This is a genomic window from Ramlibacter sp. WS9 (assembly GCF_003797765.1).
Classification (GTDB): Bacteria; Pseudomonadota; Gammaproteobacteria; order Burkholderiales; family Burkholderiaceae_C; genus Ramlibacter.
Genome location: NZ_RKMB01000020.1, coordinates 1 through 57,004, shown reverse-complemented (window position 1 = coordinate 57,004; position 57,004 = coordinate 1). Strand labels below are relative to the sequence as shown.

Sequence of the window (57,004 nt, the reverse complement as noted above, 5' to 3'; positions counted from 1 at the left end):
CTCGGCCAGTGGCTTGAGCCAGGTACCGCGAGTGCCCATGCATTGCTGCGCCCGGGCCTGCAGCGCCTGCGCCGACTGACCGCCCGGCTGGTCGGCGTCCGCCATCAAGGCGTGCGCCAAGCCGGTGGCGATCCAGTGGCGGTAGCTGTGTGTCATCGATAGGGGCCCCAAGCACTCCAACCAGCGGGTCAGGCGTGATGACTCCTGCGTTTTCGCGCAGTGCGCATCACGCGCCGTAATGCCAACTTCAAGAGATGCCGTGGGGATGCCCCACGGCCCGAAGGTCTTTCACCCTCGATGATGCTTGAAGCGCCGGGGCCGGCTGGATTATGCGTTCACCGCCGGCCGAGGGGCCGCAGGGGCAGGTTTGCGTAGCGGCAGGAGGTGTCATGAGGGTATGGCGGCAAGCAGTTGGTCCAGCTTGCGGGCGCGCGATTCGCACACAGTCGCGACGCCCAGCTTACCCGCCCTTGCAATCGCACCCGCGGGGGGATTGGTTCGGCAAAAGGGCAAGCGGGCAGTGCAGCCAGGGCTGCACTGCCCGCTTGCCGTGGGTCACAGCAGGAAGTCGTTGCCGGTGAGGGCGATGGTGCCCGTCAGCATCAACTCCAGCTCGGCAACGTGGTCGCCGTTGACGTCGCCGCGCACCCAGGTGTTGCCGCCTTCGTAGCTCACCACCAGCTCGCCCGGGGTCGTGCCAGTGCTGTGGCCGAGGAGGCCGCGGAAGAAGAAGGCCTGGTCGCCGGCGACGTTGATTTTGGCATCGATGGACCTCAGGTCGATTTTGTCGCCCGACTGGAAGTCGGTGATGGTGTCAATGCCGGTGGTGCCGTCGGTCTGGCGGTACGAATCGAGCACAGTGTTGAAGACGAAGTTGTCGTTGCCTGCGCCACCCGTCATGTTGTCCCAACCCTTCCCGCCGACCAGCCAGTCGACACCCGCGCCGCCGAGCAGCCAGTCATTGCCGTCGCCACCCTCCAGATGGTCCATGCCTTCTTCGCCTTGCAGTTCGTCATTGCCGGCGCCGCCGTACAGCAGGTCACTGCCGGTGCCAGCGAAAAGGAAGTCTTGACCGGACCCGCCAAACAGCTGGTCATTGCCACCGTGGCCCCGCAGCAAGTCATTGCCGATGCCGCCGTCGATCACGTCATTGCCTTCACCGACGCCGCCGTCCAGCACGTCGTCGCCCGCATATCCGCGGATCTCGTCGTTCGAATTGGCGCCGCCGGTGACGACGTTGTTCAGCTCGTTGCCCCACAGGTGGGTGTTCAGGGCGGTGCCGGTAAACTTCAGTTCGTCGACACCGCTTGCGAGGAAGGTGCTGGCGGTCGCGCTTTGAACGGTGTCCCACCCTTGGCCCGCCGACTCCCAGGCAGCCCAGCCTGCGAACTGCGCCTTGTCGGTCCCAGCGTATCCCCGATCGCTGAAGATGAACAGATCGTTGCCGGCACCGCCCTCCATCTTTTGGACCCTGTCACCCTGGATCTCGATCAGTTTGTCGTTCCCGTTCCCGCCGCTCATCACGTCTTGCTCGTTGGCGTATCCGGGTGCGGCGGCGACGCCGGCGTTTTGGGCCAGGCGCGACATCAACTGGTCGTTGCCGTTGCCACCCTCGAGTACATCGCCTTCATTGGTGCCGGTGATCAGGTTGTCCATGCCATTGCCCACGATCCGCGCGGTCTGGTGGGGGGTGGTCCAAAGATGGGCCTCATCGTGGCGATTGACTCTCAGGTTCTCCACGTTCTCCGGCATCTTGTAGCTCCACATTTCGTTGAAGAACGACGAGTCGAGCGTGATGTTGTCGATACCTTGATCGCCATACTCGATCACCTGGGGCACGACGTCATCCACCACGGTCGAAGAGGAGACTCGGGTGATGTAGTAGCTGTCGTTGCCGGTGCCGCCGTACATGCTGGTGGCTCCCAGCCAGGCGCCAGAACCTCCGGTGCTCAGGTTGTCGTTGCCGGCGCCGCCCAGCAGCACGTTATTTCCACCGCCGGCGTGCAGGGTGTCGTCGCCCTCGCCGCCTTCGAGCCGGTCGTCGCCATAGCCGCCCTCCAGGTCGTCGTTGCCGGCGCCGCCGATCAGCTTGTCGTGGCCGTCGTTTCCTTCCAGGTGGTCGTTGCCGGCGTCGCCATACACGTAGTCGTCGCCATCGCCGCCCACCGCGTGGTCGTCACCGTCACCGCTATAGAGACCGTCGTTGCCTTCCTTGCCGAACAGGCTGTCGTTGCCGCCGTCGCCGTACAGGAAGTCGTCGCCCAAGTCGCCGTAGATCTGGTCGCTGCCTTCCTGGCCGTACAGAAAGTCCTGGGCGTCGCCGCCCCGGATCAGGTCGTTGCCAGCGCCGCCGTAGATCCAGTCGCGGCTGCCCAGGCCATACAACGAGTCGGCGCCACCCATGCCGTTGATAACGTCGCTGGAGCTGGTGCCGTTGATGGTGTTGTTGAAGTCGTTGCCGGTGTACTTGGCCATGTTGGTTTCTCCTTGACCCGCCGGTGCATCAAGACAACCTTGTGCTGTGTCCGCTGGGGATGGATGAATCATCTGGGGCTCGTGTTTCAACCCCGCTTCGCGCCGGGTTTCATTGGTTCTGCATGAGGCTCGAAGCTCCGCGCCATAGTTCACGGTCGCTGGGCCGGGCTGAAACAATCGAAACGAAGCTGGCTGGCGGCCGGGCATTTTGAAGCGCCGTTGAAACACGCGCTTCCCACACTGAAGGCATCGCAGCCCCTCACTGCCTTGTGCCGGAGACACAACCATGCAAGAAGAACCGATCGCAAGCGTCGACATGCCGTCGGCTACCATCGCCCCATCGCACTCTCGCCCTGAATTGAGCATGAGCACCTTGCCCGCGGCCCCGACGACCGACGCCCCCAGCCTGCTGGTGGTGGACGACGAACCCGAACTCCGCGGCCTGCTGGCCGAGTACTTCACCCGGCACGGCTTTTCAGTGCGGACGGCTGACCATGCGGCCCATGCCCGGGAGCTGCTGGCCCAGACGCGTCCGCAACTGGCCCTGCTGGACGTGAACATGCCCGGCGAAAATGGACTGGCCCTTGCACGATGGCTGCGCGAAGCCCATCCCGAGGTGGCCATCGTGATGCTGACCACGGCCGGCGAAGCCATCGACCGCATCGTGGGCCTGGAGATGGGCGCCGACGATTACCTCCCCAAGCCTTTCGAACTGCGTGAACTGCTGGCCCGCGTGCGCGCGGTGCTGCGGCGCAGCCAGGCGGCGCCCGCCGTGCCGGCTGCCTTCCCCGTGAATGCCACGGCCACCCCGACGGCCGCGCAGCCAGCCGCGGACGCCAGGCGCGAGGTTCGCTTCGGCGACCGCCTGCTCGACGTGGACCAGCGCAAGCTCTACGCCCCTGACGGCAGCGAGATCGAGATCACGGCCGCCGAATTCGACCTGCTGGCACTGTTCGCCCGCCACCCCAACCGGCCGTTGAACCGCAACCAGATCATGGAACAGGCCCACAACCGCGGCTGGGACGTGTTCGACCGCAGCATCGACCTGCGCATGATGCGCCTGCGCCGCAAGATCGAAAGCAACCCCGACAAGCCCGAAGTGCTGAAGACGGTGCGCAACGTCGGCTACGTCTTCGTGCCTCGGGCCTGAGCTTGGGCAAGCTGCCGATGGTCGAAGCGAGCAACGACATGCAGACGTCGGCGCAGGAGCTGCTGCGGCGAGGGCGCCGCTGGCTTCGGTTGACTTTCTTGCCGTTACTTTGCCTGGTGCTGCTGCTGGCCGCCTGGCAGGCCTGGGCGCAGTGGCGGCAGGTGCCGGCAGCGCCACGCGGCGAACTGCTACTGGCCCTGGTGCCCCAGGTGCTGCCGTTCGGGCTGATTGCGCTCGGCTTGCTGGCCGTGTGGACCTTGACCCGGACGGCCTGGGTGCAGCTGGTGATGAGCACCTTCGCACAATTGCGCATCAGCGCGCAGCGGGAACAGCGTGCCGAGGCGCTGAAGTCGGCCATCGTCGACCACGCCCAGGCCGCCTTGATGGTGGCCGACGAAAACGGCAGAGTTGTGGAGTTCAACCCTGCCGCAGAAGCCTTGACCGGCTATTCGCGAGAGCATGCCCTGGGCAAGACCATGGTCGAACTGTTGATCCCTGAACGCTTCCAGGAACGTTTTGCCTGGGGCTTGCGGCAGATGGGCGACGGCGACCGCGCCGGCCTGATGGGCCGCAGGCTGCCGCGGGCGGTGCGGCGCGCCGACGGGAGCGAACTGCCGGTCGAGGTGGTGATGTGGATGACCCGCGTGGATGGCACGGTGTTTTTCACCGCGTCCGTCGCGGATCTCACCGATGTCCGCGCCGCTGCCGAAATCATCGAACGCCAGCGCGACGCCCTGCGCCAGAGCGAAAAGCTCACCGCCATGGGCAGCCTGCTGGCCGGTGTGGCGCACGAGCTGAACAACCCGCTTGCCATCGTGATGGGCCGCGCCAGCCTGCTGGAAGAAAAGACCGAAGGCACGCCGCTGCAGGCCGACGCCACGCGCATCCGTGACGCGGCCGAGCGCTGCGGCCGCATCGTGCGAACGTTCCTGAACATGGCGCGCAGCCGGCCGGCACAGCGCGGCAGCGTGCAGCTGAACGATCTGGTGCGCGCAGCCGCGGACATGCTGGGCTACACCCTGCGCAGCCACGCCATCGATCTGGAACTGCGGCTTGACGAGACCCTGCCTGAGGTCAATGCCGACGGCGATCAAATCGGCCAGGTGGTGCTGAATCTGCTTGTCAACGCCCAACAGGCGCTGGCGGCACATGCCGGCTTGCGGCGCATCACCATCACCAGTGGCCAGGCGCCGGGTGGTGTGTGGCTGAAGTTGACTGACAGCGGCCCCGGCGTGCCCGAGGCTGTGCGCGACAAGATCTTCGATCCCTTCTTTACGACCAAGGGGGACGGGATGGGCACCGGGCTGGGGCTGTCGGTGTCGCGCGGCATCGTGCGCGATCACGGTGGCGAACTGGCCTTGGTTGGCGCGGGGCAGTCCGGCGCCGGAGCCAGCTTCAAGCTGAGTCTGCCGCTGCAAGTGCCCGCAGCGCCGGATGTGACCCTGCAGGCCGACCCGGGCCCAGCCTCGTCGCAGGCCGTCGGCCGCGTGCTGGTGGTCGACGACGAGCCCGAGATAGCCGATCTGATTCGCAACATGCTCGAGGGCGCGGGCTACGAGGTAGCCAGTGCCGACAGCGGTGCAGTGGCGCTGGAGATGCTGGCGACCGCCAGTTTCCAGGCCATCGTCAGCGACTTGCGCATGCCCGACATGGACGGCGCAGCGCTGCAGCGCGCCGTGCGCGAGCAGCACCCGGCCCTGGCCACGCGCATGCTGTTCGTCACCGGCGACACCTTGAGCCCCGGCGCGCGCCAGTTCCTGGACGAAACCGGCTGCCCGCGCCTGGACAAACCCTTCTCACGCACCGACCTGCTGTCCAGGCTGGCGCAATTGCTGCAAGTCAACCAGGTGCCGCCAGCCCATGCATGAACCCAACTTCCTGTCCGACGCGCTTGCCGCCGACCTGCCCCTGCTCACACGCGTGCTCGACGGCGTTCCCGTCCGCGTGGGCGTCCTGGATCGGCCGGGCCGCTACCACTACGCCAATGCCGCCGCACTGGAATTTCTGGGCCTGAAGGCCGAAGAGCTGGTGGGCCGCACTTTGTTGGACGTCCGCGGCCCGGAGATCCAGGCCAGCTGGGCCCCCGTCGCCGAGCGCGTGTTTGCCGGCGAGACCGTCACCTGGGAAGGCTGGAGCGACTACGTGACGCGCGGCCGTTGCTTCACCGAAGAGACGCTGCGCCCCTACCGTGGCAGCGGTGGCGAGGTTGAACTCGTCATCGCCTACGCTCGCGACCTCACCGACCTGAAGCAGCAAGAACAAATGCTGCTCGACCAAGTACAGGCGCTGCAGCGCGCCGAACAACTCAAGGCCGCCATTGTCGACAACGCGCTGGCCGCCATCGTCACGACCGACGCTGCGGGGCTGGTGGTGGAGTTCAACCCCGCAGCCGAGGCCATGTTCGGCCTCAGCCGGGCACAGGCGCTGGGCCGGCCCGTGTCCGAGGTGATCATCCCGCCCCGCCACCGCCAAGGCCATCAGGCTGGCTTGGACCGCATGGCACGCGGCGAGGAACCGCGCCTGATGGGCCAGCGCCTGCAACTGCACGCGCTGCGCGCCGACGGCACCGAGTTTCCCATCGAGATGGTGCTGTGGCAGACGCAGACGGGCGGCCAGCCTTACTACACGGCGTCCATCAACGACATGTCGGAGAAGGTGCTTGCCGCCGAGGTCATCGAACGCCAGCGCGACGCCCTGCGCCAGAGCGAGAAGCTCAGCGCCATGGGCAGCCTGCTGGCCGGTGTGGCGCACGAGCTGAACAACCCGCTGGCGATCGTGATGGGCCGAGCCAGCCTGTTGGAAGAGCGCACCGAAGGCACGCCGTTGCATGCCGAGGTGCGCCGCATCCACGACGCAGCCGAGCGCTGCGGCCGCATCGTGCGCACCTTCCTGAACATGGCGCGGCAGCGCCCATCGGAACGCGCACCCGTGCTGCTGAACGACCTGGTGCGCGGCGCTGCGGACTTGCTGCAGTACAGCCTGCGCAGCAGCGGCGTGCAACTGAGCCTGGCTCTGGCCCCGGAACTGCCTGAAGTCAGCGCCGACGCTGACCGCCTGGGCCAGGTCGTGCTGAACCTGATCGTCAACGCCCAGCAGGCGCTGCAAGGCGTGCCCGCGCCGCGCGAACTCCACATCGAAACGGGCGTGGACAAGGCCACATCGCTGCTGTGGCTGCGCGTGTCCGACAACGGCCCCGGCGTACCCGACGACATGCGCGAGCGAATCTTCGACCCCTACTTCACCACCAAGGGTGAGGGCGCCGGCACCGGCCTGGGCTTGCCCGTGTCGCGCAGCGTGGCGCGTGACCACGACGGTGAGTTGCTGCTGGAAGACCGCCGCGCTGCGACCGATGGCCGCATCGGCGCCAGCTTTTGCCTGCGCCTGCCACTGCAGCCGGCGCCGCCATCGGTGCCGCGCGCGGCACCGCGCGTTGAAGCCCCGGCGCCGGCCGCGCAGCGCCTGCTGGTGGTTGACGACGAGCCCGAAATCGCCGACCTGATGCGCGCCATGCTGGAAGGCGCGGGCTACGACGTCATCACTGCGGAGAGCGGCGCTGTGGCTTTGAAGATGCTGGACGAAGGGCGCTTCGACGCCGTCATCAGCGACCTGCGCATGCCAGACGTGGACGGCGCCGCGCTGTGGCGCGAGGTGTCGGAACGCCAGCCCGCACTGGCCCAGCGCATGCTGTTTGTCACGGGCGACACGCTGAGCGCTGGCGCGCAGCGCTTCCTGGCCGACGCCGGCTGCGGCAGCCTCGACAAACCCTTCGCCAAGTCCGACCTGCTGGCCCGGGTGGCGGCGTTGCTGAAGCCGAAGTAACGACGACGCTGCAACAAACGAAACAAGACCTCGGCTCGCAGTCAATCCGATTGAAACCTGGGCAGGGCATCCTCCATCGATCCCCCAACAGGAGCACATCGATGTACACCTATTCCGCTGCCTTCGTCCTTCTTGTGATCGGTACCGCGGTTCATGCCGCCGAACCGCAAGACACCTTGTCTCGCCTGGCCTCGTGCCAGGAGTCGTGGCTGGACATGAAGAGCGACCCGGCGCGCGCGGAGAAATTCGCCGAGGTCATCAAGGCCAACTTCGTGCAGGACGACCGCTCCCCCAGCTGGAAGCCGCGCCAGCCCATGACCTGGCTGGGCAAGCCCGTGATCGAGATCACGCCGCAAAGCGTCGGCATGGGCCTGGGCTTCGCAGTGACGGTCAAGGCTCTGTCGGACGACGTGAAGCCGGCCTATGAAAAGCTCGTCGGCCATCCATTGGGCAAGTGCGAAAAGGGCGACGGAATGCTGGCGTGCGAACACCCGATTGCCAAACAACGCACCGCCATGCTGATGGCGCCGCTGAAGAAGCCCGAACTCGGCACCATGCTGGGTTGCTACTACTTCTACCAACAGTGACACCAACACCCCAGGCCGCCTCAGCCTGAGTCACAGGGACTGGAGTGTGCGTCGAAACCGGTTCCTGCTAGACTTTGTGCGATGAAAGCGACTCTTCAGCCTGTTGAGCATCTCGGCAAGTTCGAGCGACTTCTGTTGGTGGAAGACCTTTGGGACGAGTTCGCGTCGGAAGTGGACGCTGAACCCAAGGTGGAAGTCCTCGATGAGCTGGAGCGGCGCGCTGCGTGGCGAGATGAACACCCTGGCCAAGGCAAGAGCCTGGCGCAAATCGCGCGGTCGCTCGGCGTCCGACTGTGAGTTGGGAAGTTTCGTTTGAAGCCCCGGCCCAGGCCGAAATCGCCGAAGCTTTCGATTGGTATGAACAACGGTCTTATGGTCTGGGCGGCGATTTCCTGCGAGTCATAGCTGCCGCCGCTGAGCATTTGGAACGCAATCCCGAGGCTTTCCCCGCCGCGCGAGGTCGGTTTCGCCGAATCTTGCTGCGACGCTTTCCCTACGCGCTGCATTTCGAATTGCTGAACGGACAGCGCGTTTCCGTGTTGGCCTGCCTGCACCATCGGCGAGACCCGGCACGCTGGCCGGGCAACTGACGGAGCCAGCATGCTCAGAGCGCCCGCTGGATGATGATCTTCTGCACGTCCGAAGTGCCCTCGTAGATCTGGCAGACACGCACGTCGCGCCAGATGCGCTCGACCGGGAAATCGCTGACATAGCCGTAGCCGCCCAGGGTCTGGATCGCGGCACTGCAGACCTGCTCGGCCATCTCGCTGGCGAACAGCTTGGCCATCGCGGCTTCCTTCAGGCACGGCCTCCCGGCATCGCGCAGGCTCGCGGCATGCCAGATCAACTGGCGCGCGGCTTCGATCTGCGTCGCGCAGTCGGCCAGACGAAAGCCCACCGCCTGGTGGTTGATGATTGCCGTGCCGAAGCTTTGGCGCTCCTTCGCATACGCCACCGCCACTTCGAAAGCGCTGCGCGCCATGCCCACGCTCTGCGCGGCAATGCCGATGCGCCCGCCTTCCAGCGCCGACAGCGCGATCCTGTAGCCCTCGCCCTCTGCCCCGATCAGGTTCTCGGCCGGAATGCGGCAGTTGTCGAAGTTGATCTGCGCGGTGTCGCTGGAATGCTGGCCGATCTTGTCTTCCAGCCGCGCGACCACGTAGCCAGGCGTATCGGTCGGCACCAGGAAGGCGCTCATGCCCTTCTTGCCCGCGCCCTTGTCGGTGACCGCGATGACCACTGCGAGGTGTCCGTTCTTGCCGCTGGTGATGAACTGCTTGACGCCGTTGATCACGTAGCCGTCGCCGTCTTTCACCGCGGTGGTCTTCAAGGCCGAGGCATCGCTGCCCACGTGCGGCTCCGTCAGGCAGAACACGCCGAGCAGTTCGCCCTGTGCCAGCCGCGTCAGCCATTTCTTCTTCTGTGCCGCATTGCCGTAGCGCATCATGATGGCGTTGACCGGGCAGTTGGTGACGCTGATGGCGGTGCTGGTGCCGCCGTCGCCCGCCGCGATCTCTTCCAGCACCAGGGCGAGCGTCACGTAGTCGAGGTTGGCGCCCCCGAACTCCTCGGGCACGCAGATCCCGTACGCGCCCAGCGCTGCCAGGCCCGCATGCGCTTCGCGCGGGAACTGATGTTCCTTGTCCCAGCGCGGGGCGTTGGGCCAGAGCTCTTCCTGGGCGAAGGCGCGCACTGCGTCGCGCACCATTTCCTGGTCTTGGGTCAAAAGCATGTCGTGCCTGTCATGCCGGACTCGATCCGGCATCCATGGAGGCGTGCAAGCAAGCGCTGCATGGATTGCGGGTCAAGCCCGCAATGACAGTTCCTTTCTTTAGATCAGCTCGATCGCGACGGCGGTGCCCTCACCGCCGCCGATGCACAGCGTGGCGATGCCGCGCTTCTTGCCGCGGGCCTTCAAGGCGTGAATCAGCGTCACCATGATTCGGGCGCCCGAAGCGCCGATCGGGTGGCCCAGCGCGCAGGCGCCGCCGTTGACGTTGACGATGTCGTGCGCGACCTTCAGTTCTTCCATCAGCGCCATCGGCACCACGGCGAAGGCCTCGTTCACTTCCCACAGATCCACGTCGCTCACTTTCCAGCCCGTCTTGGCGAGCAGCTTGTTGACGGCGCCAACTGGGGCGGTGGTGAACCAGTTCGGCTCTTGCGCGTGCATGGTGTGGGCGACGATGCGGGCGATGGGTTTCGCGCCGTACTTCGTCGCGGTGGATTCCTTCATCATCACCAGCGCGGCGGCGCCGTCGTTGATGCTGGAGCTGGAAGCGGCGGTGATGGTGCCGTCCTTCTTGAACGCGGGCTTGAGCGTGGCAATCTTGTCCAGCTTGACCTTGCCCGGGCCTTCGTCGATGGAAATGACGACCTCGCCGGCGCGGCCCTTCACCGTGACCGGGGTGATCTCGGTGGCGAACGCACCGCTCTCCGTCGCGGCCTTGGCGCGCTGCACGCTGGCCACGGCGAATGCGTCCTGCGCCTCGCGCGTGAAGTTGTACTTGGCGGCGCACTCTTCGCCGAAGGTGCCCATGGCGCGGCCCGGCTCGTAAGCGTCTTCCAGGCCGTCCAGCATCATGTGGTCATAGATGCGGTCGTGGCCGATGCGGATGCCGCTGCGGCCCTTGAGCAGCAGGTGCGGCGCGTTGGTCATGCTTTCCATGCCGCCCGCGATCATCACGTCGTGCGTGCCGGCCAGCAGCATGTCGTGCGCGAACATCGCGGCCTTCATGCCCGAGCCGCACATCTTCGACAGCGTCACGGCGCCCGCGCTCGTGGGCAGGCCGCCCTTGAATGCCGCCTGGCGTGCCGGGGCCTGGCCCTGGCCTGCCATCAGGCAGTTGCCGAACAGGACCTCGCCCACGGCGTCGCCGGGGATGCCGGCGCGCTCGACAGCGGCCTTGATGGCGGCGCCGCCGAGGTCGTGAGCGGAAAGGGACGAAAAATCGCCCTGAAAGCCGCCCATGGGGGTGCGGGCGGCGCCGACGATGACGATGGAATCAGACATGGTTTGCCTCCCGACGAGCCGCCTCTAGGGAGGCAACGGCCCCCTCGGGGGGCAGCGAACGAATGTGAGCGTGGGGGTACATATTTACTCCTTCATGAAAGTTGGATCAATGTGCCGCGCTCTTCCTTGGCGATGCGGCGCAGGTAACTCTGGAACTCGGGGTCCTCGCCGCGCAGCAGCAGCGGCAGGGCGCTGTAGAAATCCTCGCGGTGGCACCATTCGCGCATGTAGTCGTCCCAGCTGTTCCAGCGCCGGGCCTCGGTCTCGGTCATCTTGGGTTTGAAGGCCACAAGATACGCGCGTTCGAATAACGACATCAGCATGTCGAAAATGACCAGCATGCGCTCGGTCTGCTCGATGGTCGGGTTCGCGAGCGGCTCGTTGGTGCGCAGGTGCAGGTCGGGGTTGGCCAGCACGACCTTGAGGAAGTCGTTGTAGGCGTTCGACAGCAGCTGGTAGCCCTCTTCGTCCTCGTTGTCGCGCTCCTTGCGCTGCTCCCAGGCGAAGAAGATGATGGCGAACGGCAGCGCCACGACGGTGACGATGAAGCTGGCGAGTTCCCAGGCATCGCGTGCGTTCATGTGCTGGCGGAAGTGTGGCGCTTCGCAAAGCGCTTCTCGCGCTCGTACGGAAAGACGTCGTGCACATGGCCGGCCTGGATGCGCTCCTTGTGCGCCCGCCAGAACTCCGCCTGCAGCAGATCGGCATGGTGCTTCATGAACACACCACGCACCGCGTCATTGCCCAAGAGGAAAGGGCCGAACGTTTCCGGAAACACATCGTGCGGGCCGACGTTGTACCAGACCTCGCCCGACATCTCCTCTTCCTCGTTGCGCGCGGCGGGCACGGTGCGAAAGTTGCAATCGGTGATGTATTCGATCTCGTCGTAGTCGTAGAACACGACCTTGCCGTTGCGGGTGACGCCGAAGTTCTTCCACAGCATGTCGCCGGGGAAGATGTTGGCGGCCACCAGGTCCTTGATGGCGTTGCCGTATTCGACGACGGCGCGCTCGATCTGGTCCTGCGCATGCTCGGTGGCAACGTTGTCGGCCCCAGCTGCCTTGCCCGCGTCGAACGCCTCCTGCAGATAGATGTTGAGCGGGATCATGCGGCGCTCGATGTACAGGTGCTTGATGACCACTTCCTCGTGGCCGTCGCCGTCGCGGTCGCCGATCTCGAGCTGGCTGGGCGCGAACTTGCGGATCTCCTCGATCAGCTCGTCCTCGAACCGGTCGCGCGCGAAAGCCACCTCGCTGTATTCCAGCGAGTCGGCCATGCGGCCGACGCGGTCGTGCTGCTTGACCAGCAGGTACTTGCCCTTGATCTTCTCGCGCGTCGTGTCCTTCTGCGGCGGGTAGTAGTCCTTGATCAGCTTGAACACGTAGGGGAACGACGGCAGGTCGAACACCAGCATCACCATGCCCTTGATGCCGGGCGCGATGCGGAACTTGTCGCTGGAATGCTTCAGGTGATAAAGGAAGTCGCGGTAGAACAGCGTCTTGCCCTGCTTGGCCAGGCCCAGCGCGTTGTAGATCTCGTTGCGCGGCTTGCGCGGCATCAGCGAACGCAGGAACTGCACATAGGCCGACGGCACTTCCATGTCGACCATGAAGTAGGCGCGCGCGAAAGAGAACAGCGCCTGCAGGTCGTCCTCGCCGAACAGGCACGCGTCGATCACCAGTTTGCCGTGCTTGCTATGGAGAACGGGCAGCGCGAACGGCACTTCGTTGAACCCGTTGATGATCTTGCCCACGACGTAGGCACCCTTGTTGCGGAAGAACAGCGACGACAGCACCTGGATCTGGAAGTTGGCGCGCAGCTTCACCTGCGCCAGCCGCGCGGCCATCGCCTGCACCACATAGCCGGCGTCGCGCTGCAGGTCCTCGAAGGGCCGCTGCAGCTGGAAGTTGTCGATGATGCGCACCACCGTGTCGCCCAGGCTTTCGCGCGTGGGGTAATAGGCGCGGTAGGTCGGCGTCGCGGCAGGCTCGTCGTTCTCGATGTATTCGGTGGACACCGCCGGCCGCACGAAGATGAAGTCGTTGTGGAAGTACGTGCGGTGCAGGATTTTGGTGGTGACCGAGTTGAAGAAGGTTTCGGCCAGTTCGGGCTGGTGGTGGTCGATCAACAGGCCGATGTAGTGCAGCTTGACCTGTTGCCAGACTTCCATCGGCTGCTCGCCGGCCTTGAATTCCTTTTCCAGCCGCAGCGAGGCTTCTTTCACGCGCAGATCGTAGAACTCGATGCGCTCGCGCTGGGCCCGCTGCTGGCCGTGCCAGTCGGCCGTCTCGAAGCGGTGCTTGGCCCTGGCCGATTCGGTGCGGAACAGCCGGTAGTGGCGGTTGAAGCCGTCCATCATCGCCTTGGCGATGTCGTAAGCAAGCGGGGAGTCGAGGCGTTGCGGGAACATCGAGGGCCTACTTGCGCGAGGAGGTGACACCTTCGACGGCCGCGCGGTACAGGGGCTCGATCGAATCCGTGCTGTCCACCGTCATGTGCAGGTCCTGCAGCAGGCCGTCGTGCACGCCGTAAGACCATCCGTGCACGCTGATCTTCTGGCCCTTGGCCCACGCATCGACCATCACCGTGCTCACGCAGACATTGACCACCTGTTCGATGACGTTCAGTTCCACCAGCGCATCGGCGCGGTTGTCGGCCGGCAGACTTTCGAGCAGGCCCCGATGTCGGTCGCGCACATCCTGGATGTGGCGGATCCAGTTGTCGGCCAGGCCGATACGGGCGCCGTCCAGCGCCGCCTGCACGCCGCCGCAGCCGTAGTGGCCGACCACCATGACGTGCTCGACCTTCAGCATCTCCACCGCAAACTGGATCGCCGACAGCGCGTTCAGATCCGAGTGGACGACGATGTTCGCCACGTTGCGGTGTACGAATACTTCACCGGGCTCCAGCCCCGTGATCTGGTTCGCCGGCACCCGGCTGTCGGAGCAGCCGATCCACATGTACTTGGGCTTTTGCTGCTGGGTGAGCCCGCTGAAAAAACCGGGGCGGGTGCGCTCCATCTCCGCGGCCCAGGCGCGGTTGTGGGTGAAGAGGTCTTGGAGTGAGGACATATTGCGTATTTTGGCTCTTCCGCCGCGCTGCGCACTACGCAGGATTACCGACCGAGCGGTCGGGTGGGCCAGCTCACATCGTTTCCGCGAACAACTCCCTGCCAATCAGCATGCGGCGAATCTCGCTCGTGCCCGCCCCGATCTCATACAGCTTGGCGTCGCGCCACAAGCGCCCCAGCGGGTATTCGTTGATGTAGCCGTTGCCGCCGAACAGCTGGATGCCCTCGCCGGCCATCCAGGTCGCCTTCTCGGCGCACCACAGGATGACCGAGGCGCAGTCCTTGCGCACCTGTCGCACGTGCTCAGTGCCCAGCATGTCGAGGTTCTTGCCCACGGTGTAGCAAAAGGCACGACCCGCCTGCAGCACCGTGTACATGTCGGCCACCTTGCCCTGCACCAGCTGGAACTCGCCGATGCTCTGGCCAAACTGCTTGCGGTCGTGAATGTAGGGAACCACGTTGTCCATCACCGCCTGCATGATGCCGATCGGGCCGGCGGCCAGCACGGCGCGCTCGTAGTCCAGGCCCGACATCAGCACCTTGGCGCCGCCGTTCAGCGTGCCCAGCACGTTGGCGGCCGGCACTTCGACGTTGTTGAACACCATCTCACCGGTGTGGCTGCCGCGCATGCCCAGCTTGTCGAGCTTTTGCGCCGTGGAAAAGCCCTTCATGCCCTTTTCGACGATGAAGGCGGTGACGCCGCGCGCGCCCAGTTGCGGCTCGGTCTTGGCGTAGACCACCATGGTGTCGGCGTCCGGGCCGTTGGTGATCCACATCTTGGTGCCGTTCAGGACGTAGTAGCCGCCCTTCTCCTCGGCCTTGAGCTTCATGCTGATCACGTCGCTGCCGGCGCCCGGCTCGCTCATCGCCAGCGCGCCGACGTGTTCGCCGGAGATCAGCTTGGGAAGGTACTTCCTGCGCTGCTCGTCGCTGCCGTTGCGCTTGATCTGGTTGACGCACAGGTTGCTGTGCGCGCCGTACGACAGCCCCACCGAGGCGGAGGCGCGGGAAATTTCTTCCATCGCGATCATGTGCGCGAGGTAGCCCATGTTGGCGCCGCCGTACTCTTCCGCCACGGTGATGCCCAGCACGCCCAGCTCGCCCATCTTGCGCCACAGGTCCATCGGGAACTGATCGCTGCGGTCGATCTCGGCGGCGCGAGGCGCGATCTCGGCTTCGGCAAACGAGCGAACGGCGTCGCGCAGCGCATCGATGTCTTCACCCAGCTGGAAGTTCAGGCCTGGAAGGTCGGTCATGGGAGTCTCCTTGGGGTCGTGTTCAGTGCTGGATACCGTCGCGGCCGTACACCGCCATCAGCGTGCAGGCCATGGTGGCGATGAGTTTCTCGCGCCCGCCGTCGATCGCATAGGCCTTGCCTTCGACGACAGTGACGGTGCGGCCGGGCTTGATGACCAGGCCTTCCATACGGAAGCGCTCGCCCTTGGCGGGCGCGAGCAAGTTGATCTTGTATTCGATGGTCAGCACGGCGGCATCGGCAGGCATCAGGCTGAAGCCCGCATAGCCGCAAGCCGAATCCATCGCGGTGGCCACCATGCCGGCGTGCAGGAAGCCGTGTTGCTGGGTCAAGGCTTGGGCCCACGGCAGCTCGATCACCACCCTGCCCGCTTCCACCGACGCCAGCGTGGCGCCAATGGTCCGCATCGCGTCCTGGCGGTCAAAGCTGGCGCGCACGCGGTCGGCGTAGGCGGGATCTTTCGGGTCGAAGCCGGTGAGACTCGAGGGCATCGCGGCGCTCCAGGCGAGTTGACGTTTACGTAAACGTCAATTATGCCCAGTTTTTGGTTTTGGGGGAATGCGCATCCCCTATGATGGGCCCGCCTCCGCCATTCATCCACGGACCCACCGCAAATGCACGCCGCCGCCTGGCCGCCCTCGACGAAGCGCTGAACGCGCACGCAGGAACGAACTCGCCTGAGAGGTGAGTTCGTATTCCGTCGCGCGACCCGAGTTGCTCGGGCCGCGCAATTCCCAGCATCCTGATCCGACACCGCCGGTGCGCCGCATCCGGCGTTGCGCTGGCTTGGGCTGCGCCATTTCGTCATGGACACAAGAATGCAATTGCTCAACACACTCATCGCTCGCGCGGTTCCCTTCATTCCCCGCTCGATCGTTCAGAGACTCTCACGGCGTTACATCGCGGGCGCCACGATCGAGGAAACGGCCCGGCGAACCCGCCAATTGAACGCGCAGGGGTTCTGCGTCACGCTCGACGTGCTCGGCGAGGGAATCTCGACCATGCGCGAAGCACAGGCTACCGCCGAGGAGTACATGCACCTCCTCGAAACCATCCGGACGCAAGGATTGCGTGCCGACATCTCGGTCAAACCCTCTGCGCTGGGACTGCTGCTTGACGTGGCGGAATGCGAAGGCCTGCTCGACCAGCTCCTGGCGTCCGCGAAGGCGGGCGGCAGCAGCGTCTGTATCGACATGGAAGACGCGAGCTGCACGCAGCTGGAGATCGATTTGTTCACCCGCTTGCGGTCTCGCCACGACAACGTCAGCATCGCATTGCAGGCCTACCTCCAGCGCAGCTATCGAGACATCGAGCCTCTCGTGGGCCTGGGCTTTCCGCTTCGCATCTGCAAAGGCATCTACCTCGAAGACCGGCAGCATCTGGTTGCCGACGCCTGGAATCGCCGCGCCGCGATCAACCCGCACTTCCTGAAGCACGTCGCACGCTGCTTTGAAACGGACACCTTCGTCGCGATCGCCACACACGACGAATCGCTCATCGATCAAATCATCGAGCTGATCCGGCGAAACGGCATCGACACGGCGCGCTTCGAGCTCCAGATGCTGCTGGGCGTCTGCGAGCCGCTGCGCGACAGGCTGTTGCGCATGGGCTTCACCGTGCGCGTCTACGTGCCGTATGGTGCGGACTGGTACGCGTACAGCGTCCGTCGATTGAAGGAGAACCCGCGCATCGCCGGTCACGTGGCGCGGGCGCTCCTCGGTTTCTGATGGCGCGCTTTAGGCGGCCTGCCTGGGCTTTTCGCTGCGGCTGAGGAGTGCGCGGGCCTCTTTCTCGTGCACGCGCACCTCCTCCAGGTTGGCCTGCAGGTCCGCCATCTGTTCTTCCAGCTGCTTCCTGTGCTGGGCCAGCACGGCCAGGAATTTCTTCAGCTGCGGCCCGGTGTCGCGCGGGCTGTCGTACATGTCGATGATGTCCTTGGCCTCGGTCAGCGACAGCCCCAGCCGCTTGGCGCGCAGCGTGAGTTTGAGCCGGGTGCGGTCTCGGGCGCTGTAGACGCGATTGCGCCCGCCGGGGCCGGAGCGCTCCGGCTGCAGCAGGCCCATGTCCTCGTAAAAGCGCATGGCGCGCGTGGTCAGGTCGAACTCTTTCGCCAGGTCGCTGATGGTGTAGGTCGTGGTGGCCAAGGAGAGCGCTTCCTAAAGTTTGCATGTACGGCAGGGGACAGTGGGGCCATCGCCCCGTCCCTACAATGCGGATTACATATGACGTTAACGTAAACGTCAATGATCCTCTACCGCAAGGCGCACCGATGAACGCTCAGGAACAGCTGCTGGACTACCCGTTCGGCGACGTCATGCCCGGCCAGGGCGAGACCATGGTGGTGGCGCCGGGAGAGGGCAGCGGCCTCGTGCCGGCCGTGAAGTGGATCCGCATGGCTCTGCCCTTCCAGCTGAACCACATCAACCTCTGGCTGCTGCGCGACGAGATCGACGGCCGCCCTGGTTGGACAGTGGTGGACTGCTGCATCAGCCGCGACGAGTCCAAGGCACAGTGGGAAAGCATCTTCGAGACCCAGCTGGAGGGCCTGCCGATCCTGCGCGTGATCGTGACGCACATGCACCCGGACCACATCGGCCTGGCGCACTGGCTGTGCGCGCGCTGGAAGGCGCCGCTGTGGATCAGCGCGACCGATTTCAACGCGGCGCGCATGGCATCGCAAAGCACCACCGGCTTCGGCGGCGAAAGCGCGGCCAGCTTCTTCGCCTCGCACGGCCTCACCGACACGGACTCGCTGGAAAAGATCCGCGGCCGCTCCAACTACTACCCGGGCATGGTGCCGGACGTGCCGCGCGCCTTTCGCCGCATGCAGGACGGTGACCTCATCGCGATCGGCGGCCGTGACTGGCGGTGCATCAGCGGCTTCGGGCACGCGCCCGAGCACATCGCGCTGTATTGCGATTCGCTGAAGGTGCTGATCAGCGGCGACATGATGCTGCCGCGCATTTCCACCAACGTGAGCGTGTACGACGTCGAGCCCGAGTCCGATCCACTGCGGCAGTTCCTGGAATCCATCGACAAGTTCAAGCACCTGCCTGAAGACACGCTGACCTTGCCCTCGCACGGCAAGCCCTTCCGCGGTTTGCACGAACGCATCCAGCAGCTGCACGATCATCACCGCGACCGGCTGGCCGAGGTGATCGAGGCGTGCCAACAGGCACCCCAGTCCGCGGCCGACGTGCTGCCGGTGTTGTTCAAGCGCGAGCTCGACTTGCACCAGACGACTTTCGCGATGGGGGAATCGGTGGCGCACCTGCACGCGCTGTGGTTCGCGGGCAAGCTGCGGCGCGAACTGGGCAGCGACGGCATCTACCGCTTCGCTATGGCCTGACGTCGTCCCCGGTGAGCCAGGCGGGCGGCGCACTGTCGGACAGCGCGAAGAAGAAGGTCGTGCCCTCGCCCCGCCGAGACTCGGCCCAGACCCGCCCCTGGTGCCGGGCCACGATGCGCCGCACGGTGGCCAAGCCAATGCCGGTACCGGGAAACTCGGTGTCCGCGTGCAGCCGCTGGAATGCGGTGAACAGCTTTCCGGCATAGGCCATGTCGAAGCCGACGCCGTTGTCGCGCACGAAGAACACGCCGCCGCCCTGGCTGCCAACCTCGATCCGGGTTTGCTCGCGCTGCGCAGTGAACTTCCAGGCGTTTCCCAGCAGGTTCTCGATCACGAGGCGCAGCAAGCGCACATCGCCTTGCACCACCAGCCCCTCCTCGACGTAGACCGCGGCCTGCCGCTGCGGATGCTGCATCTGCAGGCCCTCGAACGTCTCGCGCGCCAGGGCGCTCAGGTCCACCCGCCCGTAGCTCACGGGGGCGCGCACGACCTTGGCCAATGACAAAAGCGCCTCGATCAGCTGCTCCATCTTTCCTACGCCGGCCTGGATGCGATCGAGGTAATGGTGCGCGCGCTCGTCGGGGTGGTTCTCCAGCTTGAGTTCCAGCGCGCGCGCGAAGCCGCCCACGGCGCCGAGCGGTGCGCGCAGGTCATGCGATACCGAATAGGAAAACGCTTCGAGTTCCTGGTTCGAGGCGCGCAGCGCGCCCTCGATCGCCTTGAATTCGGTGATGTCGGCGTCAATGCCCACCCAGAACACGACCTGGCCCTCTTCGTCCTGCACCGGCGCGGCCTTGTACGACATCGTGTGGTAGCTGCCGTCGCGCGCCTTGACGCGGCGCACGCCGCTGTAGGTGGTGAGTGCCGCGCTGGACCGCAGCCAGTTCGCCGCCACTTCGGCGCGGTCGTCTGGGTGGATAGCCGCCATGCCGGTGTGGCCCAACCAGTCTTGCGGCGAACCGCCGACCAGCTCGTACCAGGCGCGGTTGAAGAAAGTGATGCGGCCTTGCGCATCGGCGGTCCACACCACCTCGGGCGCCTGTTCCGCTTGGGTGCGGAACAGCCGCTCCTGCTGTGCCAGCGCGGCGGTTCGCTCGGCGATGCGCGCCTCCAGGTTGGCGTTGAGTTTGCGGATTTCGGCCAACAGGGCCGCGTTGTCGAGCTCGGCCTGCTTGCGCTGGGTCACGTCCTGCACCACACCGCCGAACCACACCGGCTCGCCCAGTTCGTTGCGTCTTGCCTCGGCGATCTCGTGCATCCACGCGATGCTCCCGTCCGGCTTGACGGCCCGGTAGTCGAGCGTCGCGACCTTGCCGTCGCGCAGCGCCGAATCCCGCGCCGGCTTCAGCAAGGGCCGGTCTTCCGGATGGACGCGTTGTTCGAGTTCTTGCAATGTGGGCGTGAAATCTCCGGGCGTGATGCCGAACAGGGCGTACACCTCGTCCGACCACCAGAGCCGGCCACTCGCCAAGTCAAGCTCCCAGTTGCCGACGCGGCCGATGCGTTGCGTCTCGATGAGCTTGCGTTGTGTTTCCTGGAGTTGTTCGAGTTGCGCCGCGCGTTCGGCCTGCAGGCGCTCCAGGTCCGTCACGTCGGTGAACACCACCAGGCCGCCGCTGGTCCCGCCTTCACCACGTATCGGCTGCCATGTGCATTGCAGTAGCCGCCCTTGCGGAACTTGCGGGTTGCGCACCACCAGCAGCGGCGCGCGCCCGCTCTCGCCCCGCGCGGAGCGCACCATCGGGAGTTCGTCCGCCTCGTAGGGCGTGACACCATCGGGATGATAGAAGCCGAACAGCTCGGGCCAGTGCTGGGGCTTCGTCTCAGGACCGTGCAGCGGGAACAAGCGGGCAGCCGCTTCGTTGAACATCAGGAACTGGCCCGTGCCGGTCACGGCGAGCAACGCCTCCTGCATGCTGTTGAGAACCAGATCGAGCGCGCCATAGGCATCGCGGCTGCGCCGGAGCTCGGTCTCCAGGTGCGCCCGGCGAAGCTGCAGCGAATCGGCCATGAGGTTGAACGCGGCGCCGATACGGGCGAACTCGCCGCGGGGGGAGGCTCCCCCTACCGGCACGCGCGCGTCCAGGCTTCCCCGTTCCAGCCGCCGAACCGTGCCAAGGATCTGCTTGGCCGGCTTGACGATCACTCGCCCGCCGATCCACCAGGTCACGCCGACGGCCAGCAGCAGCGCGCCCGCCAGCACCAGCAACGAATCGCTCAGGTGCCTTGTGGCATTGACCGTGACCATGGACTTGGCGATGCCCACGCGAACGATGAAACCTTCTTGCCCCACCTGCCGCCCCGGCGCAAAGGCGAAGACGCGCTCCTCACCGCCCAGGTCGACGTCTTCGCCAACGCCGCTTCGCTGGGCCTGGGCAACCGCCAGCTGGTCTGGCGGCAGCCCCTGGCTCGGCACCTGCCCGCCGGTCGATGGCGGGAATTCCATCAACACATGCCCACGCCGGTCGGCCACCAGCACGCGCGCGCCGGCGGGCAGTTCCGCCCGCCCGAGGGCCTGCGTCGCGTGCTGCAGATCGAGGCTGGCAAACACCACCCCCGCCAATTTTTCTCCATCCATGACCGGCAAGGCGAAGGGAATGGCCCGGCGCCCGGTAAGGCGGCCCACGATGGGTTCACCGATGACGAAACGGCGCTGACTGAGGGCGTCGCGGAAGTACGAACGGTCCGCCAGGTTGCCGTCGCCGCTCGTGCCCTGTGCATGGCACACGACGCTTCCGTCCGGCGCGATCAATCCGATGTTGGAGTACATCGGATAGCTGTCGCGCAGCCCCTGGAAGTAGGCCTGGCAGCGCCCCCGGTCGGCCGCCCGCAGCTCGGGTATGGCCGCGATCGCCCCCAACAGCTGTTCCGCCGCGTCCACCGCGCGGTCCTGGTTGGCGGCAAGCAGGGACGCCGCGAAACGCAGCTGGGACTGGGCCTGCTCGGTAGCCGAGCGCGATTCGCGCAGCGCCACCCACAGCGAGAGCGCGAACATCGGCAGAACAGCGGCCATCATCAGGACGACCAGCCGCTCCCGCAAACTCAGCGTCCCTTTCAATCTCCCCCCTTGGTTACGGCGCGAACGAGCGCCTCGCGTAACCCAGTGTAGCCCTGCCGTGGGCGACTCACCAGGGCGGGAGCGCCTCGTCCTTCAGCTGGCCGCGCAGATGGGCGTAATCCGGCACCACCGTGCGCACGGTTTCCCAGAAACGGGGGCTGTGATCCATCACCCGCAGGTGGCTAAGCTCGTGCGCCACCACGTAGTCGATCACCGGCAGGCGGAAGTGGATAAGCCGCCAGTTCAGGCGGATGAGACCGTCCGAATGCGCCGTGCCCCAGCGCGTCCCGGCGCTGGACAGCACCAGCTTGCGCCACGCCACACCCAGCTGCGGCGCGTAGTGGTCGAGGCGTTCGGTGAACAGTTCCTTGGCGCGGCGCATCAGCCATGCCTGTACCGCGTCGCGCACCTGCTCGGGCTGCGCGTTCTGCGCCAGGCCCACGTGCAGCGTATGGCGCGGCATGCCAGGCAGCGCTTCGCCATCGACGTTGAGGACGGCGCCCACTTCACTGAACGCGTGCCTCGGGTCCAGCACCACGATCACCTGTTCGCCAAGGTACGGAAAGACCGCACCGTCTTTCCATTGGATGCGCGCCGATTCGATGCGGCGATGCCGCTCGCCGGCTTCACCCAGTTTCTTGACGATCCAGCCGGACTTGGTCTTGACGGCGGCGTCGATCTCGTAGAGCGGAACCCATTTGGGCGCGGTGACGGTGAGGCCCTCGGGACCGACCGTGAAACCGATGTTTCGGCGCTTGGCGCGGCGCAGTTCGAAGGCCACGATCGAGTCGCCCAGAACCGCCTCGCGGTTGGCTCTCGGATGGCGGAACGAGGCCGGCGCCAGCACCTGCTCGAGCAGTTCGGCGGGGCGGGGATCGACCGTCACCAGCGTCGCCGTATCCACCGGTGTGGGCACGGGCGCCTTGGCCTTGCGCTTGCGCGGCGACGTTGCTTTCGGCACCTCGCCGCCCGGGCCGGCCATGGGGGCGGGGTCGAACAAATCCAGCGTGAACTGCAACAGCGCCTGCATGGGCCGGGAGTTTATCTGCTGGCGACGCGAGCGGCGCGCGATGGGGTGATTCGTTGGGGCTATTGGCGCCCTCGGACCGCTATTGTTGCGGGTACGCCTCGGGATCGAGACGGCGCATCTCGGCTTCGATCCACGCCTCGGCCTCGCGCATCAATTCGTCCGGGCTGCGGCCCTGGCTCGCGATGGGCTTGCCGATCGACACGTCGACCAGGCCCGGGCGTTTGATGAATGCCTTGCGCGGCCAGACCTTCGCGGACGTGACGGCGATGGGGATCACCGGCGCGCCGGTTTCCACGGCCAGCCGCGTGCCGCCCTGCTTGTAGTCGCCCTTCTGGCCGCGCGGGATGCGCGTGCCTTCAGGGAACATGATGACCCAGATGCCCTGCGCCAGCAGGCGCTTGCCCTGTTCCACCACCTTGTTGAAAGCCCTGGCGCGCAGCCGCCGGTCGATGTGGATCATGTCCATGCGGCCCATGGCCCAGCCGAAGAACGGCACGAAGATCAGCTCGCGCTTGAAGACGTAAGCCAGCGGATGCGGCATCAGCGTGGGGATGAGGAACGTCTCCAGCGTGGACTGATGCTTGACCAGCAGGATCGCCGGGCTTTTTTCGCCGAGCGGCAGGTTCTCGAACCCCGTCACCCGCACTTCGATGCCCAGGATGCCCCGGCCGATAGGCCCCACCGCCCAGGTGAGCCAGCGCACCGCCATCCACCACATCTGCGTGCCGTTGCTCCACAGCGACGCCGTCACCATGTAGATGCCCCAGGGAATCACCGTCACGAGCATCCAGAGCGCGTGAAGAACCGAACGAATGAACGCCATGTGTTGGAAAGGAAAAGGTCAGGCCGCGGCCTTGGCCGTGGCAGAGCGCGCGATCAGCCAGTCGGCGAAAGCGGCGAGGTCTTCGTGCACGCGCGTGCCGTTCGGATACGTTTCGGGCAGCGTGCGGCCGCGGAACTCCGCGCCTTTTCCGGTGAGCACCAGATGGGGCTCGCAGCCCGCGGCCACGCCCGCCTGCAGGTCGCGCAGTCCGTCGCCTACGACGGGCGTGCCTTTGAGATCGACCCCGAAGCGATCGGCAATCTGCTCGAACAGGCCCGGCAGGGGCTTGCGGCACTGGCAGCCCTCGTCGGGGCTGTGGGGGCAGTAGAACACCGCGTCGATGCGCCCGCCTTGCGCAGACAGCAGCTTGTGCATCTTGGCGTGCATGGCGTTGAGCGACGCGACGTCGAACAGCCCCCGCCCCAACCCCGACTGGTTGGACGCGATCACGGTGTGCCAGCCCGCGTGATTCAGCCGTGCGATGGCTTCGAGCGCGCCGGGCAGCGGCGTCCACTCCTCCGGCGACTTGATGTACTCGTCGCTGTCGGCGTTGATCGTTCCGTCGCGGTCGAGGATGACGAGTTTCATGATGTTGCCGTTCAGGTGGCTAGCCGAGACAGGTCCGCGACGCGGTTCATGGCCTGGTGCAGCGTAGCGAGCAGGCCCAGGCGGTTCAGGCGCAGGTCGGTTTCTTCCGCGTTGACCATCACGCCATCGAAGAACGCATCGACCGGGCCGCGCAGCGCGGCCAGGGTCTGCAGCGAACCTGTGTGATCGCCGGACTCGAACTGCTTGCCGGCTTTGGGCGCGACATCCTTCATGGCCGCGTAGAGCGCCTGCTCGGCCGGCTCCTTGAGCAGCACCTCGCTGACATGCGCATCCACTGTGCCGTCGGCCTTCTTCAGGATGTTGCCGATGCGCTTGTTGGCGGCGGCCAGTGCAGGCGCTTCGGGCAGCGCGGCGAAAGCGCGCACCGCGGCAAGGCGCTTGGCGACGTCGCCGAGACGTTGCGGGCGCAGTGCCAAGACGGCATCGACTTCCTGCGCGCTGTAGCCCTGTTCGCGCAGGGAGCCGGCGAGGCGGTCGTAAATGAAGTCGGAAAGCTGCTGCGCGGTTTCGGCGCCGGCCTGCGGGAACAGGCCGAGCGCTTTCGCCACCAGATCGCCCAGCGACAGGGACAAATCTTTTTCCATCAACATCCGCACGATGCCGAGCGCATGGCGGCGCAGCGCGAACGGGTCCTTGTCGCCGGTCGGCAACTGGCCGACGGCGAACAGGCCGGCCAGCGTTTCGAGCTTGTCGGCGATCGCTACCACCAGGCCCGTTGGGTTGCGAGGCAGTGTGTCGCCTGCGAAGCGCGGCTTGTAGTGGTCCTCGATCGCGTCGGCGACGTCCAGGGCCAAACCGTCGTTGAGCGCGTAATAGCGGCCCATCGTGCCCTGCAGTTCGGGGAACTCGCCCACCATGTCGGTCACGAGGTCGGCCTTGGCCAGTTGCGCGGCGCGGTCGGCTTGCGCCGCCACCTGGGTGTCGCCCAGCAGCGCGGCGATCGCCTTGGCAATGGCGCGCACCCGCTCCACGCGCTCGCCCTGTGTGCCCAGCTTGTTGTGATAGACGACCTTGGAGAGGCCGGCGACGCGCGATTCGAGCGTCTTCTTGCGGTCCTGGTCGAAGAAGAACTTCGCATCGGCCAGGCGGGGGCGCACCACGCGCTCGTTGCCGCCGATCACCGCGCTCGCGTCATCCGGACGGATGTTGCTAACGACCAGGAACTTGTTGGTGAGCTTGCCCGCCGCGTCGAGCAGGGGAAAGTATTTCTGATTGGCCTTCATCGTGAGGATCAGGCATTCCTGCGGTACTTCGAGAAACTCTTTCTCGAACTCGCAGGTCAGCACGTTCGGGCGTTCGACCAGGCCCGTCACTTCGTCGAGCAGCGCCTCGTCTTCGATCGCCTTGGCGCCGCCGCCCACCTTGGCCGCGGCATCGGCGAGCTGGCGCACGATCTCCGCGCGGCGCGCCTCGAAGCTGGCGATGACGGACCCGTCTTTTTCCAGCGTGGCGGCGTAGTCGTCGGCATTCCTGATCACCACCGTCTCGGCCGCGGCCTCGAAGCGGTGGCCGCGCGTCTGGTTGCCGGCCTTCAAGCCGAGCACTTCGATGGGGACCACTTCGCCGCCGTGCAACGCGATCAGCGAATGCGCCGGGCGCACGAACTTCACGTCGCTCCAGCCGTCGGCCAGTTGGTAGGTCATGACCTTGGGGATTGGCAACTTGGCGATGCTTTCGTCCAACGCCTTCTGCAGGCCTTCGGCCAGGGTCGCGCCCTTGACGTTGCTGTCGTAGAACAGCGCTTCGGCCTTGCCATCCATGGCTCGCTTCAGGCCCGGCACCGCCGAGGCGTCCGCGCCCAACGCCTGCAGCTTCTTCAGCAGCGCGGGCGTCGCGTTGCCGGCTGTATCGAGCCCGACGCTTACGGGCATCAGCTTTTGCGATACGGCCTTATCGGCACCATGTGAGGCCACAGCTGTCACGTGTGCCGCCAAGCGGCGCGGCGAAGCGTATGACGTCAGCTTCGATTCGGAAGTGACCAAGCCCTGCGTCTTGAGCTGTTCGAACAACACGCCGGCGAAAGCATCGCCCAATTTCCGGAGCGCCTTCGGCGGCAGCTCTTCCACGAACAGTTCGACCAATAGATTCTGCGTTGCCATGTCTTACGCCGCCTTCTTCTGCATGTCGGCGACCCATTCGCGCGGCGCCATCGGGAAACCCAGGCGCTCGCGGCTGTCGTAATAACTTTGCGCGACGGCGCGCGCGAGGTTGCGGATGCGGCCGATGTAGGCCGCGCGCTCGGTCACGCTGATCGCGCCGCGCGCGTCCAGCAGATTGAAACTATGAGCCGCCTTGAGCACCTGCTCGTAGGCCGGCAGGGCCAGCGCTTGTTCCATCAAATACTTCGCCTGTTTCTCGTGGGCGCTGAACGCCGTGAACAGAAAATCTGCGTCGCTGTGCTCGAAGTTGTACGCCGACTGCTCTTTCTCGTTCTGCAGGTAGACGTCGCCATAGCTGAGCGTGTCGGTCCACTTCAGGTCGTAGACGTTGTCCACGCCCTGCAGGTACATGGCCAGGCGTTCCAGGCCATAGGTGATCTCGCCGGTGATCGGCTTGCAGTTGATGCCGCCGACCTGCTGGAAGTAGGTGAACTGCGTCACCTCCATGCCGTTCAGCCAGACTTCCCAGCCCAGGCCCCAGGCGCCCAGCGTGGGGTTCTCCCAGTCGTCCTCGACGAAGCGAACGTCGTTCTTCTTCAAGTCGAATCCAAGAGCTTGCAGCGAGCCCAGGTACAAGTCGAGGATGTTCGCCGGCGCAGGCTTGAGCACCACCTGGTATTGGTAGTAGTGCTGCAGGCGGTTCGGGTTCTCGCCATAGCGGCCGTCCTTCGGGCGGCGGCTGGGCTGCACATAGGCGGCTTTCCAAGGCTCCGGGCCGAGGGCGCGCAGGAACGTCGCGGTATGAGAGGTGCCGGCGCCGACCTCCATGTCATAGGGCTGGAGCAGGGCGCAGCCTTGCTTGTCCCAGTAGGACTGCAAGGTCAGGATGATTTGCTGGAAGGTCAACATAGCCAGGGGCACGGGCGGGCTCGGCCCGGTGTGAAACGGTGGGAAGGACGCGGAAGCCCGCGAAAACCCTCGATTTTACGGGCGTTTGTCCGTTTACCCTTCTGGCGGAGGAGACCGCATGACAACCCAACAACTGATCCTCGGCCTGGTGCTGGCCACCATGGTGTTCTCGGTCGCGCTGGAACTGAAGGTGGACGACTTCAAACGGGTGGCGCAGACGCCTCGGGCGGTCATCTGCGGCCTCATCCCCCAATTCATCCTGCTGCCCGTCGGCACCTGGGCCGCGACCCTGGTGCTGGACCTGCCGCCCAATGTCGAGGCCGCGATGATGCTGGTGGCGTCCTGCCCCGGCGGCAGCTTGAGCAACGTGGTCACCCATTTCGGGCGCGGCAACACCGCCCTGTCGGTCAGCGTGTCGGCGGTCGCGGCGCTGATGGCGCTGGTGCTGACGCCCTTCAACTTCAGCTGGATGGTGGCCGCAAATCCGGCGACGGCTTCCTGGCTGCGGACGCTGAGCATCGACGCCTCCGACATCTGGATCAGCCTCCTGGTGCTGCTGGCCGTCCCCATGTCGCTGGGCCTCTTGATCGCGCATCGGCTGCCTCCACTCACGGCGCGCATCCAGAAGCCGCTGGCGAACTTCTCGCTGTTCGCGCTGCTCGCCTTCATCGTGCTGGGGCTGATCAAGGAACGGCAGTTGCTCACGCTCGGCCTGCTGCCCATGCTGCTGATCGTCATCGTGCACAACGCCAGCGGCCTGTTTTTCGGCTGGGCGACGTCCAAGGCCATGGGTGTGAGCGAACGCGACAGGCGCGCTGTGATGATCGAGGGCGGCATGCAGAACTCGGGGCTGGCGCTGGGCATCATTGCCGTGCAGTTCAACTCCGACCTGGGGATGGTGATCATCGCCAGCCTGTGGGGGATGTGGCACATCGTGAGCGGGATGTCGCTCGCATTCTTCTGGCGGCGCAGCGATGCCGCCGTCCTGAGGGCGCAGCATGCTTGATCTGATCATTCGCGGCGGCACGGTGGTGGACGGCAGCGGCGCCGAGCCGCGCACGGCCGATATCGGGATCGCCAACGGCCGCATTGTCGAAGTCGGGCGCATCACAGCCACCGCGCGCGAGACGGTCGATGCGGCGGGGGCCTGGGTCACACCCGGCTTCGTCGACATCCATACCCACTACGACGGGCAGGCGACCTGGGATGACACCTTCAGCCCCAGCATCCACCACGGCGTGACGACTCTGGCGATGGGGAACTGCGGGGTCGGCTTCGCGCCGGTACGGCCGGGCGGCCAGGATGGCCTCATCAAGCTGATGGAAGGCGTGGAAGACATTCCAGGCGCCGCCCTGCACGAAGGCATCCGTTGGGGCTGGGAGAGCTTCCCGCAGTACATGGATGCGCTGGAGCGCGACGCGCGCAGCCTGGACTACCTGGTGCAGGTGCCGCACGATCCGCTGCGCATGTACGTGATGGGCGACCGCGCGCAGGCGAAGCAGGTCGCGACCGACGCCGACATCTCCGCCATGTGCGCGCTGCTGCGAGAGGCACTGCAGGCCGGCGCCGCGGGCTTCAGCACCGGCCGCAGCGACAACCACCGCACGTCGGAGGGCAAGGACACACCGGCCGCGAAAGCGAGCGCCGCGGAGCTCACCGGCATCGCGCAGGCCTTCGCCGGCCTGTCGCACGGCGTGGTGCAGATGGTGAGCGACTTCGACCTGATGCAAGGTCCGGCACGCTTCGACGCCGAGTTCGACTTGGTGGAGCAGTTGGCAGCAGCGTCGGGTCGCCCGCTGTCCATGACATGGCTGCAACGTGACCCGGGTGGCGAGCAGTACAAGGCGATCCAGGTGCGCACCGAAGCCGCCGTGGCGCGCGGCCTGCCCCTCTACTTGCAGACCGCTGCGCGTGGCATCGGCGTCATCATCGGGTTGGACGCCAGCTTCCACCCGTTCATGGGATTTGCCGGCTACAAGGAAGTGGCGCAGTTGCCCACGGCCGAACGGGCCGCCGCGCTACGCGACCCGGCGCGCAAGGCGCAGGTTCTTTCGCAGAAGTCGGACCGGCTGGCGGGCGACGGTACGGCCATCCCGCCGCTTGTCGACATCCTGCTGCAGCGCATCGACATGATCAGCGGGCGCATGTTCCCGCTGGACGAGCGGCTCGACTACGAGCCGTCGGTGATGCAAAGCTTTCTGGTTCGGGCCAAGCAGGCGGGCATCTCCCCGCTGGAAGCGCTGTACGACTGGCTGAGCGCAGGCGACGGCGGCAACCTCATCTACTTCCCCATCTTCAACTACAACGAAGGGTCGCTGAACAGCCTGCGCCAGATGCTCGCGCATCCGCGCGCGTTGTTCGGGCTGGCCGATTCGGGCGCGCACGTGGGCACGGTGTGCGACGCCAGTTTCACCACCTTCATGCTGACGCACTGGGTGCGTGACCGTGCACAAGGCAAGCTGCCGCTCGAGACGGCGGTGGAGATGCTGACCGCCCGGAATGCACGCTACCTGGGCCTGGCCGACCGCGGCCGCATTGCGCCGGGCTTGCGCGCCGACATCAACGTCATCGACCCGCAGCGCCTGGGCGTCGGAACGCCTCGGCTGGTGCACGACCTGCCCGCCGGCGGCCGCCGCTTCCTGCAGAAGGCCGAGGGTTATGTCGGCACATGGGTAAATGGCGAGGCCGTCACGCAGAACGGCCAGGTCACGCAAGCGCGACCCGGCCGGCTGGTGCGCATGGGCCGCTGAACGGACCCGCGCCTTGTTACTTCAGTCGTTGCTTCAGTACTGCCAGAAGATGCGCTGGAGTTCTTTCGCGTCGTTCGTCTTGGTCAGCGCTACGGCCGCCAGAATCCGCGCCTTCTGCGGGTTCAGGTCATGCGCCACCACCCAGTCGTACTTGTCGTCGGGCTGCTCGCCATTGCGCAGCACGAAGCCGTCGGGCACGCGGGCCGAGCGGATGATCTGCACACCCTTGGCGCGCATGCCGCGCATGGTGTCGACCATGTAGTTGGCGACCGAGCCGTTGCCCGTGCCCGCATGGATGATGGCCTTGGCGCCCAGCTTCATCGCGCCTTCATACATCTCAGGGTACATCTGGCCCGTTGCGTAGACGATCTGCACCATCGGCAGGGTGTCGATGTTGGCGATGTCGAACTCGCTCTGGCTGGTGTGCGTCTTGACTGGGTTGCGGAACCAGTAGGTCTTGCCCTCCACCACCATGCCCAGCGGGCCCCACTGGCTGTAGAACGCATTGGTCTTGATGTTGACGCGCTTGGTCGCTTCGCGGCCCGAGTGGATCTCGTCGTTCATCACCAGCAGCGTGCCCTTGCCGCGCGAGGCCTTGTCGCCGGCTACAACGACCGCGTCGTACAAGTTCAGCATGCCGTCGGCCGACATCGAGGTCGACGGACGCATGGAAGCCACCAGCACGATCGGCTTGTCGGTATGCACCACCAGGCTCAGGAAATAGGCCGTCTCCTCCGCCGTGTCCGTGCCGTGCGTGATGACGATGCCATCGACGCCCGGCTGGGCGGCGAGCTGCGCCACGCGCTTGGCCAGCTGCACCAGCTTCTCGTTGGTGAAGGCTTCCGAGGCGATCTGGAACACCTGCTCGCCGGTGACGTTGGCGACGTCCTTCAGTTCCGGCACGCCGGCGATCAGCTTGTCGACCGGCACCTTGGCGGCGGCGTACGACGCGCTGTTGGCCGTGGTGGCGCCGGCGCCGGCGATGGTGCCGCCGGTGGCCAGGATCACGACGTTCGGCTTGGCCGTTTGCGCGGCGGCCAGCACCGCCCACGCCGCCAGCGCGAAGCCGGCGACGAGGTTCTTGAATGTCCGTTGGTAATGCATGTCGGTGGTACTCCAGGGTGGTTAGAACTTGTGGCGAATGCCGACGTTGAGCCAGCTGATGTCGGTGCCGGGGACGCCGGAGCCTGTGGCGCCGGCGCTGTCGTTGCGGATGGTCGAGTAGGACGTGTAGAAGTTGGTGCGCTTGGACAATGCATAAGTCGCGCCAAGCTGCCAGTAGGCGGCGTCGGCGTTGGGCACGAGACGGTCGTCGTGGCGCACGTACGAGGCCATCACCGACACGGGGCCGACCGGCGCGCTGATGCCGAGCATGTAGTCGCGGCTCTTGCCGGTGGTGGCGCCGGCGGCGTCCTTGTCGCTGTTGGTCGCCAGCGCCGCGTGCAGCTTGACGGCCTTCAGGTCGTAGGCGCCGCCGACGAGCGCGGTGCGGCTGTCGCCGGTGTCCGCGCCTCCGGCCGTCTGGCCTTGCAGGTGATACGCGGCGACCACGGTCAGCGGGCCGCCTTCGTAGGTGCCTGCGGCGCCCCATTGGCTGCCCGTGGATGTGCTGCCCGAAACTTCGCCCAGGCCGTACGCCACTTCGCCGGAGAAACCGCCCATCGCCGGCGTCGAATAGTTGATCGTGTTGTTCATGCGCACGCCGAAGCTGCGGAACACGGCGGAGATGCCCGATCCGTCGCCGGTGATGCCGGTGCCCAGCGGGTCGATGGTGTCCAGCGCGCCGAAAAGCGGCACGTACTGGCGGCCGAGCTTGAGGGAACCGAAGCCCCCGTTGAGGCCCACCCACGACTGGCGGCCGAACGCCAGTCCGCCCTGCCCCGCCGCGCCGGTCGTCGCGTCCAGGCCCATCTCGAGCTGGAACGAGGCGGACAGGCCGCCACCCAAGTCCTCATTGCCCTTGAAGCCCAGGCGGCTGCCCGACTGGATGCCGCTGGACAGGCGCGTGGTGTTGCCACCGGGGGACAGGCGCGTCTGCTCGAGGCCGACGTCGACGACGCCATAGACGGTGACGCTGGACTGGGCGAAAGCGCCGGTGGCAAGCGCCCCCAGCACCGCGAAGGCGAGTAGCGATTTATTCATGATGTGTCCTCAAATCTGATTTAGTAGTAGGAAAGCCCTCGCGGTCGCGCAAGGTGGCGTATTGTTGGGATCGGTCGCCACCCCCGTCGCGGAAAAATCGGGGGGCAGGTGTGAACAAAAGTCATAGCCCCATTCCATGAACTTTCGCCAGCTCGAGGTCTTCCAGGCCGTCATGCAGACAGGTAACATGAGCGCCGCCGCGCGCCTGATCTGCATCACGCCGTCGGCGGTGAGCAAGACCATCGCCCACACGGAACTGCAGCTCGGCTACAAGCTGTTCACGCGGTCGAAGGGCGCGCTGGCGCCCACGCCGGAGGCCATGGTGCTGTTCACCGAATCGGCTGCCATCCACGGCAAGCTCGACGAACTGCGCAAGATCGCCGTCAACCTGCGGCAGGTGGACCAGGGCCAGGTGCGGCTGGCGGCGATCCCGGCGGTTTCGCACGAATTCCTGCCGCTGGTGCTGGAGCGGCATGCCGCGCGCTACCCTGGCGTGAACATCGAGGTGCGCACCCTGAACCAGGACCAGATGGCGCCGGCGCTGATGACGCGCAGCGTCGATTTCGCGCTGGGCTACTACGAGCATCCGCATCCGCAGCTGGAAAGCCGCATGCTGATGAGCGGCCCGCTTTACGTGGCGGTGACGCGCGAGATCTGGGAGCGCGCGGCGCGCGTGCGCCGCAACAACCCGATGAGCTTCCTGGCCAATACGCCAATGATCCGGCTGGTGGGCGACGACCCGATGCGCCACGCGATCGACCAGCTCACGGCCCAGCTCGGCGTGAGCACGCCGTCAGGCGTGCAGGTGCAGACGTCGCGCCTTGCTGTGGAATTGGTGCGCCTGGGCATGGGCTGGACGGTGATCGACTTCCTGTCGGCCAGCAACCTGGACGCTGCGACCATGGTCGCCGTCGAACTGCAGGACTTGCCGCCGGTCTCGCTCTACGCGTACCACGCGAGCGCGTCGCCACCCGGGCGGCATGCCCTGGGCATGCTCGACATGCTGCCGGCGTTGCTCAATCAGGCGATGGCACGGACGCGTCCTGCGCATTGACGCGCCGGCGCCAGGCAGCAGCCGCGACCGCCAGGGCACCGAGCAGCCACAGCGGCCAGAGGCCCAGCCGCGAAACCCACCAGGCATAAGGCGTGATGGCGCTGCGGCCCTCCACCTCGCCCGTCAGCACGCCGCGCGTGAGGCGAGGCAGCGCATGCGTGACCACGCCCCGGTGATCGATGATGACCGTGGCGCCGGTGTTCGTGGCGCGGATCATCGGGCGCTGGAACTCGAGTGAGCGCATGCGGCTGATCTGCAGGTGCTGGTCGATGGCGATCGAGTCGCCAAACCAGCCGATGTTGCTCACGTTGACGAAGACGGTCGGCGCCGTGGCCGGGTCGGTGAAGCGCGCAGCCAGCTCCTCGCCGAACAAGTCCTCGTAGCAGATGTTGGGCAGCAGCCTCTGGCCGTGCCAATCGAAAGTGGGTTGGCCGATGGGGCCGCGGTTGAAGTCGCCCAGCGGGATGTTCATCATCCGCGTGAACCACTTGAAGAGCGGCGGGATGAATTCGCCGAACGGCACCAGGTGGTGCTTGTCGAAGCGATAGATGCCGGCGCCGGGCTTCAGGCCGATGACCGAGTTGGTGTAGCCCTGTTCGAGACTGCCCAGCGGGATGCCGATCAACGCGGCCTGCTGGCCGTTCGAGAACCGGGTACGCAGCGCATCCAGGTAGCCTTCCGGCAGCTGGTGCGGCAGCAGGGGCAGTGCGGTTTCCGGGGCGACGACCAGTTGCGCCGTGCTGGCCTGAATTTGTCGCCCGTACCAATCGAGCGCGACCGGTATGCCGGTGCCGCCTTCGAACTTCTCGTCCTGCGGGATGTTGCCCTGGAGCAGCGCCACCGAGAGGCGCGGTTGGCCGCCAGCGGTTGGCGCCGGCCGGGCCGCATAGTTGCAGGCCGCGAGGCCTGCGGCTGCGCCGCCGATGGCCAGCCAGTAGCGCCAGGACCGGAGCGTGCCCTCACGCAACAAGAGCGACAGCCCAAAAGCCAACAGCGCCGCGGCGAACCCGATGCCGTGCACGCCGACGTAAGGGGCCAGTGACGACAGCGGCCCCTCCAAATGCGCATAGCCCCCCGAGCCCCAGGGGAAGCCGGTGAACCAGACCACGCGGCCGAGCTCGGCCAACGTCCAGAGGGATGCGAACAGCAAGGCGCCCGCCCAACCGCTCGAAGGCTCGAGCTTCTTGAAGATCGCACAGGCGACGCCGTAGTAAGCGCCCAGGAAAGCGGCGAGCGCAACGACGGCAAGGGCCGCCAGGATCGAGGGCAGGCCCCCGTAGACATGCATGGAAATGAACAGCCACCAGAAGGTTCCCGTGAGCCAGGCCGTCGCGAATGTCCATCCGGCCAGCCCTGCACTCTTCCAGTCGCGTTCGCGCTGCGTCATCCACGCCAGTACGGCCAACGACAACAGTTGCAGCCACCACTGGGCCTGCCCATCCCACGGCGCGGCGATCGACACGGCCTGCAGCAGGCCGGCGACCAACGCTAAGGCCATGGGACGCATCAATCGCAGGCGGCCGCAGGCCGCTTCGGGGGAGATCTCATTCCGCCGGTGACACCTTGAACCAGCGCACCGCACCGCCCTTGGTGTGCAGCACGACAAAGTTCAGGCCGGCCAGCGTGTGGTGTTCGCCGCGCTTGGGCACGTGGCCCATCTCGTGCGCGATCAGCCCGCCGATGGTGTCGAACTCCTGTTCGGCGTCGGTGGGCGCCAACGTCACGCCGAATGCTTCGCTCACGCGGTCGATGGCGGTATCGCCGCTCACGCGGTAAGTGCGATCGGCCAGGCCGAAGATGTCGCCCTCGTTGTCGTCGATGTCGAATTCGTCCTCGATCTCACCGACGATCTGCTCCAGCACGTCCTCGATGGTCACCAGCCCGGCGACGCGCCCGAACTCGTCGATCACGATCGCCAGGTGGTTGCGGTTACCGCGAAACTCTCGCAGCAGGTCATTGAGGCCCTTGCTCTCGGGGATGAACACCGTGGGCCGCAGCAGCGCGCGGATGTTCAGCTCCGGTGCGCGCTGCAGCTTGAGCAGGTCCTTGGCCATCAGGATGCCGATGATGTTTTCGCGGTCGCCGTCGTGGACGGGAAAGCGCGAGTGCGCGGTGTTGATCACCAGCCCCAACAGTTCGTCGTGGGGCGAATCGATGTTCAGCAGGTCCATGCGCGGCGCCGCCACCATCACGTCGCCGGCCGTCAATTCGGCCATGCGGATGACACCTTCCAGCATCACGCGCGATTCGGGGCCGATGATGTCGTTGTCTTCGGCGTCGGCCAGCGTTTCGATCAGCTCGGCCTTGGAGTCCGGTCCGGGGTGGATGAACTCGGCGATCTTCTGCAGGAAAGTGCGCCTGTCTTCCTTTTCAGCGGAAGCGCGCGCAGGGTGCGGGTCGGACACAGCCTTGGGATGCAGGACGTGCGGTAGTGGAGGGATGACAAGGATAGCGGAAACACGGGGCCGGCTGTGATGGCGATCACCCGCCCGCCTTGTGGCGCGCGTCCTGCACGCCCCGCCGCACTTCCTGCACGCCGGCAAGGAAGTCCCAGAAGCTCTTGGCCTGCACCTTCAAGCGGTAGTCGGTCTGGGCCAGCTGCTCTTCCAGCATCTCGCTCATCCGGCTGTCGAGCGTGGCGGGCGGCAGCCGGAGGTAGGCATCCGTCTCGGAACCGGCGCGCTCCAGAGTTGCGCCCGCGTTGCGCGCGATCTTGAGCATTGCCGTGTTTTCGGAGAGCGCGTGAATGAAGAGCAGCTCCACACCTTCGTTGCGCGCATGGATCACGGCGCGGTCGAACAGCTGGGCGCCATAGCCGCGGCCGCGCGCCTTCTTGAGCACCGACACGCCGAACTCCGCGCACTCGAGGTGGTCCGGGTCGCGCGAGAACGCGAGGTGCGCCATCGCGATCAATTCGAGCTTGCGGTTGTAGATGCCGAAGATGTCGTCGCGGTCGAAGTCGAGCCCGTCGACGTAGCGGGCGATCTGTTCGTCGGTGGCCGCGTAGCCGAAGCGCAGGAAGCGGTCGTGCTCTTCCAGCGCCTGCAGGTGGACGGCGATGCGTTCACGGTGCGTCGCGCCGATCGAGCGGATCGGCACTGTCACGGACCGTGGCTTGGTGACTTCTTGGATATCAGTCATGCCCTCAATTTAAGGGTTTTCACTAGGGAGGCAAGCCAAACGGGGATGCGTAGGCGACGGTCAGGTAGTTCTACCTACGCAACAATGAGCCCATTCGAGTTACACCGGCACCGCCGTCGTGGCTTTGACGCGGTCGAGCACGAAGCTGGTCTTGCAATCTTCGACGCTGGGGTGCTTCAGCAAGGTGTCCATGATGAACCGGCTGTAGTGAGCCATGTCCTGCACCACCACGCGCAGCAGGTAGTCCATCTCGCCCGTCAGCGCGGCGCATTCCACCACTTCCGGCCAGGTCTGAACGCTGGCGCGGAACAGGTCCATCGGGTTGCGCTTGTGGGTCTCGGTGTGCTTTTCGAGCCGTACGTTCAGGTACGCCGTGAGCCCCAGGCCCACGGCCTCGGGCTTGACCAAGGCCACATAGCGGTCGATCACGCCGGCCTCTTCGAGGCGTTTTACCCGCCGCAGCACCGCGCTGGGCGACAGGCCCACCTGCTCGCCGATCACGTCATAGGTTTCTCGGCCGTTTTGCTGCAAGCAGCGCAGGATGGATTTGTCGAGCTTGTCGAGTGCGTGGGATTCCATAGGAACGCAATATTAGAGCGTTTTTACACTTCGACAAGCCTCGAATCAGCGGAAACCTGATCAGCATTCGTTCTACAGTGCGTACCAGGAAACGCCCCCATCTGGAGACACCATGAACGCTCGCCTGCCTGAAGAAGCCAACGCACCTGCTACCGCCTGGGACAATCCCATGGGCACCGACGGGTTTGAATTCATCGAATACGCCGCGCCGGACCCCAAGGCGATGGGCGAGCTGTTCGAGCGCATGGGCTTCAAGCCGATCGCGCGGCACCGCCACAAGAACGTCGTGCTGTACCGCCAGGGCGGCATCAACTTCATCATCAACGCCGAGCCCGATTCGTTCGCACAGCGCTTCGCGCGCCTGCACGGGCCCAGCGTGTGCGCCATCGCATTTCGTGTGAAGGACGCCAAGGCCGCCTATGAACGCGCCATCTCGCTCGGCGCCTGGGGCTATGCCGGCCAAGCCGGCCCTGGCGAGCTCAACATCCCGGCCATCAAGGGCATCGGCGACTCGATCATCTATTTCATCGACCGCTGGCGCGGCAAGAACGGCGCGAAAGAAGGCGACATCGGCAACATCGGCTTCTTCGATGTGGACTTCGAGCCCATAGCGCAGGATTCCGGCGCGGAGCTGAACCCGGTGGGCCACGGCCTCACCTACATCGACCACCTCACGCACAACGTGCACCGCGGCCGCATGGAGGAATGGTCGGGCTTCTACGAGCGGCTGTTCAACTTCCGCGAAGTGCGCTACTTCGACATCGAAGGCCAGGCCACCGGCGTGAAGAGCAAGGCCATGACCAGCCCCTGCGGCAAGATTCGCATCCCGATCAATGAAGAGGGCAACGAAAAGTCCGGCCAGATCCAGGAATACCTGGACCGCTATCGCGGCGAAGGCATCCAGCACATCGCGATGGGCTCGACCAACCTGTACGACACGGTGGACGCGCTGCAGATGCAGGGCGTGAAGCTGCTCGAGACGAGCGACACCTATTACGAATTGCTCCCCAAACGAATTCCCGGCCTCAGCGAGAATGTGGCCGAACTGCAGGCACGCAACATCCTGGTCGACGGCACGCCGGGCGAGCTGCTGCTGCAGATCTTCAGCGAGAACCAATTGGGCCCGATCTTCTTCGAATTCATTCAGCGCAAAGGCAACGAAGGCTTTGGCGAAGGCAACTTCAAGGCCTTGTTCGAAACGATGGAGCTGGACCAGATGCGCCGCGGCGTGCTGGAAAAGAAGTAATGGCTGTCGAACCCGTCGTCTATGGCGCGAGCGAGCGCCCTCCGCGCGGTGATTACGCGCGCGCCGGTGCGGATTACACCTGCCCGCAAGACTATTCGCGCTATACCGAAGCCGACCATGACACGTACCGGCGCCTGTACGAGCGGCAAGTGGCGTTGCTGCCGGGCCGGGCTTGCAAGGAGTTCATTGCGGGGCTGCCGTCGCTGGGCCCCAGCCACCACATCCCGCGCTTCGAGCAGGTCAACGAGGGCCTCGTGAAGGCAACAGGCTGGGAGATTGTCGGCGTGCCCGGCCTCATCCCCGAAGTGCCGTTCTTCACCCTGCTCGCCAACCGCAAATTTCCGGTCACGGACTGGATCCGCACACCCGAAGAGTTCGACTACATTGTGGAACCGGACATCTTCCATGACCTGTTCGGTCACGTGCCGCTGTTGTACGACCCGGTGTTCGCCGACCACATGCAGGAATACGGCAAGGGCGGTTTGAAGGCCCATCGCCTGGGCGCCTGCGAGCTGCTGAGCCGCCTGTACTGGTACACGATCGAGTTCGGGTTGATCCGCCAGAAAGACGGGCTGCGCGCTTATGGGGCCGGCATCCTGAGCTCGCCCGGCGAGCTGCAGCATGCCGTCGAAAGCAGTGAGCCCCAGCGCCTGCCGCTGGACGTCGAGCGAGTGATGCGCACGCGCTACAAGATCGACAGCTATCAGCAAACCTATTTCGTCATCGACAGTTTTCAGGAGCTGTTCGACAAGACCGCGCCGGACTTCACGCCGATCTATGAGCGGGTGAAAGGCTTGCCCGAGATCGCGGCCGGCGACGCCGGCTGAACGCGGTTTCCCCAAGATTTTCATGGTTCCTCCTCTGATTGGAGGAGGCGGATTTGTACTTTTTTGAGCTGGCGCCTTTTCAAATGCTCGCGCTTGCGTCTACACTGGATCGAGGCTACTAGACGTTTCCACTGTTACACCACCTGACAAACTGAGAGGAAGATATGGGCGATTTCCTGAAAGAGCACGACATCTACGTTGACAGCTTCGTCAACCAGCTCAATCTGCGCTTTGCCCCGTCTCAGGGCCTTCGCACCCACTTCGGCGGCATGGAAGAATTGGTCGCCCTTCAGAAGGAGTTCAAGATCTTCAAGAAGGGACGTTCGTTCAAAACCAGCATCTCGGTCCTGAACGTGGGCGCGGGCATGGGCAACGACGCCAAGAACCGCCTCTACGAATACTTCGACAACCTGGCCAACCACGACTCGAACGTCGCCGGCCAGAACGGTGACGTCGCGATCGTCAATGCGCTGATCAAGAACTTCGCGGCGGCGAGCCCGCTGCCGGTGTACTTCAAGCACCACGACATGCGCGCCGAAAAGGGCAACACGCGCGTTCTCATCACGCCGAAAGAGCGCGCGGTGTCGTACTTCCCGCACGACTACCTGGTCGTCTCCTTCCCGACCAAGGAAGCGTCGAAGAAATCCAAGCCGGCGGCCAAACCGGCAGCCAAGCCCGCACGCAAGGGATAAGCTTTGCGTTGAACGCACGGGCCATCCCGCCGGGCGCCATCGACGATCTCGATGGCGTCTACCAGCGCACTGCGCTTTATTACTCGCGGAAGATCGCGCAGTTCGGCCCCCAGCCCAGCGGGGTCGACTGGCGCTGCGAGCCCACCCAGCAACTGCGGTTCGTGCAGTTGCTCAAACTGTGCGATTCGGTCGGCGATTTCTCGCTCAACGACGTGGGCTGCGGCTATGGCGCGCTGCTCGGCTACCTGGCCCGGCGCCGAAGGCTGCATCGCGTCGACTATCTCGGCATCGACATCGCGCCTGCCATGATCGAGGCGGCGCGCGGCGCTTGGCCCCGGCACAAGAAGCGCTTCGTGGCCGCGGCGTCCAGCCCCAGGACGGCCGACTACTCGGTGGCCAGTGGCGTATTCAACGTCCGGCTCGACGTGGACCTTGCGGTCTGGGAGCGCTTTGTCGAACGGACACTTCGCCAGATGCGTGAAACGAGCAGCCTTGGGTTCGCGTTCAACCTGATGACACCGGTCCCGCCGACGGTCGACTCGCCCGCGGAGTTGTACCGTCCTGCGCCCGACCAATGGATCGCGTTCTGCGAGCGCGAGCTGGGTGCGAAAGTGCAAACGCTCACAGGCTACGGCCTGCACGAACAGACGCTGCTTGTGCGTTACTAGGCGGTCTTCAGCGCCCCACCCGCCGCCGGCAATTTCCGCCGGGCTCGCTGCAGCGGCGCTGTGTAGGCTGTAGCCCCAGTTTGCTCGATCAGCTTTTCCGCCCGCTCGAAGCACTCCGCGTGGGCACCACCGCCGCGCCCGAAAAGCGCACCCTGGATGATCAGTGCGCGGCACTCCGCGAGCCGGGCACCGCGCAGGCGCGCCAGTTCGACGGCCTGGCCCACCTGCTCGTGTGCGTCCTCGAACTCGCCATTGCGCAGCCGGCATTCGGCGATGGCGGCAAGAATCTCGGATTCGAATTCGATCGCGAGCCGGTTGGCCCTCACCAGCGCGAGGGCCGCCGTCAACGCGGGGAGCGCCACTTCCAGATCGCCGGCGATGGCCGCGGCCACGCCGGTACACAGGAGCGCGACCACCTTGAGGTAGGGAACCTGCCGCTTGGCGGCCAGTTCGGCCATGCGTTCGGCCTGCGCCCGAGCCAAATCGGCGTCGTCGTGGCACCAGGCGAACTCCACATATCCGAGATGGGCGATCGCTTCGACGGTGGGATCGATGGAACCCGCGCCGTCCCTCAGCATCCGCTGCCACGCGGCCGTCGCTTCGTCGAGCTTGCCGCTGCGCGCGAGCGACCGGCCGCGCATGGCCAGTATCCAGTGCTCCACGACGAAACCGACGAATTCCCTGTCGAACGGGTCGATCAGGCTCACGTCCGTCCACGCGGCTTCGTTCGCGGCCATCGCTTCGCCGATGAGGCCCGCGCGGCCATAGGCCTGGGACAAGACGGCGTTGACCATGGCACGCCGCCCCACGTCTTCGGGCGCCACCAGCGCCAGCGCCTGTTGTGCGCGCTGCACGTACTCGTCAGCGGACGCGCCCGTCGCCTGCAGCATCCGGCCTTCGACCATCAACAGCATCTGGGTGAGCTTGGAATCGACCTCGGTGGCCAGCGTCTTGGCTTCGTCGATGAAAGGCTGAACCTCGGCGAGCGTGCGGCCCTCGCGCCAGCCGAGCATGGCGATCTGCCCGCTCGCCATCATCCGCAACTGGTCGACTTCCGGGTCGCGAGGCTGTTGCTTCAAGACCGCGCGCACCCTGTGCCATTGCCGGGTGGCGCTGGCCGTGTCGGTGGAACTCAGCCAGCGCGCGGCACGGGCGATGTGCCGGGCAGCCGGCAGCATCTTGCCGGCCGCTTCGTAGTGATGGCCGATCAATCCCGAATACTCGTCGATCCTGTTCTTGTAGTGCGTTTCCATCGCCTGGCCGACGAGTGCGTGGATCCGGCTGCGGGTGGCCTTCAGCTGCATGCCGTAGGCCACCTCCTGGATCAGCGGGTGGCCGAACGAGAACTGGTTGGCAAGGTCGGGCAGGATCTGCAGGAACTCCAGCCGGCACAGCGTGGCGAGCGACGTGGCGACGTGATCGACCTCGTCTTGCGCGACCTTCTCGAGGATCTCGAGCGGGCCCTCCTTTCCGAGGATCGCGCAGATCTGCAGCAACCCCTTTTGCTCGGATTTCAGCCGGTCGATACGAGCCGCGATGACCGCCTGCACCGTCTCCGGAAGCGAATTGCCGATCGTGTCCAGGCGCGGCTCGGCCTCGCCATCGGGCCAGAACGCGCTGCCCTGCGCGATGGACCGCACCAACTCCTCGGCAAAGAACGGATTGCCCGCGGACCGCTGCGCAACCAGCTCGCAGATGCGGGTGAAGTCGGTGCGCTCGCTGATCAAAGCCCGCACCAGCTGTTCCGTGTCCTGCGCCGAAAGCTCGCGCAGCGCAACCGCCCGGAAGTTGCTCAGGCCTTCCCACCCTGCAGGGGCGCGCGGCCGGTAGTTCAGCAGGACGAATGTCTTCGTGGCCTTGAGTGCGTTGAGCAGGGCCAGGACGAATTCCTCGCTCGCCTCGTCGAGCCAGTGCATATCCTCCAGGACGATCACCGCGTCGACGGTCGCGGACTTCCGGATCAACGCGGCGAAGATGGCCAGCAGCCGCGTGCGGCGCACCCGCGGGTCCGTCCCCGGCCCGCCCGAGGAACTGCCCCGCTCGGAAACGCCGAGGAATTCGTAGAGCAGATTCTGGTCCGCCGCGCTGGGTTTGCCGAGCTCCGCCAACTCGAGATTGATCTGAACCCTGGCCGCATGGGACGGGCAGTTCAGCGGAATCTTGAACAAGTAGGCGCGCAGGATGTCCAGGATGGGCTGCAACGGGGTCGCGTGGCCATACGGCTGGGCCCTCACCTGGAAGACGGGAATCCCCCGGGAGCGGCACGCCTGGGCGAACTCATGGCACAGCCTGCTCTTGCCGCTGCCCGGCGCGCCGGAAACGCCGACGACTTGCGCTTCGCCGTCGCGTGTGAGACGCAGCGCGCGCTCGAGAATCGCCATCTCGGCATCGCGGCCGCAGAACGGCGAAAGGATTTTCCGCTGCAGGGTGTGCGCCGCGACCGCCTGGTCCACGCCCTCGAGAACGTAGATATCGACCGGATCGCGCAGGCCTTTGAGCATGCGCGGCCCCAGCTTCCGCGCGTCGGCCGCCCCACGCATCAGGTCCAGGCATTGCCCCGTGAGGCAGACCCCACCCGGTTCGGCCTGGCCGATCACGCGGCTTGCAACGTGGATCACCAATCCATGCGCACCGCCGCCCCGAGTCACGTCATGGCTGGTGGGATCCGATGCGACAAGTCCGGAGTGCAGCCCCACGCGAATCGCCAGGCCCCACTCGTTGCCCTGGAAAGCCTGCTGCATGGCCAAGGCGGCCTGGCAGGCGAGGAGCGCGTGTTCCTCCAGCGCACGAGGCACGCCGAACAAGGCCATCACGCCGTCGCCCAGCGTTCGCATGACCGTTCCGCCGAATGCCTGCACGGCGTCGCACATCTGTGCGACGGCCGGCTTGAGCTGCTCCATGGCCTCCTCGGGCCCCATGGTCGCGATGTGCTCCGTGGAGCTCACGATGTCGGCAAACAGGACGGTGGCCTGCTTCAGCTCGCCCCATCCGGCGCGCTGGCCGTGCTGGCTGCGCTCGACGGCGTCGCCTTGCGCGCGCGCCGTGCCGCAGCCGCCGCAAAATCGCGCCGAAGGCGATCCGGCCACTCCGCAGGATGCGCAAATGGCCACGAGTTCCGTCCCGCAGGTCTCGCAGAAGCGGTTTCCCTCGGGGTTGGAGGCGGCACAGGATTGGCAACGCACCGTCGACATGGATGGAACTCGCAGCAACAAGGCAGGGCTCAAATTGTTGCATAGGCGTGCCGCCGGCCCGCAACAAGGCACGGGCGCCGGCACACCGGCGTTTGTTTATCGCAACTTCGCGAAAGCCGCGAGCTTGAGGTACTTGTCGGTTTCGTCCTTGAGCAGCTTGGCGAAGTCTTCGCGGCCCGACGCGGGCTCGCCGCCGACGTCCTGGAGTTTCTTGCGAAACGCGGGGTCCTGCAGCAGGGCTTTCAGCGCGTGATCAATCGCCGCGACGACGTCCGCCGACATGTTCCGGGGACCGGCCAAACCGATCCAGCCGATCAGCTCATAGCCGGCCAGCGCCGGGTGTTCGGTCAGTGCGGGCACCTGAGGCATGGCGGGCAGCCGCTGGCGCGCGGAAACGCCCAGGCCGATCAGGCGGCCGCTTTGCACGTGGGGCGCCGCGACCGTGGGCGACATGAACCCGAACTCGACGACGCTTCCCAGCAGGTCCGTGGTGAGCGCCGTCGTGCCCCGGTAGGGAATGTGCGTGATGAACAGGCCCGCCTGCTGCTTCGTCAGTTCGCCTGCGAAATGCATGGTGGACCCCATGCCGGGGCTACCGTAGCTGAACTTGCCGGGATTGCGGCGGGCGAGCTCGACGAACTCCGGCAGCGTCTTCACACCACTCTTGGGGCCGGCCACCAGCACCAGGGGCGCACTGGCCACCAGGCCGATCGGGGTGAAGTCTTTCTGGGCGTCGTATTTCTGTTCAGGGTTGAGCACACCGGTGCCCACCAATTCGTTGCTCGAACCCACCAGCAAGGTGTAGCCGTCCGGTGCACTGGTGGCGACGCGCGCCGCGCCGATCGCGCCCGCGGCGCCGCCCACGTTTTCCACGACCACCTGCGCATCAAGTTTCTGCGACAGCCCGTCGGCCAGAATGCGCCCCACGACATCGACCGAGCCGCCCGGCGGATAGCCGACCACCAGCTTGATCGGCCGGACCGGAAAACGCTCCTGCGCTGCAACTGGAACGGCAATCGCGCCCCCGAAGACAAGTGCCAACAGCAGGGAGACGGCACGAAGTCGCTTCATGTCAGGGAATCCTCTTATTACGCGTTATGAATCAGTGTTGGGTCCCGACGCCAGAAATTTTTCGACCAGCTTGACCCAGTAGGTGGCAGTCACCGGCAGGCAATCGTCGTTGAAATCGTAACCCGGGTTGTGGACCATGCAGCTTCCCTCGCTGTCGCCGTTGCCGACGATGAAGTAGCAGCCTGGGCACTGCTCGAGCATAAAGGAAAAGTCTTCACTTCCCGTCAGCGCTTCCATGTCCTTTATGACCCCGTCGTCGCCAAACCACTCACGGGCGACTTCCTTGGCGAGCGCCGTGCATTCCGCGTCGTTGACCAGCACCGGATAGCGCCACTGGTAGTCGATCTCCGCGCGCGTGCCGAGCGTGCGCGCCTGGTTTTCGATGACCTCGACGATCCTGGTGCGCAGGAACTCCCTCGTCTCCGGCCTGAAGGCCCGGACCGACAGCCGCATTTCAACCGAGTCGGGAATGACGTTCGGAGCCGCGCCGGCGTGGATGGAGCCGACCGTCACCACGGCCATGTCGCGCGGATCCACGTCGCGGGAGACCACCGTCTGCAGGGCGAGAATGACGTGCGCCGAGGCGACGACGGGGTCCAGGCTCAGGTGAGGGGCCGAGCCATGCCCGCCACGGCCGAAGATCTTGACGATGACCGTGTCCGATGAGGCCATGAACGGCCCGGGGCGAAAGCCGAACTTGCCGGCGGGAAAGCCGGACATGTTGTGGAACGCGAAGACGGCGTCGCAAGGAAATTTCGTGAACAGGCCGTCTTCGATCATGCGCCGGGCCCCGCCCAGGCCTTCTTCGGCCGGCTGGAAGATCACGTGCAGCGTGCCGTCGAACTTCCCTTCGGCGGCCAGATGCCGTGCGGCAGTGAGCAAGGTTGCTGTGTGGCCGTCGTGGCCGCAGGCGTGCATCTTTCCTGCGTGCTTGCTGGCATAAGGCAGGCCCGTGCCCTCTTCGATCGGGAGCGCGTCCATGTCGGCGCGGATGCCCAGGCGGCGCGTGCCGGTGCCCAACTTGAGGGTGCCGACCACGCCCGTACCACCGAGGCCGCGGTGAACTTCATAGCCGTAGCGGGTCAGCTCGTCGGCCACGAGTTGACTGGTGGCGAACTCTTCATAACCCAGTTCGGGATGGGCGTGGATCTGGTGACGCAAGGCAATCATCTCGCGGGTGATGGCCTTGATGCCTGGCAATACGGCTTCCATTGTTTTCCCTGTTCGTGTTTTCTTGTTGGGGCCTTGGCCGCCGAAAGGCGCTGCCGGCAGCTTCAAATCACCTTCACGTCCCGCCACGCCGCTTTCACGGCCTTGGTCTCGGACGAATCCACACCGAAACGGGCATCCGCGGCGGCAATCGTTGCGCGCGCCGCCTGCTCGAACGTCGCTTTGGCGCTGAGCTTGGGATAGGCGTCGAACCAGATCGGACCGGCCTTCTCCCAGGAGTGGCCCTTCATCTTGATCGCCGCGCGATAGAAAGCGTGATTCGGAATGCCGGAGGCGTCGTGCACATCGCAGTCTTCCGCATAGGCGTCCATGCTCTTGATCTGGTCGTCGCTGTGCCACGTCAGCTTGCGATTGCCGGGGTCTTTCAGCGAACGGATGGCCCGTCCCAGCACCGGCGCGAGAAGCCGTTCGCCGATCAGCCAGTCCGCCTCCTTGGCCGCCTGGCCGGCATGCCACTGCTTGACCATGCTGCCGACGATGTCCGAGAAAGACTCGTTGAGGGCCCCGCCTTGCCCTTTGAGCGAATACTTCTGCTCCTTGAACTCGCGCTCTTTCAGCGGCAATCGCACCACACCGAGTCCCTTCGGAATCATGTGCTGCGTGACGCCGTGCGACAGCTCGTGCGCGATGATGTCGAGCGACGCGGTGAAGCCGCCTATCGTGTCGTCACCATCGCCGAAGATCATCTGCCGGCCATTCCACATGGCGTTGCGGAAGTTCGCGCCGAAATGGACGGCGGCGTCGATACCCATGCCTCGGCCGTCGACCGAGTTCCGGCCGAAGACCTCGCGATAGAACCGCAGCGCGGTGCCCAGGTTCTCGAACGCCTGGTTGGCGGCTTCGTCTTTCGAGGCCTTTCCGGTCTCGCCGCGCACGAGGCGGCCGGGAAGGTCTTCACCGGAGCCGGCATCGAAGACCTGGCGGCGCGCCTTTTTGGGCTTGGCGGTCTTTGCCATGGAAGCCAGTGCCGCCGGCGGGGCCGCTTCGTAACGCAGAGACCTCAACTTCGCGGACGGCCGCAAGTGGCCATTCGCCGTGTCCCGCTGGTCCTGCGGCGAGTCCGCGGCAAGCCTCGAGAGCATCTTGTGCGGAATCGCAAAGCAGTAGCAGCCGTATGTTCTTGTCATCGGTGTCCCTCAAAAGCCGCCGGGCGGCCGTCTCCGTCTCTACAACGCCAGTCGCGCCGAGGGTCCCAGCATAGGTGACGAATGAGATGGGCGCGCGTGAATATCGCGCGCGATTCCTGTGAGAGATTTGCCAGAACCGGCGCGCGGTTCCTACCAGCGGGCGGGCAGTTTTTTCAGCAGCGTGATGCGCTTCACGCCCAACTCGATGTAGCCGCCCTTTTCAAGATCCTTGAGCAGGCGGCTGACCATCTCACGCGAAGCGCCGACACGGCTGGCGATGTTCTGGTGGGTGATCTGCGTGAGCGTGATCGGCGCGTCCGGCTGGGCCGGCCCTTGCTGGCTTTCAAGCGTGACGATGACCCGGCCGTACACGTCGAGCAGCGCCATGTTGCGGGCCGTCTCCGTCGCGGCTCGGGCGCGGCGAATGACCTGCGCGACCAGCTCCAGCGCGAACTCGGGCTCATCGGCCAGGTGTTCGCGCAGTGCAGTGCGGCTGACGATGGAGCAGACACTGGGTTCCAGTGTCATGACGGATGCGGATCGCGGCCCGCCATCGAGCCACATCTCGGCGAAGTAGTCCCCTGCTTCGACGGTGTTGTAGGTGATCTCGCGGCCGTCGGCGTCGTTGGAATAAACCTTGACGCGCCCTTCGAGCAGGACGAAGAGCGACTCCCCGACCTCGCCTTCATTGATGATGACGCTGTTCTTGCGGTAGCTGCGCATGGCCCCCCGCACAGCCAGCGCGCGCAGCGACGGGCTCAGGTTAGCAAGAAGCTTCTCGTGGCCCCCCGTCGGGCTCGGCATATTCATGGCGTACGTCTCCCAATCCGCGACTACTCTAGCATGAGCCTCCCCCGGCGTCATGACGCGGGGCCGTTTCAATGCATGGGTTCGTGCCAGAACGCGGGTGCCACGGGCGGGAGGACGGCGACGCGGTTGACCAATTCGCGCACCCCACTGGTGCGTGTCTTGGCGCACAGGCTGCGCACGTGGCTGCGCACGGTGGACACGGCCACGTTGAGCTGCCGGGCGATTTGCGGTGCCGAAAACCCCTGGCACAGGATTCGCAGCACGTGCTCCTCCGTTGCCGTGAGCCCGTGGGTGCGGGCGAAGAAGCAGAGCATCAGCGACTCGCAGACCGAGGCGCGCGAAAACAGCAATGCAGCGCGTGGCATGTGATGGGGCGCTTCGGTCTTGAGTGGAAGCACCGCCACGGTGAGGCCGGGGCCTTCTGCGGCCGGCAGTTCGATCATGCAACGCTTGCCCTCGCCCACGCGGACGAGCGCATCCTGCAGGGCCTTCGCGCCTTCCGGGGTGCAGGGCTGCAGAAGGTTGTTGCGTGTGCCCAGCACCCGGCGGCGGGCGAGTTCGTGGCACGCGGCCTGGTTGGCGTGCAGCAGCCGGCCCTCCAGCGTCGCGACCAGCACGCCATGTGCCAGTTCATCCATCAGAAACGCCAGGCCCGAGCCCAGGCCGCTGTCAGCATCCGCCAGCAGCGCACTGCCGGGAATCCCCCCATTCACGAGCATGTCCATCACTTCTCCCAACCTTGTTAGTAGGGGAAGGATAGGAATCACCCGCGCGCGGAAGTTGTGAATATGAACGGGCGTTCATGTGACAAATTCACATTGCGGCGATAAGGGCCAGTGACTCGCGCATGACTTGCGGATGGAACCCGAGCGCCACGTGGGCCACGCCGCGCACCAGCCGGTTGTCGGCACCGTCCAGTGTCGCCGTCGATGCGGGGAAGACGATGTTGTCGCAGTTGGAATACCAGCAGGTGAAGCGGGCATGGCTTTCGGCGCCGCCTTGCTCGTGAAGGCTGCGCAGCCACTCCCCCTGCCGTTGCATCTGCCGCCCATTGGCCAGGTGGCTGAAGCGGGCGAGCCAGGTGCCGTGATGCGGAGAACCGATGGTGATGACGCGGTGGACGCCTTGATCGGCCTTCATCGCGCACAACCACGCTCGCGCCGCAAGGCCGCCCATGCTGTGGCACACCAGCACCGGGGGCATGCCCGTGGCGCGAGTCACGCGATCGACAGCCGCTTCGACGATCGGCACATAGGCATCGATGGATCCGAAGATGGGCTCCAGATTGACCGCGGCGAAGCAATGGCCGCGGACTCGCAGCTCATTCATCCACGGATTCCAGAAGCCTCTGTTGCAGACGAAACCATGGATGAAAACCACACCGCGCTTCGCGGGCGCCGAGGCAGAAGGTTCGAGATGATCGGGAATCTCCCGCCAGCGGAAAGGCTGGCGCCAGCAGAACACACGTGGTGCGGCGAGCGTTTCGCTGACCCAGGCGCGCAGGAGTTCGCCGATGGTGGGGCGCGGGGCCGGGTCGCCGCCGCCGAAGAAACGCAAGGCGATGAACTCGGCGGCCAGCACAAGCGAGTAAAAGAACGCGATCAGTGCAAAGCCGGCGAGGGCCAGCCACGGCGTGCCGCGCCAGTACCAGGCCCACGCCAGCGCGACTGCCAGGAGGGACAGTGTGGTGGCCTGCTGCAGCCGGGCCAGCGCCGATCGCGATTGCATCAGGCGAGTATCACATCCCCGGCGCCGAGCCGTTGCGCCAAACCCTGCGCCAGGCGATTGGTGATGCCGTAGATCGACAATTGCGGATTGGCTCCGATGCTGGTCGGAAAGATCGAGCCGTCGTGCACCGAAAGATTGTCGATTTGCCAGTGCACGCCGTCGGGCCGGGTCACGCCCTGCTTCTCGCTGCCCGCCGCGCCACAGCCACCCATCACGTGCGCGCTGACGACCTTGGTCAGCAGCGGCTTCATCGGCAAGGCATTGATCGCGTCTTTCGCCTTCGCCCACGATTCGTAAGGCTGGGCGAGCTCGTGCACGGGCAGCACCCGGCGCGCGCCGGCGGCGAACTGGATTTCCGCCATCGCCAACATCGCGCGCCGCGCGCCGTCCATGACGAAGGCGCTGAGCGGGTAGTCGAGGCCCGGTGAGCCGTCGCTGCGCAGCTTGACCTGGCCACCGGGCGCTTCCGGATGGAAGCCGTCGCGCATCAGCGCCAGGAGCACATGGGTGTTGGGGAAGTTCCGGAACAGGTCCGCCTGCTGCTTGCCAAAGCCCACCACACTTGAAGCGAAGATCACCGGGTGCAAAGGCGGCGCCTCGAGCTTGAAGCCGATCGGCCCGTCGATGGCCTGCGTCTCCAGGAAATGATCCGTATAGATCGTCTGCGGCGCGCCTTGCCAGCCTTCGACTTTCTGCTCCATCACGCCGGCCGACATCACCACCGGATGCAGGAAGGTGCGGGCGCCCAGGCGCCCATATGGATCGGGTGCCTGCGATCGCAGCAGCACCGCCGGCGAGTTGATCGCGCCGGCCGCGAGTACATAGTGGCGGGCGACGATGGCGGTGGCGCCGGGGCCGGTGGAGGCCGGGGCGCCGTTGGCCTTGACCGGTCCGCACAACAGCGCCTGGACCTTGCCGTGGGCCAGTTCGAAGCGCTCGGCGCGCGTCTCCACGAGCAGCGTGGCACCGCGCTCCAGTGCAGCGGGAATCGTGGTGACCAGCATCGACTGCTTGGCGTTGGTCGGGCAGCCCAGGCCGCAGGAGCCGAGGTTCCAGCAGCCCTTGACGTTGCGCGCGATCGCGGCGGAGGGGATGCCCAGCTTGGCGGCACCGCGGCGCAGCAGGTCGTTGTTCTCGTTGGGGGGCGTGAGCCAGGGGCCGATGTTCAGACGTCTTTCGGCTTGTGCGAAGAACGGGGCCAGCGTGTCGTTGTCGAACGTGGCCAGGCCGAACTGCGAGCGCCAGTAGTCGAGTGTCGGCTGCGGCGTGCGGAACGAACTCGTCCAATTGACGGTGGTCGACCCGCCGACGCAACGGCCCTGCAGGATGTTGATGGCCTTGTCTTCGGTCTTGCGAGCGGCGCTCTCCTGATAGAGCGACGGGTATGCGGCGGATTCCTGCTGGTTGAAATCGGAACTGCTCTTGAGCGGCCCCTCTTCAACGATGACGACGTTCAGTCCGGCCTTGGTGAGGAGATCGGCTGTGATGCCCGCGCCCGCGCCGGAGCCGATGATGGCGACATCGCAGGTGATGCGTGGCGGCACTTCGCGGTGCGGTCCACCCAGCACTTTCCAACCGCGCTTCAAACCATCCCGGATGGGGTCTTGCAAACTGCTCATCGCCGCCTTCAGATTCGGATCGGTCCCGGGTAGCCCAAGAGGCCCCAGGTCTGCGCATCGGAAAAATACGCGCTGCCGACAATGTCGTGCAACGCCTGGTATGCCTGCTGCCGCAGCGTGATGCCGGAGACGCGCATGGCTTGCAATGCGTCCTGGATCTCCGGCACGGACGCCGCAGCCCACGGCTCGGCCAGGCCGGCCAGGGTGCGGCGGCCGCCACTGGTGGCCAACAACGCCAGCAGTTGCGACAGTTCAGACTGGGCGTGGGGGGCCAGCGCCGCGATCAAGCCATCGATGCGCTCCAGCAGGTCGTTCAGTGCGCGCCGCAATGGCTCGCCATTCGCAGGCAGGCTTCCGTCAAGCAACCCACGCGCCGCGCCCGCGAAAACATCGCGGCCACCGGGCGACAACTTCGCTTCGCGCAGGCCCGGCTGCAGCATTGCCAACGCACCACCGCCCAAGACGAGTGCAGCACTCGAGGCGGCCCCCAGCGCCAATAAGCTCCTTCTTTTCATCGTGGGACTATCGCACGCGATTCGAAGCCGCCGGTAGAGCGCCGCGCCTAGATAGACTCGGGGTTTGCATGGAAGCCGCCCAAAAAATCCGTCACGCCGTCGCGCAGGTGTCCCTGCTGAGACAGGCTGTGCTCGCCGACCCCGCGCTCGCCACCGCCCTGCAGCAGGTAAAGCGCGTCCAATCACGCCGTTTCGCCGGCACGTATGCAGACCTGCTGTCTGCGGGACCCTACGCCGCGGCTTCCGGGTTCTTCCTCACCGAGCTGTATTCGGACAAGGACTACGCGGACCGCGACGCGCAGTTCGCGCGCATTGCGGGCGCCATCGAGCGCTTCTTCCCGCAGCAGGTGGCCGGAACGGCGGTGGCGCTGGCAGAACTGCACGCGGTCACTGAAGATCTCGATCAGGCCATGGCCGTCGACTGGCGGGCGCAGGCACGCAGCGAGATGAGCGATGCGGTGCGCTACACGATGGCGTGGCGTGGCGTCGGCCGTAGAAGTGAGCGGGAAAGCCAGCTGAAGGTGGTGCTAGGCATCGGCGAACAGATGGCCCGCTTGACGCGAACGCCGGGCTTGCGGGTGATGCTCAAGATGATGCGGGGGCCGGCGGTCGCGGCGGGCCTGGCCTCGCTGCAGCGTTTCCTGGAGACCGGATTCGACACCTTTGCCGCGATGGCCCGCAAGCCCGGGGGCGCCGAAGAATTCCTGGGCATCATCCAGGAACGCGAGTCGGCACTGCTTGCCATGCTGTTCGACGCGCCCCTTGTCGCCTGCGAGACCGAACTGGCGCGGACCTTAGGACAAGCCCCCTAACTCCGGCGCCCGCCGCCTTCGACAATGCGTGCCGAAGGAGATTCGAATGGACAAGCACTGGCTCAAGAGCTACCCCGAAGGCGTTCCCCACGACATCCAGCCCGAGCAATACCGCTCGTTGACGCAGATGCTGGAGGAGTCGTTCAAGAAGAACGCGGCACGCCCGTTCTCCGTTTGCATGGAACGCTGGATGACGTACGGCCAACTCGACGAGCTTTCGGCCGCACTGGGCGCGTGGCTGCAGGGCCAGGGGCTGGAGCCCGGCGCGCGCGTCGCCATCATGTTGCCCAACATCCCGCAGTTCGCCGTGACGATGGCAGCCGTGCTTCGCGCGGGCTATACCTGCGTGAATGTCAATCCGCTCTATACGGCGCGTGAGCTCGAGCACCAGCTGAAGGATTCGGGCGCCACGGCCATCGTCATCCTCGAGAACTTCGCCAAGACCCTTGAAGAAGTGATCGACAAGACGCCGATAAAGCACGTCGTGATGGCGTCGATGGGCGACCTCCTCGGGTTCTGGTACGGCATGTGGATCACCTTCGCGGTGCGACACCTCGCCAAGATGGTCCCGGCCTACAAGTTGCCGCTTTCCGCCGGACGCAAGGTCACGTCGTTCAACCGCGCCATCGCCGAGGGCACGTCGCGCACTTTGGCATCGACGCCGCAATCGCTCGATTCGGTCGCTTTCCTTCAGTACACCGGCGGCACCACCGGCCTGTCCAAGGGCGCGGTGCTGACCCATCGCAACATCGTCGCGGCCATCCTGCAGGCCGAGGCCTGGTTCTCTCCCGCGCTCAAGCGGATTGGCGACGTCAGCAAGACCAACAGCATCGCAGCACTGCCGCTGTACCACATCTTCGCGCTGACCCTGAGCTTGCTGGCGATCCGCTGGGGCTCGCACCTGACGTTGGTGCCGAACCCGCGCGATTTCGGCAAGTTCATCGACGTGCTGAAGAAGCGCCCGTTCCATATGCTGCCCGCGGTGAACACACTGTTCAACGCGCTGCTGCAGCATCCGCAATTCAAGACCGTCGACTTCTCGCAGCTGTGCGTATCACAGGCCGGCGGCATGGCCGCGTCGGAGGGCACGGCCCGCCAATGGCAAAAGGCGACGGGTTGCCCGATGGTCGAAGGCTGGGGCATGAGCGAAACCTGTGCAATCGGCACCAACAACCCGGTGATGACCCGAGAGTTCTCCGGCACCATCGGCTTGCCGCTTCCGAGCATCGAGATCGCGATCAAGGACGATGACGGCAATTCGCTCCCCATCGGGCAGCCCGGCGAGATCTGCATCAAGGGGCCGAACGTCATGCAGGGCTACTACAACCAGCCCGCGGAAAACGAGAAAGCGTTCACGCCTGACGGCTTCATGCGTACCGGCGACGTCGGCATCATGGACGAGCGCGGCTACAGCAAGATCGTCGATCGCAAGAAGGACATGATCCTGGTGAGCGGCTTCAACGTGTTCCCGAACGAGTTGGAGAACGTCATCTCGTTGTGCCCCGGCGTGGTGGAGTGCGCAGCCATTGGCATCCCCGACGAGAAGCAAGGTGAAGCCATCAAGGTGTTCGTCGTCAAGAACGACCCGTCGCTGTCGGAGGATGACCTGGCCAAGTATTGCCGGCAGAACCTCACCGGCTACAAGGTGCCCAAGTACATCGAGTTCCGCGACGACTTGCCCAAGACGAACGTCGGCAAGATCCTGCGTCGTGAGCTTCGCGTCGCACGCTGAGCACCATCGGCGCCTTTCGGTTAGTCTTTTGCCATGAATGTGCAAGGGCTTCCGGAAGGCATCAGGGTGTTTGAGCGGGGCTGGCTCTCAAGCAACAACGTGCTGTTCATCGGCGATGAACACACGGCGTTGGTCGATACCGGCTATGCCACGCACGTGGAGCAGACGCAGGCGCTGGTTCGCCACGCGCTGGGCGGCAGGCCGCTGGATCTGGTGGCGAACACGCATTTGCACAGCGATCACTGCGGCGGCAACGCGGCGATGCAAAGGGAATATCCCGCGTCGCGGACGATGATCCCACCGGGCCAAGCTTCAGCTGTGAAAGCGTGGGACACCGTCGCGCTGACTTACGCGCCGACGGGCCAGACCTGCGAGCGCTTCCGCTTCGATGCGTTGCTGGAGCCGGGCAGTGTCATTGGGCTGGGTCAGCAGGAGTGGCAAATTCATGCCGCGCCGGGCCACGATCCTCACTCTGTCATCTTTTTCGAGGCAGCGTCCCGGACGCTGATCTCCGCCGACGCACTGTGGGAAAACGGATTTGGCGTCGTGTTCCCGGAACTTGAAGGCGTCAGCGCTTTTGGCGAAGTGGCGGCCACGCTGGACGTCATTGAACGCCTGCGGCCTACGTGTGTCATCCCAGGGCATGGCGGGGTATTCGGCGGTGCAGAGCAGGTCACGGCAGCGCTGGCGCGTGCGCGAACCCGCTTGGAAAGTTTTGAGTTGGACCCGGCGCGTCATGCCCGGCATGCGGCCAAGGTCTTGCTCAAGTTCAAGCTGCTCGAACTGCAACGGGTCTCATGGGATGAGCTGGAGCGATGGGCCCTTGAGACAGCGTACTTCAGGTTGCTCATTGCGCGATACTGTGAGGAGGGGCGTGAGCGCCGCTGGCTGCAGTCATTGGCCCAGGATCTTGTCAGGGCCGGCGCGGCGGAGATCGCGGACGGCCTGATCTCGAATGCATGAAGTTGAAGGAGCCCGAGCATGGCGATGAAGTTTGAACATGAGGCGGCCACACCGAGATATTCGCGCCCGCGCACTTATCCAGCAAGCTTTGCTCGCGGCGCGGTAGCGTTGGGCGTTGCGCTCCTGTTGTCGTTGCCGCTGGAATCTGCGTTGGCAGCTCCCAGTGCGAGCTCGCGGATTGGCTGGCAGATGGCGTCGTCGGATGCCGAAGTCGACAAGGCTTTCGCACTGGCGAAGCAGTCGGGCAAACCGGTCTTTCTCTATTGGGGGGCCGTGTGGTGCCCGCCTTGCAATCAGGTCCAGGCCACTTTGTTCTCACGCCCGGATTTCGCCGAGCGCTCGCGTGCATTCATCCCTGTTTATGTCGATGGCGACAAGCCGGGGGCGCAGAAAGTCGCGTCACGATTCAAGGTCGTGGGTTATCCGACGATGATCATCTTCAAGCCGGATGGCACTGAAATCACGCGTCTGCCAGGCGAAGTGGATCCTGAGCGATACCTTCTGACGCTCACGGCCGGACTGAATGCGCAGGTTCCGGTGAAGGAATTGATACGCCGAGGTCTGGCAAAACAGGCTCTTACGCCCGAACAGTGGAGATTGCTGGCTTTTTATTCCTGGGACACGGATGAACAGCAAGTACTTTCAAACACCGAACTTCCGCAACGGCTCGCTGAACTTGCTGCTGCCACGCCCGCGGATCTGCCGCAAGTAAAGGATCGCCTCGCTTTCAAGGCACTGGCGGCCCGGGCGCGCGAAAAGGGCGCAGGCGACGCGAACGTTATCGAAGGGGGCAAGCAATTGGTCGACCGCGTCCTGGCCAGCCCGGATGCATCGCTTCAACTGGTGGACATCCTCGTCGGTCAGGCGGAGTCCATCGTCAAATATCTCGCGGCCGCCGGCGAACCGCGCCGTGCGTTGGCAACGCGCTGGGAAGCTGCGCTGGCCAAGTTGGCGGAATCATCTGCGCAGTCGAAATCGGACCAGGTGGACTTGCTGGATGCGCGGGTTTCCTTGTGGAAATTGATTGACGAGTCTGAGACGTTGTCTGCGCCGCGTCGCGCCATCGTATTGCGGGACACCGCGCGTCTGGTCGCTGCGACGACCGACAAATACGAGCGCCAGGCGGTTGTGCCGAATGCGGCGCACGTGCTGGCACAAGTGGGGCTGTTGTCGGAGTCCGATGAATTGCTGAAATTCGAGCTGCCGCGTGCCGTCGCTCCTTACTATCACATGCTCGGGCTTGCCGGTAATGCGAAAAAGCGGAACGATCCGAAGGCCGCACTTGATTGGTACGAGCAGGCGTGGCGCAAATCTGAAGGTCCAGCCACGCGCATCCAGTGGGGGACGGGGTTTGTCGGCCAACTCGTGGAACTTGCACCCGGAGATATTGCGCGTGTAGAGAATGCGGCCGGTGCCGTGATTGCGCAACTCGATCCGAAGAACGAGACGTTCTATGAACGCAACCAGCGTGCGTTGCGACGGATGGCGGACCGGCTGGTCAAGTGGCAAGGAGCCGATCCTTCGCGAAAGGCTTCCGTCGAAAAAGTGCGGCAGAAGCTGGCGAAGACTTGCGCGCGGCTGCCGGCGGGTGACACGGGCCGCAGCAACTGCGACAGCGTGTTCACGCCCGCGAGTTCCTGACCTCGGTTATAGATCCCACTCCCCCAGCAAGAAAGCCCCGTCAATGATGACGGGGCTTTTTTTGGTTTTGGAGCGCGAGTGCACGAAGCGGATGCGCAAAGCAAAACGCCCAGCATTTCTGCTGGGCGTATGCCGGTTTTAATAGCCTGACGATGTCCTACTTTCACACGGGAACCCGCACTATCATCGGCGCTGAGTCGTTTCACTGTCCTGTTCGGGA

The 57,004-nt window shown here is 65.4% G+C and carries 50 protein-coding genes (1 of these 50 cut by a window edge); 19 read left to right on the top strand and 31 right to left on the bottom strand.

The features are described 5' to 3' along the window. On the bottom strand, positions 1-156 hold the 5' portion of the coding sequence (locus EEB15_RS24195; protein ID WP_141512522.1) for a reverse transcriptase family protein. It extends 1,197 nt beyond the left edge of the window; 156 of the gene's 1,353 nt are visible here — the first part of the coding sequence; the start codon lies at positions 154-156; the stop codon falls past the left edge of the window. Between the two features lie 399 nt (positions 157-555). After that, positions 556-2,475 (bottom strand): calcium-binding protein, encoded by a 1,920-nt coding sequence (locus EEB15_RS24190; protein ID WP_158290213.1) that lies wholly within the window; start codon positions 2,473-2,475, stop codon positions 556-558. A gap of 364 nt (positions 2,476-2,839) precedes the next feature. Between EEB15_RS24190 and EEB15_RS24185 the strand changes: the two genes are divergently transcribed. From EEB15_RS24185 to EEB15_RS34660, 6 genes are all read left to right on the top strand, one after another. Next, entirely contained in the window at positions 2,840-3,625 is a 786-nt protein-coding gene (locus tag EEB15_RS24185; protein WP_141512520.1) for a response regulator, read from the top strand. A 2-nt stretch (positions 3,626-3,627) separates the two neighbouring features. Continuing rightward, positions 3,628-5,493, top strand: a complete 1,866-nt coding sequence (locus EEB15_RS24180) for a PAS domain S-box protein (RefSeq protein ID WP_141512519.1) — start codon at positions 3,628-3,630, stop codon at positions 5,491-5,493. Then, on the top strand, positions 5,486-7,444 hold the full coding sequence (locus EEB15_RS24175) for a PAS domain S-box protein (RefSeq protein WP_141512518.1): 1,959 nt from the start codon (positions 5,486-5,488) through the stop codon (positions 7,442-7,444). The genes EEB15_RS24180 and EEB15_RS24175 overlap by 8 nt, the downstream gene beginning before the upstream one ends. A 101-nt stretch (positions 7,445-7,545) precedes the next feature. Then, the gene (locus EEB15_RS24170) at positions 7,546-8,031 is read left to right on the top strand and encodes a hypothetical protein (protein ID WP_141512517.1); all 486 of its coding nucleotides are present in this window, start codon (positions 7,546-7,548) and stop codon (positions 8,029-8,031) included. 81 nt (positions 8,032-8,112) lie between these two features. Further along, the gene (locus tag EEB15_RS24165; protein WP_141512516.1) at positions 8,113-8,328 is read left to right on the top strand and encodes an addiction module protein; all 216 of its coding nucleotides are present in this window, start codon (positions 8,113-8,115) and stop codon (positions 8,326-8,328) included. Next, positions 8,325-8,621 (top strand): type II toxin-antitoxin system RelE/ParE family toxin, encoded by a 297-nt coding sequence (locus tag EEB15_RS34660; protein ID WP_141512515.1) that lies wholly within the window; start codon positions 8,325-8,327, stop codon positions 8,619-8,621. The genes EEB15_RS24165 and EEB15_RS34660 overlap by 4 nt, the downstream gene beginning before the upstream one ends. A gap of 14 nt (positions 8,622-8,635) precedes the next feature. Here the strand turns inward: EEB15_RS34660 and EEB15_RS24155 are convergent, their stop codons facing one another. The 7 genes from EEB15_RS24155 to EEB15_RS24125 form a co-directional block, all read right to left on the bottom strand. Continuing rightward, a complete protein-coding gene (locus EEB15_RS24155) occupies positions 8,636-9,763 on the bottom strand; it encodes an acyl-CoA dehydrogenase family protein (RefSeq protein WP_141512514.1) in 1,128 nt (375 codons plus the stop codon). Between the two features lie 99 nt (positions 9,764-9,862). After that, complete coding sequence (locus EEB15_RS24150; protein WP_141512513.1) at positions 9,863-11,044, bottom strand: acetyl-CoA C-acyltransferase; 1,182 nt, start codon at positions 11,042-11,044, stop codon at positions 9,863-9,865. Between the two features lie 92 nt (positions 11,045-11,136). Continuing rightward, entirely contained in the window at positions 11,137-11,625 is a 489-nt protein-coding gene (locus tag EEB15_RS24145) for a hypothetical protein (RefSeq protein ID WP_141512512.1), read from the bottom strand. Continuing rightward, on the bottom strand, positions 11,622-13,454 hold the full coding sequence (gene aceK / locus EEB15_RS24140; protein WP_141512511.1) for a bifunctional isocitrate dehydrogenase kinase/phosphatase: 1,833 nt from the start codon (positions 13,452-13,454) through the stop codon (positions 11,622-11,624). The genes EEB15_RS24145 and aceK overlap by 4 nt, the downstream gene beginning before the upstream one ends. A gap of 7 nt (positions 13,455-13,461) precedes the next feature. Beyond that, the gene (can, locus tag EEB15_RS24135; RefSeq protein WP_141512510.1) at positions 13,462-14,115 is read right to left on the bottom strand and encodes a carbonate dehydratase; all 654 of its coding nucleotides are present in this window, start codon (positions 14,113-14,115) and stop codon (positions 13,462-13,464) included. 73 nt (positions 14,116-14,188) lie between these two features. Next, complete coding sequence (locus EEB15_RS24130) at positions 14,189-15,370, bottom strand: isovaleryl-CoA dehydrogenase (protein WP_141512509.1); 1,182 nt, start codon at positions 15,368-15,370, stop codon at positions 14,189-14,191. Between the two features lie 22 nt (positions 15,371-15,392). Continuing rightward, positions 15,393-15,860 carry a PaaI family thioesterase gene (locus tag EEB15_RS24125; RefSeq protein ID WP_141512508.1) on the bottom strand — a complete coding sequence of 156 codons (468 nt, stop codon included), beginning with the start codon at positions 15,858-15,860 and terminating at the stop codon, positions 15,393-15,395. Between the two features lie 327 nt (positions 15,861-16,187). Here EEB15_RS24125 and EEB15_RS24120 point away from each other — a divergent pair, with 327 nt between their 5' ends. Next, positions 16,188-17,096 carry a proline dehydrogenase family protein gene (locus EEB15_RS24120; RefSeq protein WP_141512507.1) on the top strand — a complete coding sequence of 303 codons (909 nt, stop codon included), beginning with the start codon at positions 16,188-16,190 and terminating at the stop codon, positions 17,094-17,096. A 9-nt stretch (positions 17,097-17,105) separates the two neighbouring features. On the opposite strand, the gene EEB15_RS24115 is transcribed toward EEB15_RS24120, so the two are convergent. Further along, on the bottom strand, positions 17,106-17,513 hold the full coding sequence (locus EEB15_RS24115) for a MerR family DNA-binding transcriptional regulator (RefSeq protein ID WP_141512506.1): 408 nt from the start codon (positions 17,511-17,513) through the stop codon (positions 17,106-17,108). Positions 17,514-17,638: 125 nt separating this feature from the next. Here EEB15_RS24115 and EEB15_RS24110 point away from each other — a divergent pair, with 125 nt between their 5' ends. Beyond that, entirely contained in the window at positions 17,639-18,718 is a 1,080-nt protein-coding gene (locus EEB15_RS24110) for an MBL fold metallo-hydrolase (RefSeq protein WP_141512505.1), read from the top strand. Here the strand turns inward: EEB15_RS24110 and EEB15_RS24105 are convergent. The 6 genes from EEB15_RS24105 to glyQ form a co-directional block, all read right to left on the bottom strand. Then, positions 18,708-21,776 (bottom strand): PAS domain-containing protein, encoded by a 3,069-nt coding sequence (locus tag EEB15_RS24105; RefSeq protein ID WP_141512504.1) that lies wholly within the window; start codon positions 21,774-21,776, stop codon positions 18,708-18,710. The genes EEB15_RS24110 and EEB15_RS24105 overlap by 11 nt on opposite strands. A 67-nt stretch (positions 21,777-21,843) precedes the next feature. Further along, positions 21,844-22,806 carry a M48 family metallopeptidase gene (locus EEB15_RS24100; RefSeq protein ID WP_141512503.1) on the bottom strand — a complete coding sequence of 321 codons (963 nt, stop codon included), beginning with the start codon at positions 22,804-22,806 and terminating at the stop codon, positions 21,844-21,846. Between the two features lie 79 nt (positions 22,807-22,885). Beyond that, positions 22,886-23,629 (bottom strand): 1-acyl-sn-glycerol-3-phosphate acyltransferase, encoded by a 744-nt coding sequence (locus EEB15_RS24095; protein WP_141512502.1) that lies wholly within the window; start codon positions 23,627-23,629, stop codon positions 22,886-22,888. Positions 23,630-23,647: 18 nt separating this feature from the next. Continuing rightward, the gene (gene gmhB / locus EEB15_RS24090) at positions 23,648-24,217 is read right to left on the bottom strand and encodes a D-glycero-beta-D-manno-heptose 1,7-bisphosphate 7-phosphatase (RefSeq protein WP_199236612.1); all 570 of its coding nucleotides are present in this window, start codon (positions 24,215-24,217) and stop codon (positions 23,648-23,650) included. A gap of 11 nt (positions 24,218-24,228) precedes the next feature. Next, positions 24,229-26,337: a glycine--tRNA ligase subunit beta gene (glyS, locus tag EEB15_RS24085; RefSeq protein ID WP_141512500.1), complete on the bottom strand. Its 2,109-nt coding sequence runs from the start codon at positions 26,335-26,337 to the stop codon at positions 24,229-24,231. Positions 26,338-26,340: 3 nt separating this feature from the next. Then, positions 26,341-27,246, bottom strand: a complete 906-nt coding sequence (gene glyQ / locus EEB15_RS24080) for a glycine--tRNA ligase subunit alpha (RefSeq protein ID WP_141512562.1) — start codon at positions 27,244-27,246, stop codon at positions 26,341-26,343. An 85-nt stretch (positions 27,247-27,331) separates the two neighbouring features. Here glyQ and EEB15_RS24075 point away from each other — a divergent pair, with 85 nt between their 5' ends. Continuing rightward, a complete protein-coding gene (locus EEB15_RS24075) occupies positions 27,332-28,252 on the top strand; it encodes a bile acid:sodium symporter family protein (RefSeq protein ID WP_255466384.1) in 921 nt (306 codons plus the stop codon). Then, positions 28,245-29,996, top strand: coding sequence for an amidohydrolase family protein (locus EEB15_RS24070; RefSeq protein WP_141512498.1), 1,752 nt, complete (start codon positions 28,245-28,247; stop codon positions 29,994-29,996). Before EEB15_RS24075 ends, EEB15_RS24070 begins: the two co-directional genes overlap by 8 nt. Before the next feature lie 33 nt (positions 29,997-30,029). On the opposite strand, the gene EEB15_RS24065 is transcribed toward EEB15_RS24070, so the two are convergent. Both EEB15_RS24065 and EEB15_RS24060 read right to left on the bottom strand, forming a co-directional pair. After that, complete coding sequence (locus EEB15_RS24065; protein ID WP_141512497.1) at positions 30,030-31,100, bottom strand: asparaginase; 1,071 nt, start codon at positions 31,098-31,100, stop codon at positions 30,030-30,032. A 21-nt stretch (positions 31,101-31,121) separates the two neighbouring features. Further along, a complete protein-coding gene (locus EEB15_RS24060; protein ID WP_141512496.1) occupies positions 31,122-32,138 on the bottom strand; it encodes a porin in 1,017 nt (338 codons plus the stop codon). 136 nt (positions 32,139-32,274) lie between these two features. On the opposite strand from EEB15_RS24060, the gene EEB15_RS24055 reads away from it, so the two are divergent. Continuing rightward, positions 32,275-33,192, top strand: coding sequence for a LysR family transcriptional regulator (locus tag EEB15_RS24055; RefSeq protein WP_141512495.1), 918 nt, complete (start codon positions 32,275-32,277; stop codon positions 33,190-33,192). Here the strand turns inward: EEB15_RS24055 and lnt are convergent. The 4 genes from lnt to EEB15_RS24035 form a co-directional block, all read right to left on the bottom strand. Beyond that, positions 33,155-34,690, bottom strand: coding sequence for an apolipoprotein N-acyltransferase (lnt, locus tag EEB15_RS24050; protein ID WP_233259599.1), 1,536 nt, complete (start codon positions 34,688-34,690; stop codon positions 33,155-33,157). The two genes, EEB15_RS24055 and lnt, sit on opposite strands and share 38 nt — an antisense overlap. A gap of 46 nt (positions 34,691-34,736) precedes the next feature. Then, entirely contained in the window at positions 34,737-35,597 is an 861-nt protein-coding gene (locus EEB15_RS24045; protein ID WP_141512493.1) for an HlyC/CorC family transporter, read from the bottom strand. A gap of 76 nt (positions 35,598-35,673) precedes the next feature. Then, on the bottom strand, positions 35,674-36,333 hold the full coding sequence (locus tag EEB15_RS24040; protein ID WP_141512492.1) for a GNAT family N-acetyltransferase: 660 nt from the start codon (positions 36,331-36,333) through the stop codon (positions 35,674-35,676). Between the two features lie 99 nt (positions 36,334-36,432). Then, on the bottom strand, positions 36,433-36,912 hold the full coding sequence (locus EEB15_RS24035; RefSeq protein ID WP_141512491.1) for an Lrp/AsnC family transcriptional regulator: 480 nt from the start codon (positions 36,910-36,912) through the stop codon (positions 36,433-36,435). 112 nt (positions 36,913-37,024) lie between these two features. On the opposite strand from EEB15_RS24035, the gene hppD reads away from it, so the two are divergent. The 4 genes from hppD to EEB15_RS24015 all read left to right on the top strand — a co-directional run bounded on the left by hppD (position 37,025) and on the right by EEB15_RS24015 (position 40,345). Further along, on the top strand, positions 37,025-38,158 hold the full coding sequence (gene hppD, locus EEB15_RS24030; RefSeq protein WP_141512490.1) for a 4-hydroxyphenylpyruvate dioxygenase: 1,134 nt from the start codon (positions 37,025-37,027) through the stop codon (positions 38,156-38,158). After that, positions 38,158-38,985 (top strand): phenylalanine 4-monooxygenase, encoded by an 828-nt coding sequence (phhA, locus tag EEB15_RS24025; protein ID WP_141512489.1) that lies wholly within the window; start codon positions 38,158-38,160, stop codon positions 38,983-38,985. Before hppD ends, phhA begins: the two co-directional genes overlap by 1 nt. A gap of 164 nt (positions 38,986-39,149) precedes the next feature. Continuing rightward, a complete protein-coding gene (locus tag EEB15_RS24020; RefSeq protein WP_141512488.1) occupies positions 39,150-39,677 on the top strand; it encodes a hypothetical protein in 528 nt (175 codons plus the stop codon). Positions 39,678-39,685: 8 nt separating this feature from the next. Beyond that, on the top strand, positions 39,686-40,345 hold the full coding sequence (locus tag EEB15_RS24015) for a trans-aconitate 2-methyltransferase (RefSeq protein WP_158290212.1): 660 nt from the start codon (positions 39,686-39,688) through the stop codon (positions 40,343-40,345). On the opposite strand, the gene EEB15_RS24010 is transcribed toward EEB15_RS24015, so the two are convergent. From EEB15_RS24010 to EEB15_RS23970, 9 genes are all read right to left on the bottom strand, one after another. Beyond that, positions 40,342-43,536, bottom strand: coding sequence for an adenylate/guanylate cyclase domain-containing protein (locus tag EEB15_RS24010; protein WP_158290211.1), 3,195 nt, complete (start codon positions 43,534-43,536; stop codon positions 40,342-40,344). The two genes, EEB15_RS24015 and EEB15_RS24010, sit on opposite strands and share 4 nt — an antisense overlap. Positions 43,537-43,632: 96 nt before the next feature. Next, entirely contained in the window at positions 43,633-44,607 is a 975-nt protein-coding gene (locus EEB15_RS24005; RefSeq protein WP_141512485.1) for a tripartite tricarboxylate transporter substrate binding protein, read from the bottom strand. A 24-nt stretch (positions 44,608-44,631) separates the two neighbouring features. Next, on the bottom strand, positions 44,632-45,819 hold the full coding sequence (locus EEB15_RS24000) for a M20 aminoacylase family protein (protein ID WP_141512484.1): 1,188 nt from the start codon (positions 45,817-45,819) through the stop codon (positions 44,632-44,634). A gap of 62 nt (positions 45,820-45,881) precedes the next feature. After that, on the bottom strand, positions 45,882-46,964 hold the full coding sequence (locus EEB15_RS23995; RefSeq protein WP_141512483.1) for a M4 family metallopeptidase: 1,083 nt from the start codon (positions 46,962-46,964) through the stop codon (positions 45,882-45,884). Between the two features lie 150 nt (positions 46,965-47,114). Continuing rightward, positions 47,115-47,774: a Crp/Fnr family transcriptional regulator gene (locus EEB15_RS23990; RefSeq protein WP_141512482.1), complete on the bottom strand. Its 660-nt coding sequence runs from the start codon at positions 47,772-47,774 to the stop codon at positions 47,115-47,117. Between the two features lie 68 nt (positions 47,775-47,842). Continuing rightward, positions 47,843-48,499 carry a helix-turn-helix transcriptional regulator gene (locus EEB15_RS23985; protein WP_141512481.1) on the bottom strand — a complete coding sequence of 219 codons (657 nt, stop codon included), beginning with the start codon at positions 48,497-48,499 and terminating at the stop codon, positions 47,843-47,845. Between the two features lie 88 nt (positions 48,500-48,587). Then, on the bottom strand, positions 48,588-49,502 hold the full coding sequence (locus EEB15_RS23980) for a triacylglycerol lipase (protein WP_141512480.1): 915 nt from the start codon (positions 49,500-49,502) through the stop codon (positions 48,588-48,590). Further along, positions 49,502-51,121 carry a GMC family oxidoreductase gene (locus EEB15_RS23975; RefSeq protein WP_141512479.1) on the bottom strand — a complete coding sequence of 540 codons (1,620 nt, stop codon included), beginning with the start codon at positions 51,119-51,121 and terminating at the stop codon, positions 49,502-49,504. The genes EEB15_RS23980 and EEB15_RS23975 overlap by 1 nt, the downstream gene beginning before the upstream one ends. 8 nt (positions 51,122-51,129) lie before the next feature. Beyond that, complete coding sequence (locus EEB15_RS23970) at positions 51,130-51,636, bottom strand: hypothetical protein (RefSeq protein ID WP_141512478.1); 507 nt, start codon at positions 51,634-51,636, stop codon at positions 51,130-51,132. A gap of 68 nt (positions 51,637-51,704) precedes the next feature. On the opposite strand from EEB15_RS23970, the gene EEB15_RS23965 reads away from it, so the two are divergent. From EEB15_RS23965 to EEB15_RS23950, 4 genes are read left to right on the top strand one after another with little or no spacing between them, the layout of a single operon-like run. Then, entirely contained in the window at positions 51,705-52,448 is a 744-nt protein-coding gene (locus tag EEB15_RS23965) for a hypothetical protein (protein WP_141512477.1), read from the top strand. A 46-nt stretch (positions 52,449-52,494) separates the two neighbouring features. Then, positions 52,495-54,180 (top strand): AMP-binding protein, encoded by a 1,686-nt coding sequence (locus EEB15_RS23960; RefSeq protein WP_141512476.1) that lies wholly within the window; start codon positions 52,495-52,497, stop codon positions 54,178-54,180. A 33-nt stretch (positions 54,181-54,213) separates the two neighbouring features. Beyond that, entirely contained in the window at positions 54,214-55,143 is a 930-nt protein-coding gene (locus EEB15_RS23955) for an MBL fold metallo-hydrolase (RefSeq protein WP_141512475.1), read from the top strand. A gap of 18 nt (positions 55,144-55,161) precedes the next feature. Further along, complete coding sequence (locus tag EEB15_RS23950; RefSeq protein ID WP_141512474.1) at positions 55,162-56,784, top strand: thioredoxin fold domain-containing protein; 1,623 nt, start codon at positions 55,162-55,164, stop codon at positions 56,782-56,784. The last annotated feature ends 220 nt before the right edge of the window (positions 56,785-57,004 follow it).

Excerpts from the sequence above, each read along its gene's own strand:
- EEB15_RS24190 (WP_158290213.1), bottom strand. The coding sequence starts at position 2,475 with ATGGCCAAGTACACCGGCAACGACTTCAACAACACCATCAACGGCACC.
- EEB15_RS24185 (WP_141512520.1), top strand. The coding sequence starts at position 2,840 with ATGAGCACCTTGCCCGCGGCCCCGACGACCGACGCCCCCAGCCTGCTG.
- EEB15_RS24175 (WP_141512518.1), top strand. The coding sequence starts at position 5,486 with ATGCATGAACCCAACTTCCTGTCCGACGCGCTTGCCGCCGACCTGCCC.
- EEB15_RS24170 (WP_141512517.1), top strand. The coding sequence starts at position 7,546 with ATGTACACCTATTCCGCTGCCTTCGTCCTTCTTGTGATCGGTACCGCG.
- EEB15_RS24165 (WP_141512516.1), top strand. The coding sequence starts at position 8,113 with ATGAAAGCGACTCTTCAGCCTGTTGAGCATCTCGGCAAGTTCGAGCGA.
- EEB15_RS24155 (WP_141512514.1), bottom strand. The coding sequence starts at position 9,763 with ATGCTTTTGACCCAAGACCAGGAAATGGTGCGCGACGCAGTGCGCGCC.
- EEB15_RS24150 (WP_141512513.1), bottom strand. The coding sequence starts at position 11,044 with ATGTCTGATTCCATCGTCATCGTCGGCGCCGCCCGCACCCCCATGGGC.
- EEB15_RS24145 (WP_141512512.1), bottom strand. The coding sequence starts at position 11,625 with ATGAACGCACGCGATGCCTGGGAACTCGCCAGCTTCATCGTCACCGTC.
- aceK (WP_141512511.1), bottom strand. The coding sequence starts at position 13,454 with ATGTTCCCGCAACGCCTCGACTCCCCGCTTGCTTACGACATCGCCAAG.
- can (WP_141512510.1), bottom strand. The coding sequence starts at position 14,115 with ATGTCCTCACTCCAAGACCTCTTCACCCACAACCGCGCCTGGGCCGCG.
- EEB15_RS24130 (WP_141512509.1), bottom strand. The coding sequence starts at position 15,370 with ATGACCGACCTTCCAGGCCTGAACTTCCAGCTGGGTGAAGACATCGAT.
- EEB15_RS24125 (WP_141512508.1), bottom strand. The coding sequence starts at position 15,860 with ATGCCCTCGAGTCTCACCGGCTTCGACCCGAAAGATCCCGCCTACGCC.
- EEB15_RS24120 (WP_141512507.1), top strand. The coding sequence starts at position 16,188 with ATGCAATTGCTCAACACACTCATCGCTCGCGCGGTTCCCTTCATTCCC.
- EEB15_RS24110 (WP_141512505.1), top strand. The coding sequence starts at position 17,639 with ATGAACGCTCAGGAACAGCTGCTGGACTACCCGTTCGGCGACGTCATG.
- EEB15_RS24100 (WP_141512503.1), bottom strand. The coding sequence starts at position 22,806 with ATGCAGGCGCTGTTGCAGTTCACGCTGGATTTGTTCGACCCCGCCCCC.
- EEB15_RS24095 (WP_141512502.1), bottom strand. The coding sequence starts at position 23,629 with ATGGCGTTCATTCGTTCGGTTCTTCACGCGCTCTGGATGCTCGTGACG.
- gmhB (WP_199236612.1), bottom strand. The coding sequence starts at position 24,217 with ATGAAACTCGTCATCCTCGACCGCGACGGAACGATCAACGCCGACAGC.
- glyS (WP_141512500.1), bottom strand. The coding sequence starts at position 26,337 with ATGGCAACGCAGAATCTATTGGTCGAACTGTTCGTGGAAGAGCTGCCG.
- glyQ (WP_141512562.1), bottom strand. The coding sequence starts at position 27,246 with ATGTTGACCTTCCAGCAAATCATCCTGACCTTGCAGTCCTACTGGGAC.
- EEB15_RS24070 (WP_141512498.1), top strand. The coding sequence starts at position 28,245 with ATGCTTGATCTGATCATTCGCGGCGGCACGGTGGTGGACGGCAGCGGC.
- EEB15_RS24065 (WP_141512497.1), bottom strand. The coding sequence starts at position 31,100 with ATGCATTACCAACGGACATTCAAGAACCTCGTCGCCGGCTTCGCGCTG.
- EEB15_RS24060 (WP_141512496.1), bottom strand. The coding sequence starts at position 32,138 with ATGAATAAATCGCTACTCGCCTTCGCGGTGCTGGGGGCGCTTGCCACC.
- EEB15_RS24055 (WP_141512495.1), top strand. The coding sequence starts at position 32,275 with ATGAACTTTCGCCAGCTCGAGGTCTTCCAGGCCGTCATGCAGACAGGT.
- lnt (WP_233259599.1), bottom strand. The coding sequence starts at position 34,690 with ATGGCCTTAGCGTTGGTCGCCGGCCTGCTGCAGGCCGTGTCGATCGCC.
- EEB15_RS24040 (WP_141512492.1), bottom strand. The coding sequence starts at position 36,333 with ATGACTGATATCCAAGAAGTCACCAAGCCACGGTCCGTGACAGTGCCG.
- EEB15_RS24035 (WP_141512491.1), bottom strand. The coding sequence starts at position 36,912 with ATGGAATCCCACGCACTCGACAAGCTCGACAAATCCATCCTGCGCTGC.
- hppD (WP_141512490.1), top strand. The coding sequence starts at position 37,025 with ATGAACGCTCGCCTGCCTGAAGAAGCCAACGCACCTGCTACCGCCTGG.
- phhA (WP_141512489.1), top strand. The coding sequence starts at position 38,158 with ATGGCTGTCGAACCCGTCGTCTATGGCGCGAGCGAGCGCCCTCCGCGC.
- EEB15_RS24020 (WP_141512488.1), top strand. The coding sequence starts at position 39,150 with ATGGGCGATTTCCTGAAAGAGCACGACATCTACGTTGACAGCTTCGTC.
- EEB15_RS24010 (WP_158290211.1), bottom strand. The coding sequence starts at position 43,536 with ATGTCGACGGTGCGTTGCCAATCCTGTGCCGCCTCCAACCCCGAGGGA.
- EEB15_RS24005 (WP_141512485.1), bottom strand. The coding sequence starts at position 44,607 with ATGAAGCGACTTCGTGCCGTCTCCCTGCTGTTGGCACTTGTCTTCGGG.
- EEB15_RS24000 (WP_141512484.1), bottom strand. The coding sequence starts at position 45,819 with ATGGAAGCCGTATTGCCAGGCATCAAGGCCATCACCCGCGAGATGATT.
- EEB15_RS23995 (WP_141512483.1), bottom strand. The coding sequence starts at position 46,964 with ATGACAAGAACATACGGCTGCTACTGCTTTGCGATTCCGCACAAGATG.
- EEB15_RS23990 (WP_141512482.1), bottom strand. The coding sequence starts at position 47,774 with ATGAATATGCCGAGCCCGACGGGGGGCCACGAGAAGCTTCTTGCTAAC.
- EEB15_RS23985 (WP_141512481.1), bottom strand. The coding sequence starts at position 48,499 with ATGGACATGCTCGTGAATGGGGGGATTCCCGGCAGTGCGCTGCTGGCG.
- EEB15_RS23980 (WP_141512480.1), bottom strand. The coding sequence starts at position 49,502 with ATGCAATCGCGATCGGCGCTGGCCCGGCTGCAGCAGGCCACCACACTG.
- EEB15_RS23975 (WP_141512479.1), bottom strand. The coding sequence starts at position 51,121 with ATGAGCAGTTTGCAAGACCCCATCCGGGATGGTTTGAAGCGCGGTTGG.
- EEB15_RS23970 (WP_141512478.1), bottom strand. The coding sequence starts at position 51,636 with ATGAAAAGAAGGAGCTTATTGGCGCTGGGGGCCGCCTCGAGTGCTGCA.
- EEB15_RS23965 (WP_141512477.1), top strand. The coding sequence starts at position 51,705 with ATGGAAGCCGCCCAAAAAATCCGTCACGCCGTCGCGCAGGTGTCCCTG.
- EEB15_RS23960 (WP_141512476.1), top strand. The coding sequence starts at position 52,495 with ATGGACAAGCACTGGCTCAAGAGCTACCCCGAAGGCGTTCCCCACGAC.
- EEB15_RS23955 (WP_141512475.1), top strand. The coding sequence starts at position 54,214 with ATGAATGTGCAAGGGCTTCCGGAAGGCATCAGGGTGTTTGAGCGGGGC.
- EEB15_RS23950 (WP_141512474.1), top strand. The coding sequence starts at position 55,162 with ATGGCGATGAAGTTTGAACATGAGGCGGCCACACCGAGATATTCGCGC.